This is a genomic window from Paenibacillus sp. J31R109, from assembly GCF_059692055.1.
Genome location: NZ_JCAUAR010000014.1, coordinates 1 through 57,671, shown reverse-complemented (window position 1 = coordinate 57,671; position 57,671 = coordinate 1). Strand labels below are relative to the sequence as shown.

Annotated in this window: 43 protein-coding genes, 12 tRNA genes, 1 rRNA gene and 1 pseudogene (1 of these 57 running past the window's edge); 6 read left to right on the top strand and 51 right to left on the bottom strand. The window is 44.8% G+C overall.

Going from position 1 to position 57,671, the window contains the following annotated elements:
- From AC58QT_RS26790 to AC58QT_RS26700, 19 genes and pseudogenes are all read right to left on the bottom strand, one after another.
- Window positions 1–139, bottom strand: the 5' end (the start) of a protein-coding gene (locus AC58QT_RS26790; protein WP_497411679.1) for an extracellular solute-binding protein. 1,385 nt of this gene lie to the left of the window's left edge; the window shows 139 of its 1,524 coding nt (coding positions 1–139); its start codon is at window positions 137–139; its stop codon lies beyond the left edge, outside the window.
- A 39-nt stretch (window positions 140–178) separates the two neighbouring features.
- A complete protein-coding gene (locus AC58QT_RS26785) occupies window positions 179–1,057 on the bottom strand; it encodes a carbohydrate ABC transporter permease (RefSeq protein WP_497411678.1) in 879 nt (292 codons plus the stop codon).
- An 18-nt stretch (window positions 1,058–1,075) separates the two neighbouring features.
- On the bottom strand, window positions 1,076–2,044 hold the full coding sequence (locus AC58QT_RS26780; RefSeq protein ID WP_497411677.1) for an ABC transporter permease: 969 nt from the start codon (window positions 2,042–2,044) through the stop codon (window positions 1,076–1,078).
- A gap of 171 nt (window positions 2,045–2,215) precedes the next feature.
- Window positions 2,216–2,380, bottom strand: a complete 165-nt coding sequence (locus AC58QT_RS26775) for a Beta-galactosidase C-terminal domain (RefSeq protein ID WP_497411764.1) — start codon at window positions 2,378–2,380, stop codon at window positions 2,216–2,218.
- Between the two features lie 49 nt (window positions 2,381–2,429).
- Window positions 2,430–2,645, bottom strand: a complete 216-nt coding sequence (locus AC58QT_RS26770) for a hypothetical protein (protein WP_497411676.1) — start codon at window positions 2,643–2,645, stop codon at window positions 2,430–2,432.
- Window positions 2,646–2,693: 48 nt separating this feature from the next.
- Complete coding sequence (locus tag AC58QT_RS26765; RefSeq protein ID WP_497411763.1) at window positions 2,694–2,855, bottom strand: beta-galactosidase trimerization domain-containing protein; 162 nt, start codon at window positions 2,853–2,855, stop codon at window positions 2,694–2,696.
- Between the two features lie 674 nt (window positions 2,856–3,529).
- A complete protein-coding gene (locus tag AC58QT_RS26760; RefSeq protein WP_497411675.1) occupies window positions 3,530–4,666 on the bottom strand; it encodes an aminoacyl--tRNA ligase-related protein in 1,137 nt (378 codons plus the stop codon).
- Between the two features lie 29 nt (window positions 4,667–4,695).
- Window positions 4,696–5,562, bottom strand: coding sequence for a sugar phosphate isomerase/epimerase family protein (locus tag AC58QT_RS26755; RefSeq protein ID WP_497411674.1), 867 nt, complete (start codon window positions 5,560–5,562; stop codon window positions 4,696–4,698).
- Between the two features lie 23 nt (window positions 5,563–5,585).
- A complete protein-coding gene (locus AC58QT_RS26750) occupies window positions 5,586–6,926 on the bottom strand; it encodes an ANL family adenylate-forming protein (RefSeq protein ID WP_497411673.1) in 1,341 nt (446 codons plus the stop codon).
- 30 nt (window positions 6,927–6,956) lie between these two features.
- A complete protein-coding gene (locus AC58QT_RS26745) occupies window positions 6,957–7,229 on the bottom strand; it encodes an acyl carrier protein (protein ID WP_497411672.1) in 273 nt (90 codons plus the stop codon).
- A complete protein-coding gene (locus AC58QT_RS26740; protein ID WP_497411671.1) occupies window positions 7,210–8,286 on the bottom strand; it encodes a hypothetical protein in 1,077 nt (358 codons plus the stop codon). The genes AC58QT_RS26745 and AC58QT_RS26740 overlap by 20 nt, the downstream gene beginning before the upstream one ends.
- Window positions 8,287–8,325: 39 nt before the next feature.
- Window positions 8,326–10,149, bottom strand: a complete 1,824-nt coding sequence (locus tag AC58QT_RS26735) for an ABC transporter ATP-binding protein (protein WP_497411670.1) — start codon at window positions 10,147–10,149, stop codon at window positions 8,326–8,328.
- Window positions 10,146–10,193, bottom strand: coding sequence for a hypothetical protein (locus AC58QT_RS26730; RefSeq protein ID WP_497411762.1), 48 nt, complete (start codon window positions 10,191–10,193; stop codon window positions 10,146–10,148). Before AC58QT_RS26730 ends, AC58QT_RS26735 begins: the two co-directional genes overlap by 4 nt.
- Window positions 10,193–11,119 (bottom strand): annotated as a pseudogene (locus AC58QT_RS26725) (DUF6005 family protein); the annotation flags it as partial. The pseudogene AC58QT_RS26725 and the gene AC58QT_RS26730, both read right to left, overlap by 1 nt.
- Entirely contained in the window at window positions 11,116–11,388 is a 273-nt protein-coding gene (locus AC58QT_RS26720) for a phosphopantetheine-binding protein (RefSeq protein WP_497411669.1), read from the bottom strand. The pseudogene AC58QT_RS26725 and the gene AC58QT_RS26720, both read right to left, overlap by 4 nt.
- A gap of 14 nt (window positions 11,389–11,402) precedes the next feature.
- Complete coding sequence (locus AC58QT_RS26715; protein ID WP_497411668.1) at window positions 11,403–12,521, bottom strand: DegT/DnrJ/EryC1/StrS family aminotransferase; 1,119 nt, start codon at window positions 12,519–12,521, stop codon at window positions 11,403–11,405.
- Complete coding sequence (locus tag AC58QT_RS26710; RefSeq protein WP_497411667.1) at window positions 12,490–13,518, bottom strand: Gfo/Idh/MocA family protein; 1,029 nt, start codon at window positions 13,516–13,518, stop codon at window positions 12,490–12,492. Before AC58QT_RS26710 ends, AC58QT_RS26715 begins: the two co-directional genes overlap by 32 nt.
- A gap of 3 nt (window positions 13,519–13,521) precedes the next feature.
- A complete protein-coding gene (locus AC58QT_RS26705; protein ID WP_497411666.1) occupies window positions 13,522–13,794 on the bottom strand; it encodes a phosphopantetheine-binding protein in 273 nt (90 codons plus the stop codon).
- Window positions 13,791–15,002, bottom strand: coding sequence for an AMP-binding protein (locus AC58QT_RS26700; RefSeq protein ID WP_497411665.1), 1,212 nt, complete (start codon window positions 15,000–15,002; stop codon window positions 13,791–13,793). The genes AC58QT_RS26705 and AC58QT_RS26700 overlap by 4 nt, the downstream gene beginning before the upstream one ends.
- A gap of 193 nt (window positions 15,003–15,195) precedes the next feature.
- Between AC58QT_RS26700 and AC58QT_RS26695 the strand changes: the two genes are divergently transcribed.
- Both AC58QT_RS26695 and AC58QT_RS26690 read left to right on the top strand, forming a co-directional pair.
- Window positions 15,196–16,008: a helix-turn-helix domain-containing protein gene (locus AC58QT_RS26695; protein ID WP_497411664.1), complete on the top strand. Its 813-nt coding sequence runs from the start codon at window positions 15,196–15,198 to the stop codon at window positions 16,006–16,008.
- Between the two features lie 14 nt (window positions 16,009–16,022).
- The gene (locus tag AC58QT_RS26690) at window positions 16,023–17,225 is read left to right on the top strand and encodes a macrolide family glycosyltransferase (RefSeq protein WP_497411663.1); all 1,203 of its coding nucleotides are present in this window, start codon (window positions 16,023–16,025) and stop codon (window positions 17,223–17,225) included.
- A 1,096-nt stretch (window positions 17,226–18,321) separates the two neighbouring features.
- Here the strand turns inward: AC58QT_RS26690 and AC58QT_RS26685 are convergent.
- The 6 genes from AC58QT_RS26685 to AC58QT_RS26660 all read right to left on the bottom strand — a co-directional run bounded on the left by AC58QT_RS26685 (window position 18,322) and on the right by AC58QT_RS26660 (window position 28,166).
- Entirely contained in the window at window positions 18,322–19,323 is a 1,002-nt protein-coding gene (locus AC58QT_RS26685; protein ID WP_497411662.1) for a hypothetical protein, read from the bottom strand.
- 672 nt (window positions 19,324–19,995) lie between these two features.
- The gene (locus AC58QT_RS26680) at window positions 19,996–20,244 is read right to left on the bottom strand and encodes a hypothetical protein (protein ID WP_497411661.1); all 249 of its coding nucleotides are present in this window, start codon (window positions 20,242–20,244) and stop codon (window positions 19,996–19,998) included.
- 191 nt (window positions 20,245–20,435) lie between these two features.
- On the bottom strand, window positions 20,436–22,448 hold the full coding sequence (locus AC58QT_RS26675) for a beta-galactosidase (RefSeq protein ID WP_497411660.1): 2,013 nt from the start codon (window positions 22,446–22,448) through the stop codon (window positions 20,436–20,438).
- Between the two features lie 28 nt (window positions 22,449–22,476).
- Window positions 22,477–24,966, bottom strand: coding sequence for a beta-mannosidase (locus AC58QT_RS26670; protein ID WP_497411659.1), 2,490 nt, complete (start codon window positions 24,964–24,966; stop codon window positions 22,477–22,479).
- Between the two features lie 71 nt (window positions 24,967–25,037).
- On the bottom strand, window positions 25,038–26,120 hold the full coding sequence (locus tag AC58QT_RS26665; RefSeq protein WP_497411658.1) for a glycoside hydrolase family 172 protein: 1,083 nt from the start codon (window positions 26,118–26,120) through the stop codon (window positions 25,038–25,040).
- Window positions 26,121–26,144: 24 nt separating this feature from the next.
- Window positions 26,145–28,166, bottom strand: a complete 2,022-nt coding sequence (locus tag AC58QT_RS26660) for a beta-galactosidase (protein ID WP_497411657.1) — start codon at window positions 28,164–28,166, stop codon at window positions 26,145–26,147.
- Window positions 28,167–28,469: 303 nt separating this feature from the next.
- Between AC58QT_RS26660 and AC58QT_RS26655 the strand changes: the two genes are divergently transcribed.
- From AC58QT_RS26655 to AC58QT_RS26640, 4 genes are all read left to right on the top strand, one after another.
- Window positions 28,470–29,564 carry a Gfo/Idh/MocA family protein gene (locus tag AC58QT_RS26655; RefSeq protein WP_497411656.1) on the top strand — a complete coding sequence of 365 codons (1,095 nt, stop codon included), beginning with the start codon at window positions 28,470–28,472 and terminating at the stop codon, window positions 29,562–29,564.
- 368 nt (window positions 29,565–29,932) lie between these two features.
- Window positions 29,933–34,459 carry an InlB B-repeat-containing protein gene (locus AC58QT_RS26650; RefSeq protein WP_497411655.1) on the top strand — a complete coding sequence of 1,509 codons (4,527 nt, stop codon included), beginning with the start codon at window positions 29,933–29,935 and terminating at the stop codon, window positions 34,457–34,459.
- A 96-nt stretch (window positions 34,460–34,555) separates the two neighbouring features.
- Window positions 34,556–36,082, top strand: coding sequence for an S-layer homology domain-containing protein (locus AC58QT_RS26645; RefSeq protein WP_497411654.1), 1,527 nt, complete (start codon window positions 34,556–34,558; stop codon window positions 36,080–36,082).
- Between the two features lie 381 nt (window positions 36,083–36,463).
- Window positions 36,464–38,818 (top strand): Ig-like domain-containing protein, encoded by a 2,355-nt coding sequence (locus AC58QT_RS26640; protein ID WP_497411653.1) that lies wholly within the window; start codon window positions 36,464–36,466, stop codon window positions 38,816–38,818.
- A gap of 75 nt (window positions 38,819–38,893) precedes the next feature.
- Here the strand turns inward: AC58QT_RS26640 and AC58QT_RS26635 are convergent, their stop codons facing one another.
- The 26 genes from AC58QT_RS26635 to rrf form a co-directional block, all read right to left on the bottom strand.
- Window positions 38,894–40,087 (bottom strand): ROK family transcriptional regulator, encoded by a 1,194-nt coding sequence (locus AC58QT_RS26635; RefSeq protein ID WP_497411652.1) that lies wholly within the window; start codon window positions 40,085–40,087, stop codon window positions 38,894–38,896.
- 84 nt (window positions 40,088–40,171) lie between these two features.
- The gene (locus tag AC58QT_RS26630; protein WP_497411651.1) at window positions 40,172–41,722 is read right to left on the bottom strand and encodes a glycoside hydrolase family 3 N-terminal domain-containing protein; all 1,551 of its coding nucleotides are present in this window, start codon (window positions 41,720–41,722) and stop codon (window positions 40,172–40,174) included.
- 21 nt (window positions 41,723–41,743) lie between these two features.
- The gene (locus AC58QT_RS26625; protein WP_497411650.1) at window positions 41,744–43,063 is read right to left on the bottom strand and encodes an ABC transporter substrate-binding protein; all 1,320 of its coding nucleotides are present in this window, start codon (window positions 43,061–43,063) and stop codon (window positions 41,744–41,746) included.
- 52 nt (window positions 43,064–43,115) lie between these two features.
- Window positions 43,116–44,012, bottom strand: a complete 897-nt coding sequence (locus AC58QT_RS26620) for a carbohydrate ABC transporter permease (RefSeq protein ID WP_497411649.1) — start codon at window positions 44,010–44,012, stop codon at window positions 43,116–43,118.
- Window positions 44,013–44,023: 11 nt separating this feature from the next.
- Window positions 44,024–44,923 carry a carbohydrate ABC transporter permease gene (locus AC58QT_RS26615; RefSeq protein ID WP_497411648.1) on the bottom strand — a complete coding sequence of 300 codons (900 nt, stop codon included), beginning with the start codon at window positions 44,921–44,923 and terminating at the stop codon, window positions 44,024–44,026.
- Window positions 44,924–45,202: 279 nt separating this feature from the next.
- A complete protein-coding gene (gene glmS / locus AC58QT_RS26610) occupies window positions 45,203–47,032 on the bottom strand; it encodes a glutamine--fructose-6-phosphate transaminase (isomerizing) (RefSeq protein WP_497411761.1) in 1,830 nt (609 codons plus the stop codon).
- 454 nt (window positions 47,033–47,486) lie between these two features.
- Complete coding sequence (gene glmM, locus AC58QT_RS26605) at window positions 47,487–48,827, bottom strand: phosphoglucosamine mutase (RefSeq protein ID WP_497411647.1); 1,341 nt, start codon at window positions 48,825–48,827, stop codon at window positions 47,487–47,489.
- A 30-nt stretch (window positions 48,828–48,857) separates the two neighbouring features.
- On the bottom strand, window positions 48,858–50,102 hold the full coding sequence (locus AC58QT_RS26600; protein ID WP_497411646.1) for a CdaR family protein: 1,245 nt from the start codon (window positions 50,100–50,102) through the stop codon (window positions 48,858–48,860).
- Window positions 50,095–50,913, bottom strand: a complete 819-nt coding sequence (gene cdaA / locus AC58QT_RS26595; protein WP_310502281.1) for a diadenylate cyclase CdaA — start codon at window positions 50,911–50,913, stop codon at window positions 50,095–50,097. The genes AC58QT_RS26600 and cdaA overlap by 8 nt, the downstream gene beginning before the upstream one ends.
- A gap of 166 nt (window positions 50,914–51,079) precedes the next feature.
- Window positions 51,080–51,685, bottom strand: coding sequence for a zf-HC2 domain-containing protein (locus AC58QT_RS26590; RefSeq protein ID WP_310502282.1), 606 nt, complete (start codon window positions 51,683–51,685; stop codon window positions 51,080–51,082).
- Window positions 51,686–51,754: 69 nt separating this feature from the next.
- Window positions 51,755–52,351, bottom strand: a complete 597-nt coding sequence (gene sigW, locus AC58QT_RS26585) for an RNA polymerase sigma factor SigW (RefSeq protein WP_310502283.1) — start codon at window positions 52,349–52,351, stop codon at window positions 51,755–51,757.
- 81 nt (window positions 52,352–52,432) lie between these two features.
- Window positions 52,433–53,302 carry a DMT family transporter gene (locus tag AC58QT_RS26580; RefSeq protein WP_497411645.1) on the bottom strand — a complete coding sequence of 290 codons (870 nt, stop codon included), beginning with the start codon at window positions 53,300–53,302 and terminating at the stop codon, window positions 52,433–52,435.
- A gap of 117 nt (window positions 53,303–53,419) precedes the next feature.
- Entirely contained in the window at window positions 53,420–56,206 is a 2,787-nt protein-coding gene (gene ppc / locus AC58QT_RS26575) for a phosphoenolpyruvate carboxylase (protein WP_497411644.1), read from the bottom strand.
- Window positions 56,207–56,486: 280 nt separating this feature from the next.
- Window positions 56,487–56,557, bottom strand: a tRNA-Gly gene (locus AC58QT_RS26570).
- A 16-nt stretch (window positions 56,558–56,573) separates the two neighbouring features.
- Window positions 56,574–56,647: transfer RNA gene (locus tag AC58QT_RS26565), tRNA-Pro, on the bottom strand.
- A gap of 26 nt (window positions 56,648–56,673) precedes the next feature.
- Window positions 56,674–56,750: transfer RNA gene (locus tag AC58QT_RS26560), tRNA-Arg, on the bottom strand.
- A 9-nt stretch (window positions 56,751–56,759) separates the two neighbouring features.
- Window positions 56,760–56,834, bottom strand: a tRNA-Gly gene (locus AC58QT_RS26555).
- Window positions 56,835–56,872: 38 nt separating this feature from the next.
- A tRNA-Leu gene (locus tag AC58QT_RS26550) sits at window positions 56,873–56,952 on the bottom strand.
- 21 nt (window positions 56,953–56,973) lie between these two features.
- Window positions 56,974–57,049: transfer RNA gene (locus AC58QT_RS26545), tRNA-Lys, on the bottom strand.
- A gap of 5 nt (window positions 57,050–57,054) precedes the next feature.
- Window positions 57,055–57,129: transfer RNA gene (locus AC58QT_RS26540), tRNA-Gln, on the bottom strand.
- Between the two features lie 9 nt (window positions 57,130–57,138).
- Window positions 57,139–57,211 (bottom strand) — tRNA-Thr (locus AC58QT_RS26535).
- Window positions 57,212–57,223: 12 nt separating this feature from the next.
- A tRNA-Val gene (locus tag AC58QT_RS26530) sits at window positions 57,224–57,299 on the bottom strand.
- A gap of 14 nt (window positions 57,300–57,313) precedes the next feature.
- Window positions 57,314–57,388, bottom strand: a tRNA-Glu gene (locus AC58QT_RS26525).
- 14 nt (window positions 57,389–57,402) lie between these two features.
- Window positions 57,403–57,478 (bottom strand) — tRNA-Thr (locus AC58QT_RS26520).
- A 2-nt stretch (window positions 57,479–57,480) separates the two neighbouring features.
- Window positions 57,481–57,556, bottom strand: a tRNA-Asn gene (locus AC58QT_RS26515).
- Between the two features lie 5 nt (window positions 57,557–57,561).
- A 5S ribosomal RNA gene (gene rrf / locus AC58QT_RS26510) occupies window positions 57,562–57,671 on the bottom strand; the annotation flags it as partial.

Here is a 57,671-nt window from a genome sequence, read left to right as displayed (position 1 = left end):
CCGTTGGTGTTGGAGAAGTAGATACGGATGTACTTGCAGATGCGCCTGTACTTGGACTTGGGTCACCATTTCCACAGCCTGCGACAAGCAGTGAACTCGAAGCTAAAAGTAATGCGGTTTGCTTGATCCCTTTTTTCATATAAACCCTTCTTCCCATTTAATATATATCAAAGATTAGTTACTCTTTGATCGAGCCAATAAGCGCACCCTTGATGAAGTGCTTTTGAATAAATGGATAAACTAGAAGTATAGGTACAGTAGCTACGAGTGTAGTTGCCATTTGCAGACCTTGTGGGGAGAGGGTGACTTTCGACTCAACAGCAGAAGCGAGCTCCTCACTCATATTGAACTGTGATATCAAATAATACAAATACAGCTGCAGCGGCCTAAGCTCGTATTTATTGATATACAGCAAGGCGGAGTAATAATTGTTCCAGTGGCCAACCGCGTAGAATAGAATCAGTGTCACCAATATCGGCTTTGATAACGGAACAGCGATTTTCCAAAGGATAGAGAATTCCTTCATGCCATCAATGCGAGCGGATTCGAACAGTTCCTCGGGTAGGGATCGGAAGAAGGTCAGGCAGATCAACATATTAAATGCGGCGAGTGCACCCGGAATGATTAGTGCCCATACGCTGTTTAATAGGTGCAAGCTTTTCACGACTAAATAGGTAGGAATCATCGGTGCTTGGAAAATCATGGTGAAGACGATCAGCATTAGGATCAAATTTCTACCCTTTAATCCCTGCTTGGATAATGGATATGCGGTTATTAACGTCAAGAACATATTAAGGGCTGTGCCGACGATGACAACGAAGACTGTAATGCCGAATGATCGCCAGAATACGGAGTTCTCAAAGACAATTTTATAATTGTTTGTATTAAAGCCGATTGGCCAGAGTGTGACTTCACCCTGTATAATAGCCTCTGGTGAACTGAAGGAGCTGGCTATCATATATAGGAAAGGCAGCACAACGGCAGCACAAGCCAACAGTAAAACGGTATAGTTTAGTGTATCAAATACTCGTTCTCCGATAGTTGAACGGTAACGCATCGTATGGGACCTCCTCTGCTAAAATAGCCGCTCTCCCGTCGTACTTCGGCTAATCCGATTGGCAATGATCAGTAATCCGAAGCCCACGACCGATTTGAACAAGCCGATTGCTGTTGTAAAGCTATACTTGGTCTTAAGGATCCCTTCGCGATAGGCATACGTATCGATGACATCCCCAACACTGTAAGTTATCGGATTAAGGAAGACATAAATTTGCTCAAAGCCGAGATCTAGAATGTGTCCTATTTTTAGTAGCAATAGAAGCATGATCGTCGGTAACATACCCGGCAGCGTGATGTGCAGGAGTTGCTTCCATCGGCCTGCGCCGTCCATACGTGCTGCTTCATAAAGCGCGGGGCTAATCCCCGCTATTGCAGCTAGGAATACGATGGCACTCCAGCCCATTTCCTTCCATATGCCCGATCCAACGACGATGAAGCGGAACCAGCCGGACTCTTGTAGAAAGGCAATGGGTTCATAGCCAAAAGCTTTTATAATATGATTGATAAGCCCGATCTGTGGAGACAGAAGCATGTAGCCGAAGCCGGCAATAATGACCCACGACAGAAAGTGCGGTAAGTATACGATGGTTTGAATCGTACGACGTATCGCCATCCTGGCAATCTCATTCAATAGAATGGCAATGATTATAGGTGCCGGAAAGGCAAATATCAATTGATAAAAGCTGATTGCAATGGTGTTCCATAACAATCGTCGGAAATTGACAAACTCAAAAAACTGCTGAAACCATTTGAAGCCAACCCACTCACTTTTAAAGAAGCCGCCATATATGTTATAATCCTGAAATGCAATTATACTTCCCAAGAGAGGTACATACTTAAAGACTAAAAAGTAAAGGGCTCCTGGAAGCAACATGAGGTATAGGGGCCAATACCGTTTCAAGTATCGATAGCCTGCACCCTTGGCCTTAGGATTCGTTTTGGTTTGAGCTACTACTCCTTTACTGTCCGAAAATACTGAGTGCATGTTGTTCACCTCCTCGTCTACGATGAATTTTTTCTTTATACTATTATTATAAATGAAGCGTTTTCTTTGGAAAATGAGGGCATCCACCGAAAAGCATAGAAATCGTCTGCTCTTCATGTTAGGTGGGGATTGCATAACTCTCGAAGGTCCCCATCAGCGCTCTCTATCCTTCTAGGCGTGAAGCAGAACACGCACATCTTGTGCCGCTAATTCAATGGTTCCACTAACCTGTTCATTCGTCCATGCATCCCGGTATGTATTCTTTAGTGTAATCGTTACCGCTGTAAACAAGTGATTGATTACAAAGAGTAGCTCGTGCTCTCCATGTCCTTCTATTTGTCGAATTACAGCCTCTACACCTGTAGTTCGCTGGCTAGCTGATCCATTAATCCTTCCTAATCAGGAGCCGTTCCGAGTTAGATGGCACTGCCCTTACCGTATATTTTTCTAGTACTGCTGGGGTATCACGATAATAATCATCCGTGTATACCGCCATTGGCTGCGCAGCCGGCTCTAGCTCCAGAACGTCAATGACGTCAATCCACTTCTCCGCTTTTCCCATCCCGCATGCCGATCTGCCCACTAGCTTCAATAATTCCATAATTCTCAATGCTGATACCAAGTAGATCTCGAAATGCCCTGGTAAAAGCTATTGTGTAAACTGGTTGCTCATTTCCTTCGCACCTGAGCGGAACCCCATGATTAAGCAACTGCCCTCTTCCAAGTAGCGGTATAGCGCTTGGACCGTTTCGCCTTTAGCCGTCATTCGATTAGAAGCGACTATCAGCTCGTAATCAGCAAAGTTCCCAATATCTATTTTTTATCACTCTGCCTATGCCCACGGTAACTACCGATTTTATAACGTGACGCGTTATCTCGGTAGATCAAGACAATACTTTTCATTAGAACTTCCAGAAAACAAACAAGCTCCTCTTGGCGCTCGAGCTCAATTAGACAAGAAACAATATTTACGGACGTAAAATTTGAAGAGAAGTTGCAATTAACATACACAATTAATAATCACTCTATATGGATCAATTTAGTATCGAATTATAAAAATCAATAGTACATTTAAATACTATACTAGAACCTCTATAAGATATATGAGGAGTTTCTGGAGAATCTATTTTTAGAAATACTCGAAAATAAATTCCTCAATTATTAGAAGTCAGTCTTCTTCCCGCTGAATTATAGTTGTAAGAGATCGTTTCACTTTGCGGTAGTGTCGTTAACTAAACAATTACTTGCATTGTTTCCGTACGTCTGGCTTTGTCCTTTTCTACCAATTGATTTGCTTAAGTTGCCGTTCGCGTCATAGTAAATTCACCGTAATAAAAGCATTATTAGTGCTTAAAATACATAAGAACATAGGAGATTTCTACGTTTACTTTTCGGATACTATATATGACAACCTAAATTATCAAAAATAACACCAGAAGAAACAGATTATCTCTGTTGCTACTGGTGTTATTATTCCATACTATTTTATTTTGGTGTCACTTCCAAAACTTGCTTCACAGAAGCCGGCCACTTCGCATAATCCCCACCATAACAGCTGAGTAGTGCGAATACCCAACGGTCTATCCCGAAGGCGATACACCCCGAATGCAATGGCTTGTAGGAATCATCCATCACTTCAAATGGCTTACAAAGCGAATCCTCCATATTATTAAATGAAGCGATAGAAAACGAACTATTACTTTCGCCCACTTCTACAATTAACTCATATTTCATATTCCCCATAAGTTGAATCTGACCTTTGGCCGATTCCTCGGAGAAATAGAATGGATCGCTTGCGGTCTCAATTCGTCCACGCATGCCCAGTGCTTCGAATAGCGTCCATACTTCCTCCATAAGTTGTTTACGTTTCATCTCAATAAATATGGAATCCCCGAACATGACAATCTCTCTCATGCTAAATTCATTCATACGGTGCTTCCCTACTCTCCACGAAGCCTCATGCCTATAACAGTTTCCGCGGGCTGTCAACAGCAATGGATTGGATAGCCGCTTTTCTGAAAGTTCCGCATAGCAATGGAAGCATACAGCAGGTGAAAGCGCATATGCACTAAGTCTTGAAAGCTCCTCTAAAGAATCTGTCTCTCGAACCTTGTTCAGGTCTTGTAAGCGATGCGGAAACTCTGACACCAAGTGAATATTTTGAGGAAAGCTGGGAATATAACGACACTTTTGCAGTGTTGTAAGCGGAATCATAGACGGATAGCTGCGTAACTGAGCGTTATGATGAAGGCATAACTTTTGAAGCAGGCGATCGACTTGTTCAAACAACGTAACTGCAAGACCTCTTCGCACCGCTCCATCAGTTGTGAACAATTCTTCAATCGGCTGCTTCTCCTCAACCAATGGAAACACTTTTTCTTCACTTTGAATGTACGTGCGGCTGCCGATGATCCGGTTTAGCTGTTCCTTCTCTATTAAGTGCGCAATCGTTTCCTCGATCGTTTCCAACTCAGTATTCGCCTGTACATCTACAACAATCTCTTGTGTCTTTGAGTCAAGGTAGCAATCGGAGATCCCCTCAATACTATACATTAATTTCGAAAGCAGCGAATGTGATTGCTTTTCGTTTAGCATGTGTTTCGTTGGATACGCTTTAATCATCACACGTACTCCTTTCAATCTTGTGAATTTTAATTGGTTTGAACGAAAACCTCTCGCTTTAGTTCATGCTTTTTTAGCCAAGCAAGCTCTTTGGCTAGGTATAGAAACGGTTGCTCTCCAAACCATTCAATCGTTGCCATATATGTGCTGTTATCACGAACCAATTGCTCAATAATCGACGTGTAATCAACTTCACCATCGGAGAGCGTTGTCATGCCACTTCGATCCCCGCTAGGCGAATACACATTTTCTGGTGCGAACACGGATAGATGATGTCGATCAGTAATGTTTTTCAGATGATAGTTGACCGTCCATGCCTTTAAATCCCTATAGGCATCCAAAGGATGACTTCCCAACTCCCATATATGCAAAAAATCAAGATTAATGCGAATATGAGAATGATTTACCTCATGCAATAGACGAATTGTTGATGACAATGTATCCGCAAAGGTGTTCGGATGTGTCTCGATTACGAGATATATGCCACTTTCTGAAGCAACTCTTGCAAGTACCTGAAGCGATGTTACACATTGATCCCAAGCTCTTGGACTAGCTAGAACACTCGGCTGATTCCCGGCAAAAATGCGAATCTTATTAGTACGAAAAATCTGAGCAAGTGAAAAAAGAGAGCGACCTCGATCTAACATATTAGATACATGCTCATCGTCAACACATAAATCGATGTAATCGCTAATCATAGGGATACAAACGTCCGCTTCCTCCATCTTATCAAGCATGTAAGATACCCCATTTGCTGCTTGATTACGCAAGAGTTGTCGCGCATGGATTCCCCATAATTCAATCCCAGCGAAGCCATTCTCACTAGAAAAACGAACCAAATCATCGAAGGAAATGAGCTCATGGCGAAAAGAAATGGAACATATTGAATAATTCAAACTATCCACCTCCAATTAGATCATCATGCCTTGCGCAATTTTTTAAAGCGTTCTGAAAAAAGTGCCTTATCTTGAATATATATCTTCACTGGAACTTGATAATCTTCCAGCTTACCCTGGCAGAAGATTCTTACTCTCTGTTTTAGCTCTTTAGCATCGATTATATGATTGGTATTGACGATTGCAGTAACCACATAACCTAACAAAGAATTAGGCTCTCCTTTAACTGTAACATCCTGTATTTCCTGCATATCTAGTAAGACTTCTTCCACCTCAACAGGATATACTTTTCTTCCGCCAACATTAATTATTTCAGAACTTCGACCGAAGATCCTTACAAATTCCCCATCAACGAGTACTTGATCCTGTGTATTAAACCAACCCTCTTCATCAAATGGATTAGGTGCATTCAGATATCCAACCATCGCCGTCTTCGATCTGATATATAAGACGTCATTCATGATCTTCGTCTCTATCCCTTCTCCTCCGATTTTCAACCACGGTGAGGCGGAATCCTTAGACTTGACCCGCATAATGCCGAGTTCCGATAAGCCATATGTTTGTCTCAGCTGTACATTGGGGAACGTACTATATAATTGCCGCAGTGTATAGTCTGGCATCACTTCCGTGCCATACGTAATAATTTGAAGTGAAGTCATATCAAATTGCTTATGTGTCTCCGTCATCAACAGCATGTTTAGAAAACTTGGCGAGGTAGGCAATAACTCTACTTGATACTTCTCGATTAATTCGCAGATAACCATGGGAGACCGACTAGGCGGTACAATGATGGTCCCTCCATTAGCTAGGGTATGAAACAATGTGTTGATACCTCCAATATGGTCAAAAAGCAAGAACGACATTGTACGTAAGGTATCCCTTGGCATTTTATAACGCTCAAGTAATTGCGTGATATCATGAAGAATTGCCTTAGGTACACCGGTGGTTCCCGATGTAAATAAGATCAAACCCGCTTGCCCTTTTAAGAGAAACTGCTCTAGAAGTCCTGAAGTTGCACTACGCTCATGAGTTATAATCTCGTAGCCGTCTCCCTCGAATTGAATCAACCTATTTACCTGAGCTATATCATCTAACCCCTGAAGTCTGTGACGTACGATCGCGGATACAGGAACAATCACATTACCATTCGCAATTAATGCCAAGATCGCGCCACAGACAGCCGGAGAATAATCTCCCTCTAACAAAACTACCTCTCCATGATTGATCTGGTAGTCCTTTATAATGCTGACCCAGTTATGATATTCATCCAGTAATCTGTTAAAGGTTACGGAGCCATTCTGGAAAACCATAGCTTCTTGTTCAGCAAATTTGGACATTTTTTCAATTAACCATTCAATTGCCAACGATATGCAATCCTCCTTCAACTGGTTATATCAATTATGTTGTACTGTTTTTTCAGCCATTTGATTGCGCACATATTCTTGAAGCAGCCCGTACTTACTTAGAATTGGCGTTGTTATTTCATGAGCATGAATTGTTATGTTAAACTCTACTTCCAAATCGGCAAAGAGATTGACAATAAGAAGAGAATCCAGCGCCAGATCATTCAGAAGATCGGTCTCAAATGTTAGCTCTTCTGCAACTTGGGGTTTCCGCGTATTCCGAATAAGGATTTCTTTCAATCGTTCATCGAAGCTGAGGCTCATCGACTTCCCTCCTTACAACCAAGTGTAGCCATTCCAAAAATAACATCTCTACGCGTTTAATCTCTTGAATGCGTTGCAGTATTGAAGGTATCGCAAACTGGCTATCTTGACCGCTCTTGTATTTCAGCAACATAAAACTAACCGCATGCCATGCGGCCAGAATAGTTTCGATTTGTCGTTGTCCTTCCTCCAGGTGAACTTCTTCTAAGAAGGCCAATTCACAGTATGCGTTCCATACTTGAGTACGAAGGCGTCGAATCGAGAAAATCGTCTTCGAATTGATCCCAATCCAATCGTTCCTTCGACGAACGGTCCATTCTGGGGATCGCAATAAATCCTCTTCGAAGTGCTCTAATGCACGAATACCGCCATGTCGGTTATTAAACCAATGCTGCCAAGCTAGCACCTTTTGTTCATCGGAGTTGTCTTTGGGAACAAGCGGCTTCGATTTATTCATTCGTTGATTTTGATACAGCGTCAAATTTCGATCAGTGCAATAAGACAAACATGACTCCAAAGTAGGCTCCGAGAAGGGAGACGCAGGCTCTTCCAATATGAAGTAATGAATCTCTTTGCTTTCTTGACGTATAGCGCCCGCATTGGCGATTTCATCAGGACGTAAGGTAACTACAGCATTGACGACAGGGTCTGTTACATGATAACACTCCTGTTGTTCATCCCAACCGTAGAGAAGGATGGAATGCTGGAAACCACTCTCTTCCATGCCCAAATAGGCGCGCGGGAAGAACTCAAGCTTGGACGCTTGGCATAAGCAAATTGCGCTGTGCCCGCTGCGAATATGTTGCCTTAGCATATCCTCATCGCCTTTGATGAACGTCATCTTTACCCCGTAGAAGTAATCCAGCGACAACTGCCGGGCTTCCTTCCCTGATAGGAGCGTTTTAAATTGATAGCTTAAATTCCAATAATCCAACAATAGCTTCCTATAATCTTTTCCTCGAATATTCAGATACGTCAGAACGCAGGAGGTGAAGCATTCCATAAATGCCAAGTTAATATTATGCTCGCTCTTTACTTCCATAACTTGCTGCGCCATTGCTCATCCTCCTTTCAAAACTCTCCTTAATGAATTCAGTTAACTTACCTGAACAAGCTGCTGAAGCAATTCCTGATGCTTCACCATCTCTATATAGATGCTGCAGCGGGTCATTAACTCGTCATGTGTACCGAAATCGATGACAGCCCCCTGCTCCATAATATAAATAATATCAGCTGAAACAATTGTTTCCAGCTTATGCGTAGAGATCAACACCGTTTTATTCTTCATGATTCGATATATCGTAGACAACACTTGTTCTTCCGTGTTTCGATCAAGCGCCGACGTTGGTTCATCGAGAATTAGAATGTCAGGTCTCTTAATAATTGCCCTAGCAATAGCAACTCGTTGCCTCTGCCCACCGGACAACTGAAAACCTTGATTATCCATCTTTGTATAAAGACCATCAGGCAAATTATCTACGAATGATTTCATGTCTACTTCATTCAAAGCTTCATATACCTCTTCCTCCGTCGCGTCAAGCTTACCCAATGCCACATTTTCAAACAGCGTACCTTTGAATAAAAAGGATTCCTGTGACACAAAGCTGACTTGACGAGATATCGCTTGGCGCGATAATCCTGCTAGCGTACTGTGACCAATACGGATTTCTCCAGCGTCAACAGACATAAAACCCTGTAACGTTTTAAACAAAGTTGATTTCCCTGAGCCGCTTCGCCCAACAAAGGCAGCAACCTGACCCTTTGCTACCTCTATTGTAACCCCCTTAAGTATGGAAGCCCCTTCATAGGAAACATACAAGCTCTGACACGAAACAAAGGGTTGCCTTCCGTTGGCATAAGTGCTTTTCTTTACACCTTCTGATTCTTTAACCTTTTCAGAAGCAGAATCACTAACCTGATTCACTATATCATTGCTGTCATGGAAACTGATCTGAGCCTCCGTAGGGGTTTGGAGAAAATCCTCGATCCGAGACATTGCCGCCTCGCTTCCGAGCAAGTCGCTGATCAGATAGTTCATGTTCTGAATGGGATTCAAAACAGCTTGAATGTACTGAACTGCTGCTACCATCATACCAACCGTAAATACGCCAGCTATTACTTGACCGCTGCCAAATCCATAAAGAAGAACGACTGTTGTTGCAATCACCAAGGAGCCGCTTCGTCCGGAGAGCTGTCGGAAAAGTCCTTCCCGGATACTCACCTTAACGAGATTCTTATACAAGGATTCATTGCGCTTTTCTTCCCATTCTTCCAACCCGTAAGTCCTTATTTCACGAGAGCCTTGAATGCTTTCGTATAAATGAGTGCCTATTTCCTCATTATGGGTACGTAGTTTATTAACAGCGTCTCTGATTGGTCGGCGGTATAAACGAGGAACTCCCATAACAACTGGGATGCTGCACAGGGCAACAAGACCCAATCGCCAGTCCATCATAAAAATAATCACGAGCGACACCAGCATTTGCAGCCATTGCCTGATTAAATCCACGGCAAGGACATTAATGAATTTGGACGTAGTAGAGGTATCCATCCCCATCAGTGCCATGTACTTCCCTACACCGTTTTTTTCAATTTCCGTTAAAGGAATTTGGCGAATATGCCGTAACACTGTGCTTCGTAAATCAAGGGTGTTCCTTGCCTCCAAAAATCGAAATATACTGAATCCGATCACTGATAAAGAAGCATTGACAACAGATATCGCAAGGGATGAACTAAGTAAGGGTAATAGCAAATCGACTTGTTTGCCGATGAGTACTTGATCGATGAAACGGGATATAAGATACGGTTGCAGCAATTCTAAGAGCAAGACCAGCACAGTCAACATAACGGCTACACTCGTTAAACGCCACCTTGGGTTGATATATCGAATTAATCGAAAGTACATCTTGACGCAATTCATAGGTGCAGCTCCTTGCCTACCGCCGTAGTAACTTGCTTCGCCAGTTCATAAATGCTTGAAGTAACTCTTTTCGCACTGTTAGTTCTAACTTATGAAGTGCCTCAAACTTCGAACTACATATATTCAAATCAACAGGCTTATTCAAAATTTGATACCGTGCTAACGTCAGCATAAGATTTTCCCATCCCTTTATCAGTTCCACAATCCCAGAAGTCATCGTGCTATCTTCGATTTCCGCTCCCTCGCATACGTATTGCAAAGCATAGTGATAACCGCCATATCGTTTGGCAATAACCCCCGCTTCCTGAATGGAAGCAAACAGAGTCTTAGGCGCATTACCACTATTCCGCTTGACCGATGTACGAACAAATTGCTCTACTTCAACCAATAGCTTGCCCTGACATAAACATAGTTCTGTTTCAAACATTTTAATAATCGTATGTTTATCCGGTTCCTGCAGATCAACGGTGTCGATAATCAATCCTTCGCCAAATTCGTTGAAAGCAAATGCCTCCCACAACTCCTGTATTGAAATAAAACCTTCCCAACCGAAATAAGGATCTTTAATAATTACTTCCATTTCCTGACGTTGCTTAACTATTACATAATGTGGTGCATGCTTGGATCTATGCTGGGATGCGTAAGGCAGGTAGAATGTGTCGACCAGAATAATTATATATTTCCCCGTATTATTACCTTGCAATAGATTCAGTAACGCGGAGAAATTTTTATGTTTGCTGGTATTTGCATCATACCATCGCTTACAGGAGTTACCGTAAAGCATTACAAACTTGCTGTTCCAATTCATGGGATCCACCGAATCACTTGAATAGAAAATACCTTTATCATTCGACTCAAAAAAAGCGTCCCAGACGCCAATGTAAATTGGTCGGAAATCAAATCGGCCATCCTCTTCAAGAATCGAGGCATAGCAATCCAACAGACAATGGACTTGCCCAATCCTTTTCACAAACTAACACTCAACTTTTGTTGCATTTGTTCGCTGATTACTTTCAGCGTCGCGAAATTCTCCGTTAATAATTCCTCGTCATCAAAAATAATTTCATAATTCAGTTCAATTTGAACAATCAGATTGATAATTCGAACGGAGTCCATTCCTACTTCCTGAATGAGCTGTTCATCAGAAAGCTGCTGCTCCAAAATTGGATTTTCAGTTAAGTTTGCAATCGTCTTGCGCAAAAACAACATAATTTTCTGCTCTCGTGTAAGCTCTATCAAACAGACGCGCCTCCTTATTGTTTAATTATCGAAAAAAACGACTTAATTTCGTTCGCAATCATCGCCACTTCTTCTTCAGTTAGTGCAATATGTACAGGTAAAGATAAAATCTCACTAGCATAGGCTTCGGCATGTGGATACTTCCCGTCTGCATTCGCAAGATATGAATAAGCCGGCGTAAGATGAACGGGGGTCGGATACTGTACGGCTGTTAAAATACCTTTTTTCTGCAAATGCTTCTTCAATACCTCCCGTTGTCCGTTTGCTACTCGAATCACGTAAAGGTGATATACATGGCGGTTATCGCGTAAACCTTGTGGAAGAACAACATTAGGGATATTTTGCAAATATGTTTCATACCAACCAGCAATTGCACGCCGCTTACCAGACCATTCATTTAGATAAGGCAGCTTCAGTTGTAAAGCGCTTGCTTGGAACGAATCCAAACGGCTGTTAAAGCCAGGGATATCATGCTGATAGCGAACTTCCCCGCCATGATTTCTTAATTTGCGCAACTTCGTTAGGAGTTCGGTTGAGGAAGAAATAATCATACCGCCATCACCTAAAGCACCCAAATTTTTATCGGGATAAAAGCTAAAGCACCCCATAATTCCCCAACTTCCGGCTGCTTTGCCATCCAAGCTTGCCCCGGCAGCCTGCGCGCAATCTTCAATCAAATAAATACCGTTCTCCGCTGCCCACGGCAGCCATTCTCGAAGATCAACCATTTGTCCGTAGAGGTGAACAGGTATAACTGCCTTTGTCCGAGAAGTTACGCTGGCTTTCACTTGCTCAAAGTCGATCAGATAGGTTTCATCGCAATCGACAAGTACTGGAATTGCTCCAGTCTGATGGATCGCACCAACAGTAGCAACGAACGTGTTTGCTACCGTTATGACCTCATCTCCAGGTCCAATCCCTAATGCCTTCAACGCCAAGAACAGAGCATCCGTCCCATTACCGACGCCAACCGCCCCATTTACGCCAGAATATTCAGCAAAAGAGGACTCAAATTTAGAAATGTTAGGTCCACCGACAAACATACCGTTTTGCGCAATTTGTGCTACCGACTGAAGCCATTCCTCGCGAATAATATTAAATTCAAACTGTGGAGCTGAGAATAAAATTCCCATTTAATGACACCCTACTTTGTAGCGCACTAGCGCGGATTTTATCTAATACCGTCATCGTCTCAATTGCTTCCTCGAGCGTGACGGCTAACTTGCCGCCATTCAGAATACAATCTGCAAAAGAATTATAAATCGGAAGAACACTCGACTTCCCCTGCTCTTCCAACTGCACCACACGGATCGACTTGCCTTTCTCGTATAGCAGAGCCTCATGATCTGACATAATTTGTAGAGTTGCCTGATTTCCACCAATAATCCAAAGCGGTGAAGGTACATTGGAGGCAAAATTAATGTCCATTGACATAATTACTTGCTGGTCAGTGCTTATTGTAGCATGAACATAATCATCTACTTCGCCCTGCTGCCAGCGCAAATTGTTCATACTCGCCTGAATTCCTACACACGCACCCAAACCCAAGTTCAACAATTGGTCAATGAGATGTACACCCCAGTCAAGTAAAGCGCCTCCCCCATAAGCTTTCTCATTCCGCCATTCCTGATGGAAGGACTTCACTCCGAAAGCGGCACCAGATCCGAACGTGTGATACCGCCGTTCCACGAATAGAATCTCCCCTAAAGTACCCCCAGCGATCATTTGCTTAGCTAGTAAATAATCGCAGTCAAATCGTCGATTATGAAACACGGAAACGTGTTTTCCTACTTGATCCGCAATCACTTTTAATTGAACTGCCTCTGTTGAATCTAGCGTTACAGGCTTTTCTATTAACACATGCTTGCCAAATCGTAATGCTTGTGCCGCAATCTGATAGTGGCTGTTTGGCGGAGTTGCAACCAAAACAGCATCAATCTGAGAAGAAAGCAGCTCTTCTAGATCTGAATAGGTTGTAAAACCGCGTTTAGCAGCTAACGCCAAACGTTGGGGAGTGACATCGAAGATTCCGCATACTTCGATCTCAGGCAATTGCTTCAGCAGAGGGAGATGAGTTAATTCAACGATTCTACCGAAGCCTACAATACCTAACTTCAATGTTTCTGCCATCGCTTATACCACAGCTTGTTGAAGGCTCATAATGAACTCCACCAGTGAACCTACCGTAAGGAAAGTCTCCGGCTCAACGCCAACTTCTGGCACAGCGACTAGAAATACCTCTTCGATATAGACAATCAATTGGAGTACCATAATTGAATCAATCTGTAGGTCCTCATATAATCTGTCCGATTCATGCAATTGCTGAGGCAATCCCTCAAGCTCCAAATTTTCCTCCATTACCACTCTCAGTTCTTTCATAATCTCCAATTTTTGCTGTTCCATCATGATCTCTCCTGTTCCTGTAATTGTTTCCGACTTACTTTACCGCTGGGCATCTTCGGAATTTCAGCTACCAGCTCAATGACACTTGGCACTTTGTAGGACGGGAGCTGCTGCATACACCAAGCCCGAACGTCTTGCGCTTCAATCGGTGAAGCTGCGACTACAAGTGCCCTGACAGCTTCTCCCCATATCTTATGGTTCGTCTTTAAAACGACAGTCTCACGAATGCCGGGCATCCGTCCGATCACTGCTTCAACCTCGGATGGAATGACCTTTAAACCAGAAACATTAATTAGATCATCCAGCCTTCCATACATATGCAAACGTCCGGTCTCGGGATGTATTTGTCCCATATCCTTGGTAGCGATAGTCTTCGAACCCCTTAGGGTCACTAGAATTTCTCCCTTTCCATCTTCAGCATAGTGATCTTCAGAACGAACCGATATCTCAAGGTGGCCTAAAGGCTTACCTACGTCTGAGTGCGAGGACGGATGCTTGCTCACGGAGATGCAACCAACTTCCGTACAGCCGTACTGCTGCCAAACCTCGTCCGTTTGGGCTTTCATGCGGTTCAGTAACGCCTCCGATGGAGGAGAACCTGAGATGACCACCTTATGGCAACCCAATTTGCCTATCCCCAGAGCATCCAACACATTGTAAATAAAAGGAACCGTATAGACGATAGTGTCTTTGGCCGTTTTTATCACATGTAGGGCAAACTTTGGATTTTTATCCTGTACAATTGTAGGCTGGATTTCTCTTGCCCATGAGGCAAGAGTTCCCGTTATGAGGCCAAACGAGTGTGACACAGGAACAAGAATAATTGGCTGCTCATAGGGTGTTTCGCCAAATAAGCGATTGTAATGTTCAATCTCGTTATCGACTAGCTTCCAGGAGCGAGCTATTAGCGCCGGAGTCCCCGTCGTACCCGAGCTGTATTGTAGAATCGAAGGTTCATAGAAAATGGATGAAGGTCTTACTGCAACAGCCCTCTCTAAGTTCTCAAATAGGAGATACGAGCAATCGCCATTCCTCGCAATTTCCCTGGCTGTTTCAAACGGTGTGTCCGCATGCATTAACAACACAGAGCCTCCGCGCTCCCGCAAATAAATAACAGCACTCAGCAACTCAAAGGCGTGCTTTAGGCAAAGCGCATATCGTTTCCCTTCTGGTTTTCGATAGGGCTCCAATTGTCGCATTCGATCGAACATGAATCTAAATTCTTCTTTTTCGTATTTACGACTATCGATGGAGAGCACCTTTTATCACCTCTTAACAGATATAAACAAATAATGATACATTGATTAAAGTATGTTACTATATGCTGTGTATCTACCACTATTTTACTTAATAGTGATTTCAAGTAACAATCATCAATAATTCAGAAATTAGAGGGTTCTTCAGATGTTTATTAATGAGAAGTCTACATTGATGTTTCAATTTGAAAAAACACTACCTACGCAATTTATTGACTTTAATTATTCCATGATCGAGGAAAATCCCTGTCCATTTTTTCAATTAATCTGGTCAAAGGTTGCAACTGATCAAGCCGTAACTCATATAACGATTGTTGCACCCAATGTGCGTATTCGGCCACGGGAATTTTCATTTCCGCAATACCGTTTCCGATTCCATTCATCTTTTTTGGAGTCTACATATGGCGTATTCATACAGGAATATGCAGTGGCCATCCCAACTTCCACTTATGCCCATAGTTCCTTAGCCCTGCTTGCCTCCCTTGTTGACCAATCTAGCGAGCACCGACAGGTTAGAATTTCCTGCGCTCTAACATCTTTACTCAGTGAACTGCTTGATAAACTTCCTAAAGCGCATATCATTGATCAGGACACGCAAAAAAAGCTTCACTCCGATGGATTAAAGGGCGCCCGGGCTATCCTCTACGCAACAAGATATATGAGAAAGCATATGAGTAACCCTCAGCTATCTTTGGAAAATATAGCAAATGCAATTGGCTATAATGCCAATTACTTTTGTCAGGAATTCAGTAGAATACTCTCAATATCACCTATTCGTTTCTTAAATCATTTACGAGTCCAGCGTACGTTACAGCTATTAGAGCTATCGGAAATGAACGTAAATACAATTTGCTCATTAGTCGGAATTACAAATCCAAGCCGGTTATCCAGCATGGTGAAAGCCTCATCAGGCATGACTCCCTTGAAGTTCAGACATTCCAAGAGAATGCAATCAATGTGAGAAGGAGACTTTGAATGTCAACTGTACTGTTACTGAATGGACCAGCTAGCGGTCACGTTAATCCTACGTTGGGCATTGTTGAGGAATTAATAGCGGAAGGTGAACACGTTGTTTACGTTTCCAGTGAAGAGTTTCGAGACAAGCTCGAACGTATAGGAGCAACATTTATCTCTTACGAGAACTTTCTTCATGGAGACGATCCTTTTCAAACCAATAAGCACTATTTATCGTTAGTTAATAAAATACTATCTTCATACCCTATCATTCTCCCCTGTTTATATAGACTCGCTGAGCAATATTGTTTCGATTATATTATCCATGATTCCATGTACGGATGCGGTAATGTGGCGGCGGATTTTCTTGGACTTCCTAATATCGCAACCTGCACTTCATTTATATTTGCGGAACGATTACTAGCTGATAACTCAAAAAATAACACGAGGTTAAAAGATAACCTGATGCTTATGAAAAAGTTCTCACTATTATCGAAGCAAATCTGGAACACCTACCCAATCAGACGAAAAATAGATATTAATGATATATTTTTCAACGAGGGGAAACTGAATCTCGTGTTTACATCAGATTATTTCCAACCGCAAAGCGAGACCTTGGGGCCACATTTCAAATTCGTTGGTCCCATTCTTACTAACCGCTACGATCAACAACTATGCAGTGGCATCGTGCGAAATAAGGAGCAAAAGTTGATTTTTATCTCAATGGGTACCGTGTTTAATGACGTGAAAGCGTTCTATCAAATCTGCTTTGAAGCACTGGCTTCCTTAGATCTTCATGTCGTTCTATCGGTAGGTAACCGAATAAACATGGATGATCTCGGAGACATTCCAGATAACTTCACAGTGCTTCCGTTTGTTCCACAATTACAAATCCTTCAAGAAGCCGATTTGTTTATTTCACATGGAGGAATGAACAGTGCCAACGAAGCTTTATACTATGGGGTTCCCTTGCTAGTCATCCCTATGGCTGCAGATCAGCCCATTGTGGCAAACCGTGTAGCTGAACTGGGGGCAGGCAAGAAACTTGAAAAAGATACTTTGACAGCTAATTTATTACAGAAAACTGTGAAAGAACTGTTGCAATCAGAACAATATAAAATGAACAGTTCAAAAATTATGGCCACTTTGAGGGAAGCAGGCGGACAAAAGAAAGCGATGGCATATATTCGGGCGTTCAAGCAATCTCATGGAATCACCAACTAGCCAATCTCTCACTTTTTTGTCCTTTTGTCATAACGTTTTATAAAATATGATCAACTACTTATTAAATCGGAATTTAGTCTAATCAGCTGTCGCCGCTCAATTCCTATGTCGGGAAGAGGGCGGTATTTTTATTACCAAGATTGGCAGAAATAGGTGAACAATGATTGGTGAGTGAAGCTTAGAGGCTGCGCCGACAATCCTCGTCCAAGGAGCGGCATGACTGAATAAATAAAGGAGGAATACGTTATGGACGGCAACACGTATTCCTCTCCCGAACGGCTTCGCCAACATTCTCATATTGGATTTGAATGAGTCTGTCCAAAGCTATCTATTGTCATTGCAAATGGTGGAATTCCAGAGCTGTGCAGGCCCCTGTGTTGTTTGTGCTGCGGTCAGAAGCACAAACTCTAATGGTTATTACATTAGAAGAGAACTGTGTGTGCACAGCAATACACAAAGTAATTCCAAGCCATTGAATATTTCGGCCAAGCATCTTTTTTCAGGTCTAAGTGATTGTTGGGAACATTGAAGCCGTTGGCAGTAGCATATTTATCATCCGATGTATATGTCAACTGGTCGTCATCAAATTGTTTAGAAGTATTACATGGATTCGGTGTGTAATCGGTGAATTGATGGGTTCGTTCGGCACTGGGTGGTGAGCTTGCCGCCACTCATACTCACTGAGGTTATTTGCGTTTGTTGGCGAAACAACGGTAAAAAAAAGAAAACCTTGAATGGCACAAAACCTTCAAGGTTTAAACGAAATAGATGAATTCAAATATAATTATAATGAATAACCGCAATTATTAATTTATACATTCGTATAGAAACACTTTCTAATAGCAAATATTAGAATAAGCAGAAGGCTATTCAAAACAACTTTCATAAAGTAATCATTTCTATTTCATTGGCTTGTTGCTATTGAGCATTTCAGCGTAGCTATCAAAATCCTAGTGCTGTCCGAGGAGATTTATGTTAGCCTTTCAAAACATCAATATTCCCGTCAAACCGTGGACAACTAACTCCGTCTATTGACTGACATATAACGCTACGATAGCTGTAACAATTATCCATCCTAAGTATCAATTCACTTTTTTTATACCAGTATATTTTTTATTAACAGTTTCAAGAGTATATTTTCAATTCGCATTAAATCTTCCAAATTAGAAATAATTCTATCAATTAAACTTTTATTAGTAGTGAGTTTAAACTTCAATACTAAATTTCTTAAAATTAAAAACTTTCTTGTAAGTCCAATAAAATTATCATATAAATATTTATCATTATCAATTAAATGACCATGAGTAATCATATAATCTATTCTCATACACATAACTTTTTTGTGTTCCCAAAATGTGTGGAAGGGCCGAATATCCACAAAATCAGAAGAACCACTTTTATATTCGTTAAGCTTCTCAAGAACATTTCTGTAAACTAGAATACCAAAAATCTTTGAGCCATCATCTTTTGGATATAAGTAGTCAATAAGTTGTTGCTTGACTAAGTTAACATTGAAACCGATTTGATCTAACTGAATATCTTCCAAACTTTTAGATTTATGTAATAATACTCCTTTAAAGTAATCGTGATCATTAGATATACTATTAAAACAATTATCTATTTCTTCAAAAGTAGCTGTTGTGTGTGTATAATAACCGTCCTTTAATGACCCTGCATGATTTATTCGTTGGCTTTCCAAATCGTATCCATAAATAAACGTAGGATGAGGAAAATATTTATTTCCATACTTTCCGGATGCCGGGAGATAATACTCATTTCCTACAAAATATATGTAATAATCTAAATTTATAGCCTCAATAACAAACTCTGTGAAATCCCCCCATTTTTTTAGCAAAAGCTCTCGTGGAATTTTACTCGTATCATAGAAGGGGATTACATTTTCTACAAAATGTAGACGATCAGAATATTTAATTTCTAAAGAATAAAAATTCGAAGGATTGTATTCAAACGTCCACAATTGAATAAAACGACTTAATACCCAAGGTTTACTATTTGGATAAGTATCTATTATCGACAAAAAGTTTGCAAATGAGGAATAACTGTCAATTATTGAATTACCCAAAGGCAATATTTTCATAGTCCCCTCCGCCTACTTAGCTCAATGAGCTGTGCTTAAAATAAAAACTATACGAGAGTTCCCTAAATTAAATACAGAACCTCGTAAAGCAAATGCCTTGTCTGTGCCTAGTAACGATACAATTTTCTCACTTATGGAAACACCCCACGCGCTCACTGATCTTGTGGTCGACAGTTAAAATCTCGACAGGCAGTCCACTCCGCTTAAAATACTCGATTAATTCCGGTACAAGTACTATGGGCATCTTCTTCCTATCCGCCATGGACGAGCTGTCAAATTCGTCCGCATCAGTGAACTGCAGCCTTAAAGCCCTACTTATTTGTTTGAATATTCTGCTGGCGAAAAAAAGACCTAAGTAGTAAGGTCTTTAGTCACAATATAAAATTTATGTTCTTTGTTAGCTTCTACAAAGTAGGATGTCTCATTTGGATATTTCAGAAATATCATCTCTATTCTTATACATAGCTTTACCTGTGCCGACGATGACAACGAAGACTGTAATGCCGAATGATCGCCAGAATACTGAGTTCTCAAAGACAATTTTATAATCTATCATAAGAGGATAGGCAGCACAACGGCAGCACAGGCCAACAGTAAGACGGTATATTTTAGTGTATCAAATACTCGTTCTCCGATAGTTGAACGGTGTCGCATCGTATGGGATCTCCTCTGCTAAAATAGCCGCTCTCCCGTCGTACTTCGGCTAATACGATTAACAATGATCAGTAATCCGAAGCCCACGACCGATTTGAACAAGCCGATTGCTGTTGTAAAGCTATACTTGGTCTTAAGGATCCCTTCGCGATAGGCATACGTATCGATGACATCCCCAACACCGTAAGTTATCGGATTAAGGAAGACGTAAATTTGCTCAAAGCTGAGATCTAGAATTTGCCCTATCTTTAGTAGCAATAGAAGCATGATCGTCGGCAGGCACATACTTAAATGCTATAAAATAAAGGACTCCAGGAACCAACATGGCGTATAAGGTCCAAAACCGTTTCATGTATCGATAATCCCGCACCCTCTGCTTTGGGATTCAATTTGGTTTGAGATACTACTACTCCTTCACTGGTTAATGCTGACATCAAAGCATAGGTTTCGTCTGTTCCTCATGTTTTGAGCAAAACCCGCACATCTTGTGCTGCTAATTCAATGGGTCCACTAACCTGCTCATTCGTCCATGCATCTCGGTACTTATTGTTTAGTGTAACTGTTGCCGCCATAAACAGGTGATTGATCACAAAGAGCAGCTCGCGCCCTCCAGCTCCCGCTTCTTTTCTAACAACAGCTTCGACACCTTCAGGCAGATCGCCTATTAGCGGTTTAACTTGCAGCTCATCAACAAGCTGTTCGAGTATTCCGTATAAACCCTCCTTCTCAGGAGCCGTTCCCAGGTAGATGGCACTGCCCTTTCCGTATGTTCTTCTAGTGGCTGCAGGCGTTTCGCGATAATAACCATCCGTGTACACCGCCATGGGCTGCGCAGCCGGTTCAAGCGCTAGAACATCAATGACTTCATACCATTTCTTCGCAGCACTTACTTCTCCGCTTTTCAAATCTCGCATGCCGATCTGCTGACTTGCTTCGATGATCCCATAGTCTTCAATGCCGATGCCAAGTAAATCTCGAAATGCGCCTGGTAAACGCTTTTGTGTAATCTGGTTGCTCATTTCCTTCGCACCTGAGCGGAAATCCATGATCAAGCAGCCGCCCTCTTCCACGTAACGGTACAGCGATTGGACCGTTTCGTCTTTAGCCATCATTAAATTAGGGGCAACAAGCAGCTCGTAATCCCCAAAGCTAGCTTCAGGAGATACAATATCCACCGTAATGCCGCGATCGTAGAAGTAGTTATAGTACGTCTCGAAATGCTTGATATATTCATACCCTTCCATATGAGGCTGCAGCTCTAAGGACCACTCATTGTCAAAGCAGCGAATCATGGCAACTTTAGCTTGCGGGGAAGTACCTGCGAGCAGCGGTGCTAATTGCTCCAGCTCCTGCCCGATCTGCTTTACCTCTTCGAACTTCCGCCCAGGCTCGCCATGATGCTGCAAAATGCCATGCCATAGATTTTCGATCGAATACGGAAGCGTTCGAAAGCGGAAATACATGATCGCATCCGCACCGTGGGCTATGGATTGATACGTCCATCTACGAATCTCACCCGGCACGGGTGTCGGATACAACACGACCGCTCCTGGCGAACCGCTTTGGTGCTCTGTTATCCAAAAGTTCTGTCCTCCTTTGAACCCTCTCGTTATATCAAGTTGCTCCGCCATGTAGGAAGGACGAGCCTTGGGATCCGATTTCATATTCGGGTACACATCCAGCGCGCACAAATCTAATTCTTTGTTAAGGTCATAGTGGTCAAGTTGATTGAACTTGCCCATCGTGTTCGTTGTAATCAGATGACTAGGCGCGTACTTCCGGAGGATTTGAAGTTGTAGGCGCTGATAGTCGACAATCGAATCTGATGCAAAACGGCGGTAGTCGATCGCCAGACCTGGGCTGTGGTGCTGATGCACGGCATAGGTAGGCAGATGCAGTTCGTCCCAAGAGCGATACATTTGGCTGGAGAAAACCGTCCCCCATGCTTCATTAACCGCATCAATCGTACCATACTTTTGCTGAAGCCAAACTTTGAAAGCCTGAAGGCAATGATCACAGTAGCAGCGTGCCGTATCGCATACGCCGAATTCATTGTCGATCTGCCAGCCGATCACATCCGGTAACGAGCCATAGTGCTGGGCCATCTGTGTAACAATGCGCTCTGTACAGCGGTGGAAATCTGGATGGTTCATGCAATAATGCTTTCTTGTCCCGAAGCCTCTTACTTGCCCGTACACATCTCGCTGATAGGCATCATATCGATCCATCAGCCACTTCGGTGGACCTGCCGTAGGCGTGCCGAGTACAAATTTGATCCCATATTGGCGCATGACATTCATCGCGCGGTCGAGCCACGAGAAATCGAACTCCCCTTCAGTCGGCTCTAATTTACCCCAAGCAAACTCAGCCAACCGAATGACATTAAACCTTGCCTCCTGCATGAGTCTAGCGTCCTTCTCCCAACGCTCCTCCGGCCAGTGTTCCGGATAATAACACGCACCAAAATACATATTGTTTCCTCCATCTCTTCGTTAATTATTACTGAATATCGAACAGGCTTCGAATGGTTAGTTGAGATTGAAACGTCGTTACGTCCATCTTTTCCGATATCAACTCTTTTGGGAAAATGATGCGTCTATTCTCGCCAGATGATAAATCAAAATAGTTATCATTCGGGCGGCTATCCGCGTTGGCCAATAATAACTCAACCGCTTTGGCGAAAGCAGCTGCTTTGATTTCAACTACGAACGCTCCATCCGTTTCTTTCACCGTCCATGCGAACCGAGGATCCTCAAATACAAAATGCTTCGGCCTAACGAATAAAACAGCTCCTCTGCTCTCTGCTTCGCCCACGGAAGCACCCTCAAGTAGGAAGGCAAACGATAAGTAGTGCGTTCGCTTATGCCATACCGTTGTTACCTCTTCCGCAAAGTCGAGCTCTTCCAAACAACTTGCCGATAGAGCCGAAACCGATGCGGCTACTTGACCCGATTTCACAATGCCGTTCCGGTGATCCCTTAACTCCCAAGTGACGGTACCCCGTATCTCTTCCCTGGAATCATTGGTCAAGTATAACTTAACGGAAGTCCCTTCCTCTCGCGCAGAGAGTAGGACGGGGGTATGAAACCGCTTCGCATAATAATGCAGCGCCTTCCATCTCCCGAAGGAATCGATGCTAGACCACGATGTCACTGGCCAACAATCGTTAAGCTGCCAGTAGAGCGACCCCATGCTGATTCCCCGGTTTTGACGCCAAAATTCGACCCCATAGCGAATAGCGTCTGCTTGCACAAGCTGAGACACATACACGAGTCCATCCAACGTCGACGGATATTGAAACATTTGAGCTACATAGTTCAAAATTTTCCCATTCGCTTCAAAGTGGTTCTGATGTTTCTCCATGACGTAACTCAGCATGTTGCGATCTTCCGGCAACGTAAAGGATTCGATCGTTTTCATACATGGAAGGGATTGGAATCCGAACTCTGAGCAAAATCTAAAATCATATTTGCGATAATCTGTAAACGGCTTCGTACCGTGCCATACGTCCCAATAATGGACGTCTCCTTCCGTCGCTTCGTTCGGCTTATCGAATCCGCCTCCCGACGACGGAGATGCAAGCCAGTAGAATGTATTCGGATCATGTTCGCGCACGACCGCAGGTAAAACGACCTCAAACTGTTTCAAATAATCGGCTCGCAAGGCATCTGTGCTAGGAATATTCCAGTCCGCCCATGCCCACTCCATTTCGTTATTGCCGCACCACATCGCAAGAGAAGCATGGTGTCGCAACCTCTTCACATTATCAATCGTTTCGTGAACGATATTAGTTTCGAACGCCTCCGTCATTTCGTAGGCCGCGCAAGCGAACAGCAGGTCTTGCCAAATCAAAATCCCTTTTTCATCGCATAAATCGTAGAAGTAATCATCCTCAAAAAATCCGCCGCCCCAAACGCGAAGCATATTAAAATTAGCGTCTACGCAGTCTCGTATCAACTTCTCCGTACGATCACGGTTACGAAGGCTCAAGATGTTATGTTGAGGGATATAATTAGCACCCATAGCGAATAGGGCATCCCCGTTGACGACGACTTCAAAAGATTTCCCATAAGCGTCGGGTTCTACTCGCCAAGTGATAGTGCGAAGACCTAAAGTCTGTCGTTTTTCATGGATGACAACATCCTTTTGGGTCAGCTTTACCACTACAGTATACAAGGGTTGCGCCCCATAGCCGTTGGGCCACCATAACTCTGGATTTTGGATTTCGATGAATACCTTCGTTTTGGAAATTACTTCGTGCGATTTCCGTTCAAGGACTTCCCCGTTTGGTGCGAAGACTTCCACTTCGATACCCAGATCCTCCGTAACGGCGGATAGGATTTGGCTTGAAACGTCTATATCCAACCGGACACTACCGGGTTCGTGTTTCTGCGTTACGTAAATGTCCTGAACGAAGCCCACGTCATAACTTCGAAGATAGATGGACCTCCAAATCCCCGAATCGGGCAGAACCGGTCCCCAGTCCCAACCAAACATATAATGGGCTTTGCGAATCTGATTGAATCCTGGCGCCGGGCCTGTCGTAGTTGCCCAGATGGGATTCTCTGCCTCACGCCGCTTCGCGTATTCAATGGCAGATCGGAAAGTAATCCGCAGCTCGTTGTCGCCTTCTCTCAGCAATGACTTAACATCGAATAGATAAGTTCGATGCATATTATCCGTCTCGGCTAATCGATGCCCGTTGATGTAAATTTCAGCCAAGGTGTCCAGTCCTTCACAGACCAGCTCCACCTTATTAGCGATTAATAATTCCCGATTTACCTCAAAAAAGCGAGAAAACTCATAATCATCTCTCAATAGCTCCAATGTCGGATCCACGTTGTCTCGGTAATAAGGATCTTCGATTGCGGCATTATCCAAAAGAGTACGCAGCACTGATCCAGGGATGGCAGCAGCGTACGATTTCCCCATCGCATCCGTGGAACAATTCCGCATTTGCCAAGTACCGTTTAAGTTAAAAATCTTCATGTTTGGTTATACTCCTCGCTGATTTAAAAAGGGGACGTCATGAAATTGACGCCCTCTCTTGGAAAATCTAATTATTTAACTTCTCGCTCATCATTATCCGGAAGGCTAGGGAACGGGGCATGCGGCTCATCTTGATACCAGAACGCTGTCGACGCAATGTCGCTTTGCTGCGGCAGATACCTTCGGTCCGCACGCCAGCCGAGATCTTGAATCGTTACTTTCAGGTCGTTTTCAAAGCGAATCGGGTCCAAAACATGCCAACGATACATGCCAAACCGTTGCTGACTGCGATATAAGCCGTCCGGTTTGATCGCTTGGTGCATGCCCAGATATGCCGTCGAATACGTACAGTATGAGCCAGCCGGCTGCTCCCAGTTCCAGGCACCGCCGAAATAATCCTCCGTCCCCGTTCCGCAGATCGTTGGAAATTCGTTATCGCCGTCCATGTAGAACTTGATTTCTCCTTCTCCCCACCATCCACAGTTGTTGACCTGCCAGGCCAAATAGGTGCCCACAAAATGGCCCTTGCCTTGGATGCCGTCAATAATCGTGTGTACGTCCTTGTAGGCCACTGGATGGCTTCGGCGCCATTGCGCATGGAAGTAAGCCGCGTCCTCTGGCACATCCGTCAGCGTATAATCGATTTGGTAATATAGGATTGCAGGGTTGTCGTTCTTGTTCTCCATCGTAATTTTGGCGTTCTTGCGGAACGGCATTTGCCAATAGCTATTAAAGCCGCCAGCCGGATTGACGGCGATCGGGAGTGAATTCACGTTCGCCCTCTCCACCCAGCCGTTGCAGAAGAAGTCACACACGGGCACTTCGACCGAAGGGTGCTCCTCGCCATCCCAGTAAAACCGGAAAATCAGGTTTCGCCATCCATTGGGATGACTGGTAAGCCAAATATGCTGAATCGCGCCAGGACCTTGGATTTCTCCCATCGTGAATTCCACACCTGGTTCGATTTCCACAGAAGGGGAAACCTTCCAACCGATGCCGAGATCGCGCGCGCCAGCGGCTCCAGTCCCTTCCGTCGCCATAGCTCCTTGACCTTTGGCACCCGTAAAGTTCTCGGGGCTAATCGATCTTGTCACCGCGTTCGACAGGCGTGACAAATTGCCCAATCCCATATCCAATCCGTTGAATGAATTCATGTCTTCCAGCTCCTTATAAATAATCTATTTCCACTCCAAAATGGCAACGTCATACGATTCCAGCTCGATCCGTTCCGCAAACGAACGTCCCGTGATGAGATCGACGCAAGATCTGCCTTTCAAATCAATCACGACGGGGTGTTCTAGGTGATTGAGCACAAATTGATAAGATTTTCCGTTGTCCTCGCGAACTGAAGTCTCCACGCCAGAAGGCACCAGGATATCCGGGAGCAAATCCAACCTCTCAGCAAGATGACGAATCAGCTTATCCGCGAGCTTCTGCTCCGGAAACATGCCAACATAGAGTGCGCTGCCCTTACCGTAAGCGTTCTCAGTGACCGCAGGATATCCTTCGTAGTAATCCGTGGTAAACACGCCAAGTGCTTTTGCTCCTTCCAACCGGATAATATCAGCCCACAAGCTGCACGAATAGTCTCCCGAACAATCGGGATCGACCATGTGGAGACTTGAAGTTTGCTCCGGTGTGAACGGATCGAACTCTTCTACGTGGATACCGAGCAGCTTACGAAGAGGAGCCGGATATCCGCCGAGATGAATGCGGTCGTTCCGGTCAACCATACCGCTCCAGAAGGTCGTCAGCAACGTCCCGCCGCTCTCGACGAAGCGCTCCAACCGATCTGCTGTTTCAGCATCGATCATATAGAGCGTCGGTGCAAGCACCAGGTCGTATCCGCTCAGATCCGAGTGCGGCTGCACAATGTCTACGGCAACGTTCAATTCGTGCAGCGCCGTATAATACTTCATGACCTGCTCACGGTAGCGGATGTCGGCGCTCGGTTTGCCCGCCATTTCCACCGCCCACCAGTTCTCATAGTCGAACAGAATTGCTGTTCGGGCCTTGATCCTGGAGCCGACGACCGCTTCCAGACGTTGGAGTTCTTCCCCCAGCTGCCGCACCTCGCGGTAAACGCGACTGTTGACATCGCCGGAATGGGGAACCAGCGCACCATGGAATTTTTCTGCTCCTGCTTTTGACTGCCTCCATTGAAAAAACAGAATGCCATCGCCGCCTCGGGCAATGGACTGATAACTCCACAGACGCATCTGCCCCGGTTTTTTCTGGGCGTTGTTCCGCCTCCAGTTCACTTGGGTCGTCACCTGTTCCATCAACAAGTATGGCTGACCGTCCTTCATGCTGCGCAGCATGTCGAAATCCATCGCTTGGCTAACGGGAATACCCAGTCTCGGATCGGGATACGTATCCAAGCCTACGACGTCCATATGCTTGGCCCACTCGTAGTAGTTCAACCATTTGAACTCCATCATGAAGCTGGCGAGAATCGGCACGTCTGGCGTCACTTCCCGGAGTATCCGGTATTCATTCAAATACAGCTCTAGTAGGCAATCATTCATGAAACGCGTAAAATCTAACTCCTGACCAGGATTACAGAAGGCGATCGGCGTCGTGCTAGGCGGCCCGATCTCCTCCCAATCGGAATACTTCTGGCTCCAGAACGCCGTTCCCCACTGATCGTTCAATTCATCTAGCGTTCCGTAACGTCGTTGCAGCCACTCGCGAAAACCCGTGATTGCATCCGGCGTGTAGTCTTTCTGCAAATGACCGCCGTGTTCATTATTGATATGCCACATGAACAGCGCCGGGTGGTTCTTGTACCGTTCGGCAATCTTGCGTACAAGATCAGCGCAGTACTGTCTGAACACCTTACTAGCCGGACTGTAATGCTGCCTCGAACCGTGACGGTACGGATGACCGTTGACATCCACGTTCATGGTCTCGGGATATCGATGGGTCAACCAGGCTGGAGGTGATGCCGTCGCTGTAGCCAAATGCACGGCGATTCCGTTCTCTGCGAGCAAATCCATGATCCGGTCCAGCCATCCAAACTCAAATCGGTGTTCTTCTGGCTGAATCGACGCCCAAGCAAAAATGCCGAGACGTACGATGTTGACCCCCGCCTCTTTCATCAACTTCATATCTTCGAGCCATACTTCTTCTGGCCATTGTTCGGGATAATAATCCGCGCCGTACAAAATTTGCCCCATCTTCTCTCTTCTCCACGTCATCGGTAAAGCTCCTCCCAGTCAATCGTTCAGTCATTAGGCTTGTTCATTATCTCAACATTCAAACTATACTCTTCCATCATAACAAGTTGCTCAGTACCCACCAATATGGGGATCGAACGATTTGCATTGTTATGGTCAGGTTATCCCCTCGCATTACATAAAAAAACACCCCCCACCTCATGAGGTAGTGAATGTTGGACAGTAAAAATCGCTCTTGCCACATTGGTGAGGTGGATATATAATTACGCTAATTCAACTAGGTTGAATATCACGATATTATGTTTAACGATCGGAGAGAGTGCGATGAATTTTTCACCCGTGCAATATAACTTCGAATTTGAGCAAAAGCTGCGCATTTGTTTTATCGGGGCAGGTGGACACTCGTTCCGGAACATTTACCCTACGCTGCAATATGCGCCGGTAGATCTGGTCGCCATATGTGACACGAATGGGGATCGGGCCATGGCTTATGCGCGTCAGTTTGGTGCGAATGCGACTTACACCGATTATAAGCTGATGTTCGCAAAGGAGAAACCGGACGCCGTCTTTATCGTTACAAGCTATACGCCAGATGGGCGTGTGCAAGCAACCGATATTGCAATGGACGCTTTGCGTGCAGGCATTCACGTGTGGATGGAAAAACCTACAGCCGCTAGCAGTGATGAGGTGCATCAGCTGATTCAAGCAAGCAGGGATAGTGGATATTTCGTGATGACTGGACTAAAGAAACAGTTTTTCCCAGGCGTCGAGAAAATTAAACAGATCATCAGCTCTCCTGAATTTGGTACACCGACATCGATCTCCATCAAATATCCGCAATCGATGCCGCCTTTTTCCGAGCGAGCTGACCTCAACAACGTAACAAGTTTTCTGGATCACATCTACCATCCCGGTTCTATTCTTCATTATTTAATGGGCAAAATCGGCACAATATCGTATCAGTGGGAGCCTGTAAACGGCAGCTCAGTAACTAATCTGCGCTTCTTATCTGGTGCGATCGGCACGTTGCATATGGCTCCTGGCATTGCTCGCAGCTCTCCGCTCGAACGGCTTGAGGTCTTCGGCCAAGGAGCCAACGTGGTTCTGGAGAATGGCGTAAAATTAACCTATTATCGCAAAACGAAAAGTGCTAGACCGTATGGTAGAACCGCTTCCTATCTGGTTGAGGACGATGAGGCACCGCTATATTGGGAGCCTGAATTTTCATTAGGGCAATTATATAACAAAAACATATTCATGCTTGGTTACGTTCCGGAAGTGCTCCATTTTTGTGAAAGCATTCTATCTGGACAGCCGCCTCAAAAAGGAACATTGGAGGATTCCCTGGAAATTGCGAAGCTATTTGAAGCTTATCGGACAACACCGGAGGACACTCTGGCAACAATTAATGAATCTTGACTCAGAATGCTGGAGAATTCACAGAAAAAAACGAAGCACATTATTTCGTATGTGCTTCGTTTTTTTTATTCCGGTGTCCACCTTTACTCTGGTTCGTGTTAAACCAAGACCATAACAATGCAAATCGTTCGATCTCCATATAGGTAGATAGTGGGCAACTTGTTATGATGTAAGCGCATACGAGTAAAAATCTTTCCATTTTAGAGGTCAAAGAGAATGGAGGTGTATTCCAAAGCAAGTAAGAAGGAGGTGCTCACTCTCTTTTTGATAAAGATTCGTTTTACCACGCTGTACGTATCGGTAAAGCTGAAAAAGGATCACCTTGTCTCTAAAGTAGCCAATGGAAAACTTATATGGAGGATTGCTTAATGAGAAAATTCGCAAGAGTTCCATCCCTTATTCTCTCAATTTTTATCCTGCTTACCTCTTTCTCTTCAAACGTTTTAGCTGCTCAACCACCAACAGGTAGTCCGTCTAATTTCCTGGAGAAAGCAGTGAAGAGAACCTTCACACAAACGGAACCGGGGCTGACTAATCTTCCATACAGACTATATGTTCCGGAGGGAGCTGCGAGCATGGGACCTCTTCCCGTCGTTCTGTTCCTGCACGGAACCGGAGAATCTGGCACGGATAACGAAAAACAAGTCAATTCGAATGCTGACATCCTGTATCGACTGACCGACACCTATTATCAAGACCACCCCGCTATCATTATAGCGCCGCAGTCTCCTACTGTCGGCACCGCTGGATGGGGAAATGAACAGATGACCAAATCCCTGTGGGCCCTTGTCGATAGCGTACAGCAGGAATTTAACACGGATCTGAGCAGGCTGTATGTGATGGGTCTGTCTATGGGAGGTTGGGGAACTTGGGGGCTGCTTGAGCACTATGCCGATAAAATAGCTGCTGCAGCAACGTTCTCGGGCTGGAGCAATGATCCCAAGACTCAAGCTTCCCTTAATAAAGACATACCCGTTTGGATATTCCACGGAGACGCTGACACCACAATCGTTCCAGCCCACTCGAGAAACGTGTTTAATGAGTTGAAAGCAGTCGGAAACACGAAAGTCAAGTACACCGAATTCCCTGGTGTCGGGCATAGCAGCTGGGTTAACGCCTATACGTATACGGATCCGAACGATGGTAACACAAACTTAGTCGATTGGTTGTTCGCACAGACCAAACCGACATACAATATTACCACGACTACGTCGTCGGTTTATGGCACAGTTACGGCAAATACTTACAGCAGTATCGCCGGGGAAACAATTGGGCTCACGGTTACACCTGCAAACGGTTACAAGTTGGCACTCAATTCACTTAAGGTGGGCGGCGGGGCTATTGAGCTTCAGTCTATTGGCAACAATGTTTTCACGTTTGTGATGCCTGCCGAGGATGTTACTGTCGCAGCTTCGTTCGAGTCCGCCAGTGCTTCAGTCCCGTACAATGTGAATGTGGCTGGTCCGTCTGCAAACGGCAGTGTCGCATCGGACAAGGCCACGGCCCAGACTGACGACACAGTTACCCTATCCGTCTACTCGGCAACGAACTATAAGCTTAAAACACTCACAGTCTCACCGAACGGATTAGGCATGAAGGTTGCGTTAACACCTGCTGGCAGCAATCAATTTACATTTAAAATGCCCGCTGGAAATGTCAACATTACGGCTGAGTTTGAGATCATCTATCAAGTCCTCTATGCTGAAAACTTCGACGCCAGTACCAGTGTTGGTGGAGGTGCGTGGGCCGGTGACACAGCCGCCATTGTCGCACGTCCAGGGGGAACTGCAGGCGACAAAGTCGTTGAAATTACTCAGGGCACAGGCAAAAACTTATATCAATTACCTGAGATTTCCTACCAGTCGGGTGTCGACTATACCTTTGAATATGACTTCAGGGGTGACAACAGTATCGGTGGAAACAGTTTTTATTTTAACGATAGCCAAATGGTGTTCGATGACAATGGTTCTGCTACGGCAGGCAGTATGAATCTCTATGCATACAACAATTGGACCAAAAGGACTTATACCAAAAACGAGTGGCACCATTTCAAATTACAGTTCAAACACGATGGTGTGAAATGGTACTTTAATATCTTCATTGACAACGTCCTTAGAGCTGATGGTGCTGTCTATTCCGTTACCGCTCTTGGAAACCAGTCGGTGATGCTGAAGAACGGTAACAAAAGCGTTGCAGGTGGCAAAGCCTATTATGACAACTTCTTCCTCTATCGAGGTCAGAAGGAGCCTGTAACCGGCATTACTGTATCAGGTGCAGGCGGTAAATCCTCTGTCAAAACGGGAAATACACTGCAAATGTCATCTGCCGTTGTGCCAAATGCTGCAACAAATCCATCAGTTACATGGTCTGTTGTCAATGGAACAGGCAACGCAACGATCGATGCAAATGGTCTTTTAACTGGAGGTTCTGTAGGTCAAGTAACGGTCAGGGCAACCGCTCAGGATGGATCAGGCGTCGTAGGATCATTGGTTGTTACGATTTCAGGCTTAGAAACATTCATACTACCTGCGCCTGCCCAAGGTACCACGACTATGATTTATCTAGATGTTCAAACCTCTTTTCCTCAGGTAAACTGGCAGACCCTTGACCGCCTTTATATTCCAGCAGGGAATTATACACAATTTCAGGTTGGAAATCTGCCGCAAAGAAGTGCGAGTGAGCCGTTGATCATTACAAACTATGGCGGACAAGTAAAAATTGCAGGCACAAGCACTCCTTATGGCGTAAAAATTCGGGGCGGTTCGAATTGGATTTTTACTGGGAAATATGATCCAGTGCTTCGGACAGGAGACGTTAACTATCCTGGTCATTTGAACGGAAATTATACAAACTCTTCAGGCGATTACGGTATTGAAATTAAAAATGGCGCTGGTCATGGAATTGAAGTTATTAATGCTGCAACCCCAATGTACGCAGTTCAAAATAATGTAACAAATTATGAGCTTTCATTCATTGAGATTGCTAATACTGGATTTGCAGGAATTGCCCTTAAAACAGATGGTACATCGAATATCGTGGATGGCGTCAAAGTTCATGATATGTATATCCACGATACTGAGGCGGAAGGCATGTATATTGGAAATACTTCTACGACAGCTACTGGCCAGAATAAGTTTACCAACCTCGAAGTTTACAACAACAGAGTTTTACGTACAGGTGCTGAGGGCATACAATTATCCAATATGGGTAATGGCGTCAATGTTCATCACAATACGGTTGTCATGACCGCGATGGATTGGAAAGATCCTTTTCAAGCGAATCAAGAGGGGAACTTGCAATATTACCAAAGAGACGGCAGCGCTTCCATCCATGACAACATCTTTATCGGCGGCGGCGAAATTATGTTCAACTATAAAACTTACAAAGCTACCACAGATGTGCTTAATCCGAATGACGAAGTGCATGTGTATAATAACTATTTCGCACACGCAAGAAGTTATTTTGGATTTATCGGTGAGGATACCACGAATCAGACTACCAAACTGAGATTTGAAAACAATGTGATCAGAAAGATTTCTTTCACCTGGAATGAAGAAGTACATCCCACTGCAACAGACCGAAACATCTTATTTTATACCAGTGCCAACACGGCTAATCCGCTTATCTTCAACAATAATACTAGGGATGGCAGTCAGAAATTTATCGATGTGCTTACAGGTAATAATGGTACGACAAGCCACGTTAGTGCTTCTGGAAATACCACTGTCGCCACTATCGCTCCTGTCCAATTTAGAGATCCGAATCTCCCAGCTGACTTTGACTGGCTCTTGGTTGAACGTTGGGCGAATGTTTCCGTTGATAAAGCGTGGCCTGGTATTGCTATTAAATTTCAATACGGAGATTATGTCTATCAGAACGGAAAAGATTATGCCTATCAGAACGGAAATTGGTATAAAAACATCCAAGCAGGAACGCATACTGGTAAAAACCCATTAACATCGCCAGAAACTTGGCAATTACAAACACCAATGACAGATGATTTCAGGCTTCACTCCTCATCTCCATATCAGAGCATGGGACTTTTCGCTGGTCAAGAATCTGCGCAAATGAACACATCATTGAGTGGTCCAGTTAGTGTACTGACCAACCAAGAGTTCAAAACAACCTATAGCCTATCGAATGTAGCGAACAGCGTATATGGAAATATTTACGCCCAGCAAGTTTCGTTAGCTTTCGATCCGAATTTGGTTGAGTTCGTATCGGCAACTCCGATTAAACCGGGATTATCGCTGGTCACAAATACAGATACACCTGGGCTGGTTAAGCTTGTAGCGGTTTCCCCTGGTGTTGCGATTACGAGTGACGGAGGGGTTGTAGAGCTAACGTGGAAAGCGAAAGCTGTAACAGCTACCCAAAACGCATCGATCTCAGTAACCAAGGCTAAACTTTCAGACGGTCAGGGACGTGAGTCGGATGCGAACTTATCAGCGTATTCCATTTCCCTTGTCTATGTAGATAAGACCGCATTGCATACGAAGATTAGTCAGGCTCAAGCTGCTTATAACGCTGCTGTTGAAGGAACAGGACTTGGACAATATCCGACAGGAAGCAAAGCGACGCTATTAGCCGCAATTCAGGCAGCGCAGCTAGTCGCAGCAAATGGTCAGGCGACACAAGTAACAACAGACGATGCCCTTACAGCATTGAGCAGCTCACTGCAAACCTTCCAAGGAGCGGTGATAATCTCTATCAAAGGTGATGTTGTAGGAAACGATGGGCTCATCACGATCGGAGATCTTGGCTTAGTTGCGGCAAATTATGGTGCGGAACTAGGTCAAGCGAACTGGAATTTGGTGAAGAACGCAGATATGGATGGCGACAATAAAATCGGGCTATATGATTTGGCGACCCTTGCACGTAAGGTTCTAGAGTAGAACGAATTTGGTAAGTGATTCTCTGTCAGAGGAGGGCCGCATGTGAGGCTCTCTTCTCTGGCATGATCAGAAAGGAAAGATACAATGAGACAGCTTATGAGCAAAATCATGTTCCTTTCATTGGCAATTCTACTGCTGATTCCTGGGGGATGGCTTGTCCAGGCAGCGGAAAGTGCTTCTAGCACGCGGTTTCTACTATCGGTCTCCAGTACCGATGTCAAGGTCGGTGACGTGATCTCTATCGAGATCCAAGGTCGACAACTGACAGATTTATACGCTTATGAAGCGATAGTGGAATTCGATGCGGCTAAGCTTGCCTATAAGAGCGAGTCCAGTCTAAGGCAAGGGATATCGGGCGCGCCTATTCTCAAGAACGGAGAAGTCATTGTCGCGAATACGTTTGTCGGCAATAAACTTGGATCTACAGGGGATACCGCAATTCACCGAGTTACGTTTCAAGCGCGAGCAACCGGTCAGACCGTAGTGAAGCTGAAGTCAGTGTCTATGATGAATTCCACAGTTAACGGTGTTATTACCAAATGGAGTGAAGGATCGCAGATCGCAGTCACCGTGGGCAATGGGGTTAGCGCGCCACCGTCAAATTCAACGCCACCTTCAAGTAACCTCCCTATTATCTCTAAAAATGGTGATTTGACATTGCCTGTGGGTAAGGCAGGCGAGGTTAGTTTGAATGATCAGGTGACGATTACAATCCCAGCGGATGCTTCAGCCAAGGACCTTAAGGTCACGATCGACAAAGTGTTAGATACTCAAAAGTTACTAACAGGTAACGAGGTTTTAGCTAGTCCGATTTTCGAAATCTTGAAGAATTTCTCGGAAAACTTCAGTAAACCCATCACATTAACGTTTGCTTTTGACAAAAACAGCTTAAAAGCTGACCAGAAAGCAGCAGTTTTCTATTTTGACGAAGTGAACAAAGTTTGGGTGGAAGTCCCTGGCGGTAAGGTAAATGGGAATCAGATCACTGTAGAAGTAAACCATTTTACGAAGTATGCGGTATTTGCTGTAAATCCAAACGCAGTAGTTCCTGAAAAGCCGCTCTTCGATACCATATCGAATCTTAGTGACATTGCGGGGCATTGGGCAGAAATTGATATCCGAGCTACGCTCCAATCAGGCATTGTGCATGGCTATGAGGATGGCACATTTAGGCCGAACCAGTTCGTGTCGCGTGCGGAATTCGTTGTTATGTTAACGAACGCGCTACACCCGAACGCAGGGCCAGAGAAACTGCCGAATTACACAGATGCCGCCGTAATCGGCGATTGGGCGAAACAAGCAATTGCGCTAGCCGCTAAAGGAAACCTCGTGCAAGGCTACGAGGATGGCAGTTTCCGTCCTGCTGAGCAATTAACGCGCGCACAACTGGCTGTTGTGCTGGCAAATACGCTTGGCGTTGCAGCGGTAGAATCAAGCGGTTCAGCGGTATTCGCTGATGCTTCCGACATTCCTGCTTGGGCTTTGGATGCTGTAGGCATCGTGGCGAGAGCAGGGTTGATGAAAGGATACGAAGCGAACCGATTCGGCCCGCTCCAAACGGTAACTCGTGCAGAAGCGATTACGGTAATTAACCGATTGTTGCAGATGCAAAAGCAAAAATAAAATGCTAACAAAATAACCAGAAAGACGCACGCTTCGAGTTCAAGCGTACGTCTTTTTTAAAATTATTGGCTAATAGTTCGTTTAACCTGACGATAACCATGCAAATCGTTCGATCTCCATATTGGTAGCTACTGAGCAACTTGTTATGATGAAGGCGAATAGTTCGAAAAGGAATTGGCCTATTGGTACCTTATCGGCTATGAATGAAATCTTGTCATTTCAGAGTTCAAAGAGAGCGGAGGTGAATTGTGATGTAAGTAAGAAGTGTTGTCGCTCTAGCAAGGTCAATGTAATGATGATTTGCAGGTCTTTCAAATGAAAGCGTTAACAAACCATGAAATTCATTTAAATGTAAAACACTTTATTTTTAGGAGGTAACTAATGAAAAGAATCAATCGTACACTTCTCTGCCTCGTAATCGCATTTTTAGCATTGACACAGGGACTTATCTTAACAGCATCGGCAAGTGTTACCATGCAGATCATTACCCCTTATGCATCAGGGCAGGCAGGTACTTCTTGGTTTCCTATGCAAAATGCTTTTGAAGGGCCACCCACTTTGAATGGAAGTGGAAATCCTGTAGGCGGAACAAGCACGACGGATGCCCCCTATTATGTAAACGGTTATGGTTATATTGATTTTGGACCTAATTGGTCTAATACAAGAATATCATCAACATGGACGCAATACAGGCAATATACCAGTGGGAACCAGACGCCTTATGCTGGGCTTTGGTGGGACGATGATATCGACACCGTCAATGATAGCGGTTTGAACGAAACCCGGATAAACTTCAACAGTGCTCAGAATCTTGCATCCGTAGGAACCTCAGAGCCCTGGATTAAGGATAGCGATGTCAGTAGTAACGCTGTTATTCCTCTGGGAAGGTATCTCATTTTGCATGCTCCGGCCACGATGACAAGACAGGCAAAAGAATATGCCATAGTTGGATGGATTGATGTACCTGTGACAGGAATAACCGTTACAGGCGCAGGTGGTGCAACAACGATAAGTACACAAGGTGGCACATTGCAAATGAATGCAAATGTAACACCAGCAAATGCTTCTAATAATGCAGTCACATGGTCTGTTGTGGGCGGGACTGGAAGTGCGACTATAAGTTCAAGCGGTCTTCTTACCGCAGCTTCCAACGGAACTGTTACCGCAAGGGCAACAGCTCAAGATGGTTCTGGTGTGACTGGTTCTTTGACAGTGACAATCAGTGGTCAAGGTGTAAGTTACACACAATTCACATTGCCTGTCCAAGGCGCGAGTATAATTTATTATCCGGATATTCAAGCGTCTTTTCCTCAGGTAAACTGGCAGACCGTTGACCGGCTTTATATACCAGCAGGGAATTATACACAACTGCAGCTTGGAAATCTGCCCCAAAGAAGTGCGAGTGATCCTTTGATCATTACAAATTATGGAGGACAAGTAAAAGTTGGAGGTGTAGGCGCTAATTATACCGCAAAACTCTTGGGCGGTTCGAACTGGATTTTTACAGGGAAATATGATTCTGTCCTTCAGACAGGAAACGTGAACTATCCTGGTCATTTGAATGGAAATTACACAAACTCTTCAGGTGATTACGGAATTGAAATTACAAATAACCCAAACATAGCTCATGGAATAGAAGTTTTAAATACATCAGGAAATACAAATATTGTATCGAATTATGAGCTTTCATTCATTGAGATTTCTAATGTCGGATTTGCAGGTCTTGTCCTTAAAACAGACGGTGCGTCTAATATCGTGGATGGCGTCAAAGTTCATGATATGTATATCCATGATGTTGGAGCGGAAGGCATGTATATCGGTTATACTTTGGCAGTTAATGGCCAGAATAAATTCACCAATCTCGAAATTTACAACAACAGAGTTTTACGTACAGGTGCTGAGGGCATACAATTATCCAATATGGGTAATGGCGTCAATGTTCATCACAATACGGTTGTCATGACCGCGCTTGATTGGAAAGATCCTTTTGCTGCGAATCAGGAGGGGAACTTGCAATATTACCAAAGGGACGGTAGTGCTTCCATCCATGACAACATCTTTATCGGCGGCGGCGAAGTGATGTTCAACTATAAAACTTACGCAGCTTCCACAGATGTACTTAATGCAAATGACCAAGTGCATGTGTATAATAACTATTTTGCACACGGAAGAAGTTATTTTGGATTTCTCAATGAGGATGCTTCCAATCATGTTACCAAACTGAGATTTGAAAACAATGTGATCAGGTCCATTGTTTTTACTTGGAATGAAGTACATCCCACTGCAACAGACCGAAACATCATCTTTTATACCAGCTTCAACACGGCTAATCCGCTTATCTTCAACAATAATACCAGGGATGGCAGTCAGGCGTTTATTGATGTACTTGGAGCAAACAATGGTACCAACAGCCATATAACCGCATCAGGAAATACCACTGCTGCAACTATTTCTCCTGTCCAATTTAAAGATCCAAATTTTCCGGCTAATTTTGACTGGAGCTTGGTTGAATTATGGGATGATTATTCGCAATGGTGGAACATCGCTATCTATTATCAATTCGGAGATTATGTCTATCAAAACGGTAATCTGTACAAATGCATCCAAGCAGGCACGCATACTGGCATCAACCCATCCACATCGCCAAGTACTTGGCAACTGCAAACACCGATGACAGACGATTTCAGGCTTCACACCTCATCTCCGTATCAGAGCATGGGACTTCTGGATAAATAGACAGGTACAGTCCATAACTAGTATATTAGAAAAACCTGCCCCCTTCCATCAAGAGGGCAGGTTCTTCGCATTCATTTAGTCAGCAATTAGCGAAGATGCGCCGAAAATTTGCTGGAGCATACCCGTAGCAGCGCCTTGTAGGGCTCCCTTTTCCCCGTAGGATGCGGCGGCAAAACGATCTTCCGTGAACGCGATCGGGAACGGAAATAAAGCAAGTTCAGCATGAAGCTCGCGGATGAATCGGGGGCTGTCATTCATCCAGCCTTCGATGACCAGAATTTCAGGACTCAACAGATTGATCGCGGAAGCAACCATCATCGTCATGGTGGTCAGCACTTTTGCAAATACCGGTTGAAGCCACGCTTCACCTTTTTCGTAGGCAGTAATGACATCCTCCATCGAATTCGGCACAGGTTGTTCGGCAACCCGGGCTGCCGCTTGGCACTTGTCCAAGAGGTACGGTGTTGTGAGAACCGTCTCGATGCAACCATGCCTGCCGCACAAGCACAATGCCCCGTTCGATTCAACGGGAATGTGGCCAATTTCACCGGCAGCTCCCAGAAAGCCTGAATATATTTCACCATTCAGAATAATACCCGACCCGATCCCCTCATGAATGGTGATATAGAGCATGCTTCGCTTATTTTTCCCGACACCTGAGTAATATTCGGCAAATGCGGCTGCATTGGAATCGTTCATCACGCGAATCGGAATGTCCGGATAGCTCGCCTTGAGCTGCTCTTTTATGTTAAGATTCGCTAGTTTCAGATGGTTGGAGTAGACAATCGTCGCTCCCTTCTCATCAATAATGCCTGGAGCTGCAATACCAACACCCATTATCGTACCGGAATCGAGCATGCTCTGCTGATCCAGACAGCTTTGAAGGGCAATCCTTATCTGCTCTGCGACAGCTTCATTCCCGGAAGCAATTTTCGTTTTGAATTCAGCAATGCATTCCCCGTGCAGGTTAAGCACAGCGCTGATTAGATAGTTGCTGCCAAGTGATATGCCGACCACATAGCCCCCATCTTTATTGATTTGCAGCGCGATAGCCTTGCGTCCTGCTCCAACGGATGGTCTTTCGCCCGTCTCGGTCACAATGCCCTGGGCGATCAGATCCTCAACCAGCGCAGAAACGGTCGTCGCGCTGAGCTTCGTGACCGTTGAAATTTCAGCGCGTGAGAGTTTGCCTTCTCGATGAAGCAGGTTCAATACGGATGCCGTATTGATTTCTTTCATGAGCTGCAAATTACCTTTGATTGCTTTCATAAGTATCCCTTCTGCCTTCCTAGCTCTTCTACTACCATTATAACAAAAATAATGCATATGCATTAGTCATGCGAGCTCAAACAATCAACAATGCAGCTCCGCAAATGCTCGCATGGCATAATCCGATGTAGAACACACCAGTACTTTGCTGGCCTCCTGCGGCAAAAGCGCAGCATCGTACGGATTGCGCAGTACGATGGCAAGCAGCGGCTTTGCTTTTGCAATTCGCCGAGCTAACTGAAGCTGTCCATCATAAATATGCGCATTAATCGTTCCTAACATCACAACATCGTAAGGCGTAATCTCCGCCATCATTGCTTCAATCTCATCCTCGATTGGCTGCATGGACGTATAGACAGTCTTCACGTGGATGTTGCGTTCCTGCAACTTCGCCCCGAGTATCAGTTCACTGACAGCGGCATTATCTGCAATGGTTAGCTGTTCCTGCCTTGGAACCAAAAGCACATACTTCGTAGACGGAGATAACGGCAGCAGCGCAGCCGGATCCTGCTCAACGATGATAGTTGCTTTGGCAATCGCCAGCGCCTCTGCCTCCCATGTCTCCATAGGAAGCGGCTGCGCTTTTTCACGGTACAGGCCAAAATTGTTTTTGAGCCGCTCAATCCGGACCAAGGAAGCATCAATTTGCGATTCGGCAATCTCTCCCGCTCTCACCGCCTGGACAATGCCATTCATGACTCTCTGTTGAAAATCCGGGGTATGGCACATAAGAATCATGTCATTCCCCGCCAGAATCGCCAATCTACCGACTTCCTCAGGCTCAAAATTGTTTTTGATTGCGCCCATCTCCACATCGTCCGTGCAAATAACGCCTTCATAGCCAAGCTGCTCCCTCAGCAGATTTGTCACGAAATACTTGCTTAGAGATGCAGGAAGTCCCTCTGACTCCGGAATGTTTGGAAAAATGAGATGAGCCAGCATGATCGAATCCACTTGCGCTTCAATCGCCCTTTGAAATGGGATCAATGGTCCCGCAAATAAATCCTCCACCGTGAGCTCGCACTCCGGCAACACGTAATGTGAGTCACCGCTGACCTGTCCGTGGCCTGGAAAATGCTTCGCCGTGGACGCAATCCCTGCGCTGTGCAGCCCTTGAATGTAGGCCTCCCCAAATGCCGCGACAAGCTGCGGAACTTCGCCAAACGCACGGACACCAATGACCGGATTGTCGATGTTCGTATTCACATCCAGGACAGGAGCCCAATTCATCGGAATACCGAGTTCATGTAACTGACTGCCGACCAATCTTCCAAGCGCATAAGCAGCTTGTGGATCTTCCCTTAACGCAACAGCTCGATTCCCAGGGATATAAGGAAAAAACTCCTTAAAATTCGACAGGCTCCCTGCTTCCTCATCGATCGACATATAAAAGGGTACTCCGCCCCGATTCTGGCCTGCCGCTTCACGCACCTCTTGCAGCAGCTTCTTCGTATAAGCATACGACCCAATATCATGCGGAAAAATGCCGACGCCGCCAATCTGTCCCAGCCTGCTCTTGTCTTCGGACGGCGGCGTCTGCTTCGCAAGTCCGAGCACACACATTTCGGCCACTTTCTCTTCTAGCGATAAATTTCTCATGCTCATGATGATTGGTTCAAAATGGTGGTTTGTCATAGGTTCAGATCCTCATACTTCTTATTTTTTAGCTTTATCCAGTACGGCTTGAGCGGCTTTATCTCCTTCGGTCAACAGCTTGTTGATGTCGATTTTGCCAGACAAATAGTCTTTAATGATAGGATCAACAGCACCCATCCACTCTTCCCATACCACGTTGTCGCCTAAGTCACCCGCATATTTCATATTATCTAAGAAAACTTTGATATGTTCTGGCGCACCTTTATGATCGGCAATGGCAGCTTGAGCCACTTTCTTATTCGCCGTAATGCCTTCGGCAAGTGTCGAATTCAACTTTTGCGCATCTTCACCCAGGAAGTATTTCATAAATTCCCAACCCGCTTGCTTCTCCGCCTCTGTAGCTTTCGCGTTCATCACCCACGTATTGGCAACGAATGCGCTGTAATTCACGCCGCCATTCGGACTTTTTGGTACAACGGCAACATCATATTTCACACCTTCTTTGTCGTTGGTCAATCTTCTGGCGTAGTTATCGTAGAACATCGCAACGATTTTGCGCGACATCCAAGTATAGTACTTATTGCTGATTTCGCCTTCTTGATCCTTCAAGCCAGGCGTCAAGCTTTCATCCCAGAATTTCTTCATATATTCGAAGGCTTCTTTTACTTTAGGATCGCTGACCATTGTACTTTTCGTGCGTTCCTTGTTAAGCATATCTCCGCCAAATTGACGTACAACCGTATACCAGCCATAACGGATATGCTGTGGAAGGCCGATCCCGAACTGTTTGCTGTTCTTATCGGTCAATTTCTTCGCAGCTTGATAGACATCGTCCGTTGTCCAATTATCTGTCGGGTAAGCGACCCCGGCTTTATCAAACATCTCTTTATTATAGTAGAGAGCATTTACCTGAATCGCCTGCGGAACGCCAAAGATTTTGCCTTGCGGCGTCTTAATCGCATCAAACCCGTAGTAATCATCCAGCTTAATGTCCTTCGTATAGGCGGTTAAGTCCTGAATCGTTTTTTCCGTCGAATATTGAGGTATGTAAGGGCCATCCAACAAAAATACAGTCGGTCCCTGCCCTGCCGCAAGGTCCACTTTCAGATTGTCATAGTGTGTCTGCCAGTCGGTGGCGATTTCTTCGACCGTAATGTTCTTATTGGTCTCCATGAACTTCTTGATGATGTTCCCCATCGTAGCGCGTGCCGTTTCATCGGAGTAATACGCGACTTTGATTTTAACAGGTTTCGATGACGCAGCACTTGCTGAGCTCGATGCCTCAGGACTGGCGACAGATCCACTGTTCGAGCTGCAACCGGACAATAAAATGGATGAAGAAATGACGGCCGTTAAGGATGTTAACATGACTTTTTTCAAGACAAAATCCCCCCATACTCAATATTGTTGTGTTTTCATATATAAAAGGATGCTATCCTTTCACACCGGAAGAAGTCAGACTCTTTGTAAAATACTTTTGTGCAAAAATAAACAGTAGGATGACGGGAATGACGAGCAAAACATCCCCCGCCATTTCGAGTTCAGGACGAGCATTATACTGACCTGTGGAAATATCCTTGATTCTCAGCACCATCGTCCATAAATCTTTGTTTTTGCCAATAAAAATCATCGGGTACAGCAGCTCAGCCCACTTTTCCTGGAATGTGAGAACCGCAAGGGTAATCATGGGGGATGCGACGATTGGCAAATGGATTTTGGCGTAAATGGCGAACCACCCCGCCCCATCCATCTTGGCTGCTTCATCAAACTCCTTCGAGATCGACCGGTAATACTGCCTCATCAGCACGATCCCAAAGGCTCCTCCAAAAAAGGAAGGTACGATAAGCGGCAAATGCGTCCCGATCCATCCAAGATCCTTGAAGATGATAAACTGCGGAATCATGGTTACTTGAGCCGGTAAGAACATCGATATGACGGCGAAGCCGAAAATGAAATTTTTCCCTGGGAAATCAATGCGGGCAATCGCAAAAGCGACCAGGCTGCAGGAAATGACCATGCCAACAACGGATAGCACCGTGATTTTCACGGTATTGAACACGTACAGCAAGAAGGTTGGCCCCTGCTTGGGAAATAATAGTTCCTCATAGTTGCTCCATTGAAGCTTGGCTGGCATCCAGTTAAAGGAATTGTAGAACTCCGCATTTGTTTTTAACGAAGCAAGGATAAGCCATATGAAAGGAAGCACCATACTTGCTGCTCCTAGCAACAGGATAATGGTACAGACGATGCCCCAAACCGATTGTTTGGGAGACCCTACGGCCTTTTTACTGCTTAATAAAGTGGTGTCCAGCACTGTGTTATTTGGCATCATCTTGTCTCCTATTCTTCATAATGCACCCATGTTTTCTGGAGTTTAAGAATGACCAGCGTAATCAGGATCAAGCAGATAAAGACAACCCACGCAATCAGTGAGGCATACCCCATATCCAGAAAACGGAACGCCTTTTCGTAAAGATAAACCATAAGATGTGACTTCGAATACATGTTGCTGCGGTTATACACCATCACAAAATGCTGATCAAATGTTCGGAAAGCATCGGAGATCGCCATGATGAGCACGAGGAAAATAGTTGGAGAAAGCAGCGGAGCCGTTATATTTCGCAGCCGCTGCCAGCTGTTCACCCCATCGATTTCTGCGGCTTCGTACAACGTCTCCGGAATGTTATTGAGCCCTATGTAATAAATGAACATGGCATAACCCAAGCCTTTCCATACGCCTACCGCTGCGAGCGTCGGAATAATTGTTGCCGAATCTACCTGGAGAAATGCGACCTTAGACATCCCTAGCAGCGAAAATAGTTGATTGACAATACCGATGTCCGGGCTGAGCAGCCAAATCCACACCATACCAATAATGAACCAGGAGGGGATGGCCGGAAAATAATAAACGGCGCGAAGCACGCTAGCAAATTTCCCTTTGATGTAACTACCTGAGCTGTAAAGCAGCACAGCGAATATCAATGGGATTATGACCTGCATAGGTACATATAGAAGTGCAAACAGCCATGTGTTTTTAAAAGCAATCCAGAACTGCTTGTCGTCCATCAGTTGTTGGAAGTTATCCAATCCATTGAAGGTTGGCGCCGAAATGACCTTGAATCTTGTAAAGGAATAATACAAGGACATACCTGCCGGAATCAGGAAGAGTACGAACGCCCCTATCAAATAAGGAAGTGTGAAAGCGTAACCAATCGCGTAGTCAGAATATTTTCTTTTCACGTTGTGCCTCCGTTTTTATTAATTTGTTCACTGGACTAATTATTTTGATTATATGCCTGAATTACGATTTACGTCAATAATTAATATAATAATTGAATTCGAATTGTTCTTTTTCACAGAAATTGACTGATTTATTGTTAATTTAATTAATCCATTGTACAAATTAATTATTTAGAAGAGATATTGATCATTTAACTGATTATAGCAAAAAAGCCCAAGCCGCGATTCTCGCGCGAGCTTGAGCTTTTGTTTTGTTGTTGTGTCCTTTGGATACTTTAATTACTCCACTGTTACGCTTTTGGCAAGGTTCCTTGGCTTATCAACATCATTCCCACGCGCCAACGACGCGTAGTAAGACAGCAATTGCAAAGGAATTACAGACAACGCAGGTGTCAACACATCCAACGTTTTCGGAATTATGAACGTGCTGTCTACCGACTTCTGCAGCTCCGTTTCACCTTCCACGGCAATACCCAATACGTTTGCGCCGCGCGCCTTTACTTCTTTAATATTGCTCACCGTTTTCTCAAGCAGCTCGTGCTGTGTAGCCAACGCGATCACTGGGATATCATCCTCGATCAACGCAAGCGTGCCGTGCTTTAACTCACCCGCCGCATACGCCTCGGAGTGAATGTAAGAGATCTCTTTTAACTTTAAAGAGCCTTCCAAAGCTACCGCATAATCCAACCCTCTGCCGATAAAGAACAGATTATCATGTTTGGCCATCTCTTCAGCAACAACCCTCAACGCATCGGCTTGCTCTAGGATCTCGCTAACCTGTTCAGGCAACGCCTTCATAGCAGTGATGACTTCTTCGATTTCCTCAGGTGTTTGCGTGCCCAACGTTTGCGCCAGGTGCAAGCCAAGCAAGTAAAAACCAATCAATTGCGACGTGTACGCTTTCGTCGAAGCTACCGCAATTTCTGGTCCTGCCCATGTTGTAATGATATCGTTCGCCTCACGCGCAACGGAGCTTCCTACAACATTCGTAATCGCCAATACGTGTGCACCACAACGTTTCGCTTCACGCAGTGCTGCCAACGTATCCGCCGTTTCACCGGATTGGCTCACAACAATCACAAGCGTATCCTTTGTGATAATCGGGGAACGATAACGATATTCAGACGCTACATCCGTTTCCACCGGAATACGCGCCATTTTCTCAATCACATATTTCCCTACCATTCCTGCGTGGAATGCAGTTCCACAAGCGACGATATGCACGCGGCTGATATTACGAATTGCCTCTGGCGTTATCGTAAGCTCGTTCAACGTCACACTCTTACCGTCGGGAGAAATACGACTTCCCATAGTATCGCGGTATGCTTTCGGTTGGTCATAGATTTCTTTCAACATGAAATGATCGAATCCGGCTTTTTCCGCCGTAACAATGTCCCAATCGACATGGAACATTTCCCTGGAAATAAAATTCCCCTCTAAAGTCATTAATTCGACAGAATCCCGCGTCAATAACGCCATTTCGCCATCATTTAGAATAAACACATTGCGTGTATACTCTAGAATCGCTGGAATGTCTGAACCAATAAAGTTTTCACCTTCGCCGATCCCAATGATCAAGGGGCTAGCCTGACGCACAGCAACAAGACGGTCCGGTTCAAACTCCGTCAAAACACCAAGCGCAAACGCTCCTGTCATGTGCTTCACGGCTTTTTGAACAGCTTTAAGGATATCTCCCTCGTACAAACTCGCGATCAAATGCGAAATAACTTCTGTATCCGTTTCCGATACGAACACATGTCCTTTCGCGATTAACTCTTCTTTCAGCGCAATATAATTCTCAATAATCCCGTTATGAACAACGGAGAATTTCAAAGAATTATCGGTGTGTGGATGCGAATTCACGTCCGAAGGCTTACCATGAGTAGCCCAACGAGTGTGCCCGATGCCAACGCTTCCGTTCAATGGCGTTTCACCAAGCTTCGTTTCCAGGTTCGCAATACGGCCTTTGGCCTTCTTAATTTGCAAGCCATCCGCCGTATACACCGCTACCCCAGCAGAATCATAGCCTCGATACTCTAGCTTTTTAAGGCCATCCAATAAAATCTCCTGAGAATTACGCTTTCCAATATAACCAACGATACCGCACATAGTTACAACCTCCATATTTTTATAAGCCTCTTCTGCAAGGGCTGTTTGTCAAGGATCTGAATTCACTATCAAACATAATTAAATAAACCATCTATAAGGGCGTTCATTACGTGTACAATTAAAAAATATTAATAGATGTTGGATACTTGTCTGCCCGGTCGCCCGAACGATTTTGCTCTCCAACTTAACGGCACTCCTCGTGCCGGAAGGTCCCCGCCGAATGTTTCGAACACCTTCACCTCGTCAACTCACCGCGTAGTAGTAGCTGTAAAGCCTACATTTCCGTCCCGCTAATGAGTTCTGGCGCTATTTGTTACCAATAACCTCTACCCTGCCTTTCCTTCTTGAGTAACTTCATCATATGCATTTTAACTTGGCATTGCAACTTGTTTTTGGCATGCCGGGTCCCCCATCTCACCAATTTCTAGCAAAATGGGGGACTAGCACCCTATGATTAGACCAATTGCTCTTGAATGACCTTCGCAATATCGTGCACATATGCTTCTACTTGCTCTTTATCTGGGCCTTCCGCCATAACACGAATCAAAGACTCCGTACCTGATGGTCGAACCAATACACGGCCGTTATCGCCGAGCTCATCTTCTACCTTACGGATCGCTTCTTCAATGACCGCGTTATCCTTCAGCTTACTTTTATCCGCTACTCGAATGTTAACAAGTAATTGCGGGAATTTACGCATAATTCCTTTCAAATCACTGAGCTTACGCCCAGATTCAACTAACGTATTCACCAATTGTAGCGCAGTTAGAATACCATCACCAGTGGAGATGTAATCCAAGAAGATCACATGACCAGATTGCTCGCCACCAAGGTTGTAGCCGCCTTTACGCATTTCTTCCATCACGTAGCGATCGCCTACAGCTGTTTGCAGAGCCTTCAAGCCCGCTTTTTCAATACCTTTGAAAAAGCCAATATTCGCCATCACCGTCGTCACAATGGTGCCGTGGTTCAGCTTACCTTTGCGATTCAGCGCATCGCCAAGAATACTCAAGATGAAGTCGCCGTCGACTTCATCGCCTTTCTCATCAATCGCGATCAGACGATCCGCGTCGCCGTCAAAAGCAAGCCCGATGGCTGCGCCATGCTTAACCACCTCGGCGCGAAGCTTCTCAGGGTGGGTGGATCCGCAATCATCGTTGATGTTGCGCCCATTCGGCTCTGCGCCGATGGTGATCACTTCCGCTCCCAGCTCGCGGAAGACCAATGGAGCCAGCTCATAGGCGGAGCCATTCGCACAGTCAAGCACAACCTTGACGCCGGCGAAAGACGCGGACACCGTCTCCTTCAAGAACGCCAGATAGAGGTGCTTCGCATCCATCTGGTCCGAAACCGTGCCAATCTCGCCGCCTACAGGGCGAGGCAATTCATCCACAGCTGCATCAAGCAGCTGTTCAATCTCAAGCTCCGTCTCATCCAACAGCTTGAAGCCGTCGCCGCCAAAGAACTTAATCCCGTTATCCTCAACTGGATTATGCGAAGCAGAGATCATTACGCCTGCGTCTGCGCCTAGCTTTTTCGTCAAATAAGCAACCGCTGGCGTACTCACTACACCAATACGAATCACCTCAACGCCAATCGATAACAGGCCAGCTACAAGGGACGCCTCAAGCATCGGACCCGAAATGCGTGTATCTCTCCCGATCACGACTTTCGGATGCTTGGCCTGTCTGGTTAACACATACCCTCCGCAGCGTCCTACCTTATATGCCAATTCTGGTGTGAGTTCGCCATTGGCGACACCGCGCACACCATCTGTACCAAAATATTTCCCCATTTTCGTATTCTCCTCTTTCTCTATTCCCCATTATGGATTTGTTGCTTTAACATTTTTCTCACTGATTTCAACAATCGCCTTCACATCTTGTGGAAGCCCCAGCTTCACAAAGGTCGGCATATTTAAAGTGACTTTCAATTCATGTTTGCCAGGTGGTAAATTACTAACATCTAGTATCGCTTGAATGTCTTGAACTTTCAATTGGTCAATGATGGCAGGAGCACCCTCTACCGTAATATTCAAGGTAGCCGTAGCAGGCTGCGTTACTTTGGTTTCGTAGTTTTCATTTTGACCAATGATCGTAATCGGTACGTTCTCTACAGCTTTCGTTATCGAAGGCACAACTTCAACATGAACCGTCACCTTCGCAGGATCTAATTGTGTTACTTTATTCCTGAGAGGAATGTCCAGTGCAAAATCCTTCGTTTCTTTCAAATCTTGCAGATTTAGCTGCGGACCTTGGTAAAATTCCAGACGATCTACGACATCTTGAGCTCCGTATACCGTGACTTTATCAGGCGTTTGTGTAATCATCGCGATACCAAAACCTGCAGGCGGTTCACCAGTTACTTTGATCTGCAACGGAATCGTTTGGAACGGACTTGTGATCGGCACCTCTACATCGACAACCGAAGGGTTAATGTTCAGCGTAACTTCTTTGCCCTCTTTATCAAAAGCCTGCAATCTAACCTGCTTCGTTACCGCTGATTGTGCCTTATCCACAGAGACTTCGCCGCGGACATTTTCAATCTGATCAAGTTTACTCGTCTGCGCCGTAATGTACACCTTACCAGGCTTCACAATAGGTTGTCCCGCTTTGAGGCCTGCTGCAGGCGTTCCTTTGACATTAATGACGACAGGTACCTCTTTCATCTGCAACTCTTCTATCATGACGTGGACGTTCCTAGGAACGATCTCCACATCGACATCTGAAGGAATCCCTACAGGTGCAAGCGTAACTTGATGATCACCTTTGCCTACCTGCGTCAAATCAAGCTGAATCTGATACGTGTTGCTTGCTGTCACTTTCTTGACAGAAGATTCCTTACCACGCAAGATCACTTGAACATTCGCTGGCGACATCGACGATATGTAATAATGTGTTTCATCATATTTTGTTGTGATGGAGACATTATTGATCGTTTCCACACGTTCACGCAAAGGTGAATTCCCCGAAATATTGGTCTCTTCCATGTGAACAACGACCCATAGTAGAACCCCAATGACTAGGGCTACAATCCGGACAACATTCGTGTTACGTAACCATTTATCCATTCGAACGCCCCCTCCATTTCAAGAAAGGGTTCTTTTCTTTCGCCTTTGTCTTGGGCTTTAACTCTTCAAACAGCTTAGATATCAGCGATTCCTCTTTAATATCTCGCACAATATGCCCATTCATCGTGAGTGAAATTTGACCTGTCTCCTCCGAAACAATGACACACATCGCATCCGAAACCTCACTCATTCCGATTGCTGCACGATGCCGCGTCCCCAGTTCCTTCGAGATGAACGGATTTTCAGACAGGGGTAAATAACAACCTGCCGCCATCAACTGCCCTTGTCGAATAATAACCGCGCCATCATGAAGAGGGGTATTGGGGATGAAAATATTTATTAACAGCTCTCCGCTGATTTTGCTCTCTATCGCAATACCGGATTCTACATAGTCTGTAAGTCCAGTGTCTTTCTCAAAAACAATTAATGCCCCAATCTTACGCTTAGCCAAATAATTCGCAGCCCGAATCACTTCGCTGATTCGTTTGGTCACATCTTGATCCTCTTCTGAAGAAGATCTGCTGCTGAATAGCTTTCCTCGACCTAACTGCTCTAGAGCTCGTCTTAGCTCAGGTTGGAAAATAATAATAACCCCAAGCACCCCGAACGTAAATGCTTGATTCATCATCCATTGGAGCGTACTTAATTGGAACCAAATACTAATGACCCATGTGATGACAACTACGAGGATACCCTTCATCAGCTGAATGGCCCTTGTTCCGCGCACCAATAGGATCAATTTATAAATCACATAGCTAACGATGAGTATATCGACGATATCCTTAGCCGAAATGCTCGTGAGCAAATCCATTGTATTCTCCCCCAGGCGACTAAACAAAGTTCTCTCTATAAAAGGATCATATCATAAACCTAGGTATACTTCTATTTATCTAGACTCATCGTACAAGAATTGGTTCATTTTTCCTATATAAAAATAAAAAACGTCCCCTATAGTCTCCGCTATAAGGGACGTTCCGTTAAGGCGTGATTTTTCCTACGAATTCACCTAATTTGTACCAGACCCAGCTCAATGCTTCATCGACTTGTTTGACTTCCCCTGATATATGTGCCGTTGAGGCTAGATTGACTGAACCATCGATCACGACGACATTCCCCGTTACATCGCCTTCAACCTTTAGTTCGCCACGTTTCACCACAAGATCACCATTCACAGTATGTCCCTGCGGTACAATCACCGTATCCCCTTGAATCACGACGTCCTGTAGGTTACTCCCCTGCACCATAAGATTCTGATCGTCATCCCACATAGATATGAAGCTGCCGAACATAACTGCTCCAAAAACAACAGCAACTGAAACAGCAGGATGTCTGCGCACCCAGTCCGTCCAGGTATTCTTCTTTTTCGTTGGTGGTAATCCGCTCATAATCTGTGCAGTTAAGTTATCAGGTATTTTGATGGAGGGCAGCATTCTAACCAAAGCATCCGTTTTCTCTAGTTGCTTGAAAGAATTATTACACGCCTGACAGGCGATCAAATGCTCTTTCAATTGTAGAGCTTCCGTCTTTGGTAAATCACCGTCGAGGTATTCATGTATGAGCGGGAGGGCTTCCTTACAATTCACGTTACAGCCACCCCTTTCTTAGACTTTTGCATGTTGTGATATACCATACGTTTCGATTTCAAATATGTTTCAAATTCGAACAGGATTTGTACTAACAACTTGTTCCTCCTGCTCTAGCCTTTTCCGTAAGTACTCTCGTCCCCTGTGAACGCGGGTCTTTATGGTCGTCACGGGCATATCGAGAACATCGCTTATTTCTTGCAGGGACATATCATGCAAGTATCTGAGAATGACGACCGATTTATATTTCTCAGGCAGCGTTTCAATCGCTCGGTGAATTTGTGCCTGCGTTTCCGATACGATCAATTGCTTTTCCGGTGTATCCTCATTGCTTGGGAGCATGGCGTAGTAATCATTGCCTTCACCATCTGTCATTTCTGCATCCAGCGAGTATGTCATCTTTCTTCGTCTCAGCTTATCAATACATAAGTTTGTCCCTATCCGAAAAATCCATGTCGAAAACTTCTGATTCTCATCATATCGATGTAAATTCGTATACACGCGCAAGAACGTTTCTTGCACAGCATCTTCGGCTTCTTGCTTATTATTCAGCATGCGGTAAGCCAAATGAAAGATCTTGTCTTTATAGAGCTCCACGAGCTCTGCAAAAGCATTACGATCCCCATTACTGGCCAGCCTAGCCAGTCGTGCTTCAACAAAGTTCAATTGGTTTTCCTCCGGCTTCTCGACAATTCAACTACCCTTTAGTGAACATTCAAATCCCTCTACTACTTATATACGCAGAAATTACGATTTGTTTTCAGAAATTATAATTCCGCCTAGAATTAAGGCCATGCCTCCCCATTGTAACCCACTAATTGGCTCCCCAATAAGCAGCGCAGCAGCAAGAATAGCCACAGGCAGCTCCACTGAACCAAGCATAGCAGCCAGTGTACTGCCGATCTTAGGAATTCCTATATTAAAGGATACCGTAGGTATCGCTTGGCCTAGCAAGCCTAATAACAACCCCCATAGCAACAGCATACCACCATTTTCGTGAACAAACACGGTCGGCGGGTACAAAACATACATAACCGGCAACGCTGCTGTAAGCATAATCGCGGAATTCATGAGCGGAGGCAGTGTACTCACCACTTGTCCCGTGAAGAACAGAAAAATACTATAAGCTAACGCGGATAGAAGTCCAAATAGTATACCCAGAATGCTGAGCTCTCCCCAGTCGGTATTGAACACATTCACAGCGAGCAGTGTCCCTGCCAAAATGAGTACAATTGCAATCCCTTCCATTCTTTTAGGCAATCTGCGCTTCACGATACAATCCATAGTGATTGTCATCCACGTAAATTGAAAAAGAAGAATAATGCACAGCGAAGCATCGAGCTCCTCCAACGCAATATTATACATGACTGTCGTTAACGACAGTCCGAAAATACCAATCAACCCCAGCTTAATCCAAGGTCCCTTGAACGGATTTACCCACGATTTTTTGTGAAAAAGAATTAAGACCCAGACCAATAATGTACCCATCGTCATCTGCGCAGGTGTAATTTGTCCTTCTGTATATCCTTGATCATAGGCCATTTTGATAAACGAAGAAAGCAAGCCATAGCTTGAAGCTCCAATAAGAACAAGAACGATCGCCAACCAACGCCCCATGCTGCCGCGCACCTCCTGACTTGGGCAATTCCCATACTTACAGGAAAAGCCGAGCTGCCTGCATTGCTGCAAGCCCCCGACTTTATCATCCTGTTACTTTGCTATGTTGTTATAGGATCAGCCCGTATTTCGAAGTCCCGCGGCAATCCCGTTGATGGTAAGTAATACTTCGCGAAGAAGAATTGCATCATCTTCATTATTCTCTCTTAGTGCGCGAAGCTCAGTAAGCAGTTCAACCTGCATATAGCTTAGCGGATCCACGTAAGGGTTACGCAATTTGATGGATTCTTGAATGACAGGAACATTATCCAGAATCTCTTGCTGACCTGTAATTTGCAAAATAATCGAGGACGTCAATTCATACTCGTCTTTGATTAGATTATAAATACGATCTGCAATCGCAGATTCTTTGACTAAGCTGCCGTATTCCTTCGCAATTAGAAGATCTGCTTTCGCTAACGCCATTTGCAGATTATCAATCATTGTACGGAAGAAGGACCAATCCTCATACATTTCTTTGAGGACCGCTAGGTTGCTCTCATTGCCTTGTGCGAAGCTTTGTAAGCCAGTTCCTGCTGCGTACCAGGCTGGTAGTAGATATCTTGTCTGCGTCCATGAGAATACCCATGGAATCGCACGCAAATCTTCGAACTTATCGCTATTCTTACGCTTCGATGGACGGGAACCGATATTCAGCTCACCAATCTCCGGAAGTGGAGTGGATTCTTTGAAGAACGTTAAGAAGTCTTCGTCTCTGAAAATAAGGTCTTGATACTTCGTTTGAGCTTGTTCCGAAATCCCACGCATAATGTTCTCCCACTTGTCTTCTAGCGGGTGTCTTTGCGGAGAGCGGGACAGCTTCGAAGCTGTAATTAACGCAAATGTTGCCTGCTCCAAACTACGGTAAGCAATTCCTTGTAGGGAATAACGGGAAGATAGTACTTCGCCTTGCTCTGTAATTTTGATGCCGCCACCTAGCGTTTCAACAGGTTGTGCAAGAATGCTTCGGTTTAGTGGCATACCACCACGACCCAATGCACCGCCACGACCGTGGAAGAACTTCAGCTTCACGCCGAATTTCTTAGCAGCCTCCGTGATATCTTGAAGCGCCATGCGAAGCTCCCAGTTCGCTGTAATCACACCGCCATCTTTATTACTGTCGGAGTAGCCCAACATAATTTCGTGCAGCGGGTTTTCAGCATCTAGGCTTGCCCGGTAAGCAGGGATCGCTAGCAACGTGCTCATGATACCAGGAGCCGCATGCAGGTCGTCAATCGTTTCAAACAGTGGAACTGACTGAACCGTACTTGTTACCGTACCGTCGCTCTCTCTGCGGTATAGGCCCGCCTCTTTGGCAAACACAACAACCTCAAGCATGTCACTTGCGCCTTGCGTCATCGAGATGAGGTAACTGTTGATACAGTTGCGTCCGAACTCTTTTTGCGCTTTCCCAACCGTACGATAAACATCTAAACATTCCTTCGTACCATCGGAGTAGTCCAAATACGTTGAAGTGATTGGACGTGGATCATTCAGTACATTCGTAAGAAGAGTGATCTTCTCTTCCTCAGATAGCTTGCTGTAATCTGGCGTAATGCCCATTTTCGCCAAAATTTCCGTCATCGCATTCTCGTGCTCTTTACTATGCTGTCTGATGTCCAGAGCAGCTAAGTGGAAGCCGAACAGCTCAACTTGACGAATTAGCTTCTTAATATATTTATCAGCCACATAGTCTGCAAAGTGCGCACGCAAACTTGAATCCATCACTTGCAAATCTTGAATAAACTCTTCCGGACTATTGTACTTCTGGGAAGAAGGTACATTCACATTGCCTGTGTTGTGAATTTTCTCAATCATATAGGTCGTCTTGATGCGATATGGCTCTTTCTCATTGCGCCATACATCTTGAACATTCCCCATCGCTTCACGGTCACATTGGATAGACGCGATAAGAGCATCGCTCACATTCACAATGTTCTTGCTGAAACTCATATGAGCCAAAGATTCTCTCAGAATCTCCTCATACTTTTGCAAAGCCAATTGACGGTGCAAACCAAGGGTTTCCCAGGTTACATTCGCTCTAACTGAAGGATTTCCGTCACGGTCTCCACCGATCCAAGAACCAAATTTCAAGAAGGACGGCACATGCCATTTATCTTCTGGGTAATATTTATTTAAACAACGTTCAAGCTCATGATAAACTTCTGGCAGTACATCGAATAGCGTCTCATCAAAATAGTACAGCCCGTTACGCACTTCATCGATTACCGTTGGTTTCCGATCACGCAGCTCATCGGTTTGCCACAGATTAAGTACTTCACCTAACAGCTTCTCGCGCAATTGCTCGCGTTCACGGTACGTTAGGTTCGGGTTGTCCAGCTTCATCATATCATCTGAGATACGCAGATTAATATCAAGCACAGCACGACGCATAGCTTCTGTTGGATGTGCCGTCATAACGAGTTCTAGCGAGATCGCTTTAAGAATCTCTTGTACCTCTGCATAAGGAATATGCGTATTCTTCAGCTCTTGCACAATGCTCTCAATGGAACCTGGTTGTACAGATTCACCAGAAGAGCGCTCGTAATCACGCTTACGACGAATACGATGGTTTTGTTCAGCAATATTAACTAGTTGGAAGTATATAGCGAAAGCTCGTATCACTTGATGACGAATTTCTGGATCTAGTGAAGATATCGTTTTCTTAAATTCATCGTAGATCTCAATGACATAGTGTGCTCTTAACGACTTACTCATTTCACGAATTCTCTCGACAACATCCAGCAGATCATTCCCGCCTTGATGTACAAGAACTTCACCTAGTATGTGCCCAAGAAAACGAATATCTCTACGCAGCAGGTTATTCGTACTTTGTTTTTGTTGGACGATCTCACTCTCTACCATTACTCTCCACCTCATCTATTCACTATGATGCATTAATGCTTCTCTCTGCAAAAGCTAGTCGCTATAAAAACTCATTTCAGAATATTTTACCACAATCTCTCCGCTACACATAGTATTAAAATAAAAAAACCGTACGTTTTACGGTGGTAATTAATGTATTGATAAGATTCTACTAGTTTATCCTAACTAAATACCCCCTATGAGTAGGTCATTTACAGCATATATAATTAAATTGTAAATATAAAGAAAAAGCCACCCGAAGGTGGCTCAGTCTTTGTTAAGCGGGCGGCGGGAATCGAACCCGCGCGATCAGCTTGGAAGGCTGAAGTTCTACCATTAAACTACGCCCGCGTAGTTTAGAAAATGATCGGGATGACACGATTTGAACATGCGACCCCCTGCTCCCAAAGCAGGTGCTCTACCAAGCTGAGCTACATCCCGATACCTTTATAACTTATAATGAAGAATGGCGCGCCCTGAGAGATTCGAACTCCCGACCTTTTGATTCGTAGTCAAATACTCTATCCAGCTGAGCTAAGGGCGCATATACAATTGGAGCGGAAGACGGGGATCGAACCCGCGACCCTCGCCTTGGCAAGGCGATGCTCTACCGCTGAGCCACTTCCGCAGAGTACCTCATTTGCATAAATGCAAGTGAGGATTTAATGCGCGTAGAGGGACTTGAACCCCCACGGTCACCCGCTAGATCCTAAGTCTAGTGCGTCTGCCAATTCCGCCATACGCGCAAGTAGTAAAGAAGGCAAAAATGGTGAGTCATGTAGGATTCGAACCTACGACACCCTGATTAAAAGTCAGGTGCTCTACCAACTGAGCTAATGACTCATAAATGGCTGGGGATCAAGGATTTGAACCTTGGCATGACGGAGTCAAAGTCCGTTGCCTTACCGCTTGGCTAATCCCCAATAAAGACATGCCGTCGAGAGGACTTGAACCCCCAACCTACTGATTACAAGTCAGTTGCTCTACCAGTTGAGCTACAACGGCATATAAAGTTAATGGTGGAGGCTGACGGGATCGAACCGCCGACCCTCTGCTTGTAAGGCAGATGCTCTCCCAGCTGAGCTAAGCCTCCATGGGACTTAAAAATGGTGACCCGTAGGGGACTCGAACCCCTGTTACCTCCGTGAAAGGGAGGTGTCTTAACCACTTGACCAACGGGCCTTACTAAAAATTACTGGAGCTTCCAACCGGAATCGAACCGGTGACCTCATCCTTACCATGGATGCACTCTACCGACTGAGCTATGGAAGCAATGGCTCCCCGAACAGGACTCGAACCTGTGACAACTCGATTAACAGTCGAGTGCTCTACCAACTGAGCTATCAGGGAACAATGCTTGGCAACGTTCTACTCTCCCAGAACCCTGCGGTTCAAGTACCATCGACGCTGGAAGGCTTAACGGTCGTGTTCGAGATGGGAACGCGTGGATCCCTTCCGCCATCAT

What these genes read in the sequence shown, in the direction of transcription:
- AC58QT_RS26600 (WP_497411646.1), bottom strand. Translation starts at nt 50,102, where the DNA reads ATGGATAAATGGTTACGTAACACGAATGTTGTCCGGATTGTAGCCCTA.
- AC58QT_RS26675 (WP_497411660.1), bottom strand. Translation starts at nt 22,448, where the DNA reads ATGTATTTTGGTGCGTGTTATTATCCGGAACACTGGCCGGAGGAGCGT.
- cdaA (WP_310502281.1), bottom strand. Translation starts at nt 50,913, where the DNA reads ATGGATTTGCTCACGAGCATTTCGGCTAAGGATATCGTCGATATACTC.
- AC58QT_RS26710 (WP_497411667.1), bottom strand. Translation starts at nt 13,518, where the DNA reads ATGGCAGAAACATTGAAGTTAGGTATTGTAGGCTTCGGTAGAATCGTT.
- AC58QT_RS26620 (WP_497411649.1), bottom strand. Translation starts at nt 44,012, where the DNA reads ATGCCAAATAACACAGTGCTGGACACCACTTTATTAAGCAGTAAAAAG.
- AC58QT_RS26685 (WP_497411662.1), bottom strand. Translation starts at nt 19,323, where the DNA reads ATGAAAATATTGCCTTTGGGTAATTCAATAATTGACAGTTATTCCTCA.
- AC58QT_RS26715 (WP_497411668.1), bottom strand. Translation starts at nt 12,521, where the DNA reads ATGGGAATTTTATTCTCAGCTCCACAGTTTGAATTTAATATTATTCGC.
- glmM (WP_497411647.1), bottom strand. Translation starts at nt 48,827, where the DNA reads ATGGGGAAATATTTTGGTACAGATGGTGTGCGCGGTGTCGCCAATGGC.
- AC58QT_RS26580 (WP_497411645.1), bottom strand. Translation starts at nt 53,302, where the DNA reads ATGGGGCGTTGGTTGGCGATCGTTCTTGTTCTTATTGGAGCTTCAAGC.
- glmS (WP_497411761.1), bottom strand. Translation starts at nt 47,032, where the DNA reads ATGTGCGGTATCGTTGGTTATATTGGAAAGCGTAATTCTCAGGAGATT.
- AC58QT_RS26770 (WP_497411676.1), bottom strand. Translation starts at nt 2,645, where the DNA reads ATGGAATTATTGAAGCTAGTGGGCAGATCGGCATGCGGGATGGGAAAA.
- AC58QT_RS26655 (WP_497411656.1), top strand. Translation starts at nt 28,470, where the DNA reads ATGAATTTTTCACCCGTGCAATATAACTTCGAATTTGAGCAAAAGCTG.
- AC58QT_RS26745 (WP_497411672.1), bottom strand. Translation starts at nt 7,229, where the DNA reads ATGAGCCTCAGCTTCGATGAACGATTGAAAGAAATCCTTATTCGGAAT.
- AC58QT_RS26780 (WP_497411677.1), bottom strand. Translation starts at nt 2,044, where the DNA reads ATGCACTCAGTATTTTCGGACAGTAAAGGAGTAGTAGCTCAAACCAAA.
- AC58QT_RS26635 (WP_497411652.1), bottom strand. Translation starts at nt 40,087, where the DNA reads ATGAAAGCAATCAAAGGTAATTTGCAGCTCATGAAAGAAATCAATACG.
- AC58QT_RS26650 (WP_497411655.1), top strand. Translation starts at nt 29,933, where the DNA reads ATGAGAAAATTCGCAAGAGTTCCATCCCTTATTCTCTCAATTTTTATC.
- AC58QT_RS26665 (WP_497411658.1), bottom strand. Translation starts at nt 26,120, where the DNA reads ATGAATTCATTCAACGGATTGGATATGGGATTGGGCAATTTGTCACGC.
- ppc (WP_497411644.1), bottom strand. Translation starts at nt 56,206, where the DNA reads ATGGTAGAGAGTGAGATCGTCCAACAAAAACAAAGTACGAATAACCTG.
- AC58QT_RS26660 (WP_497411657.1), bottom strand. Translation starts at nt 28,166, where the DNA reads ATGACGTGGAGAAGAGAGAAGATGGGGCAAATTTTGTACGGCGCGGAT.
- AC58QT_RS26705 (WP_497411666.1), bottom strand. Translation starts at nt 13,794, where the DNA reads ATGATGGAACAGCAAAAATTGGAGATTATGAAAGAACTGAGAGTGGTA.
- AC58QT_RS26630 (WP_497411651.1), bottom strand. Translation starts at nt 41,722, where the DNA reads ATGACAAACCACCATTTTGAACCAATCATCATGAGCATGAGAAATTTA.
- AC58QT_RS26700 (WP_497411665.1), bottom strand. Translation starts at nt 15,002, where the DNA reads ATGTTCGATCGAATGCGACAATTGGAGCCCTATCGAAAACCAGAAGGG.
- AC58QT_RS26690 (WP_497411663.1), top strand. Translation starts at nt 16,023, where the DNA reads ATGTCAACTGTACTGTTACTGAATGGACCAGCTAGCGGTCACGTTAAT.
- AC58QT_RS26735 (WP_497411670.1), bottom strand. Translation starts at nt 10,149, where the DNA reads ATGAATTGCGTCAAGATGTACTTTCGATTAATTCGATATATCAACCCA.
- AC58QT_RS26785 (WP_497411678.1), bottom strand. Translation starts at nt 1,057, where the DNA reads ATGCGTTACCGTTCAACTATCGGAGAACGAGTATTTGATACACTAAAC.
- AC58QT_RS26640 (WP_497411653.1), top strand. Translation starts at nt 36,464, where the DNA reads ATGAAAAGAATCAATCGTACACTTCTCTGCCTCGTAATCGCATTTTTA.
- AC58QT_RS26760 (WP_497411675.1), bottom strand. Translation starts at nt 4,666, where the DNA reads ATGATTAAAGCGTATCCAACGAAACACATGCTAAACGAAAAGCAATCA.
- AC58QT_RS26680 (WP_497411661.1), bottom strand. Translation starts at nt 20,244, where the DNA reads ATGCTTCTATTGCTACTAAAGATAGGGCAAATTCTAGATCTCAGCTTT.
- AC58QT_RS26670 (WP_497411659.1), bottom strand. Translation starts at nt 24,966, where the DNA reads ATGAAGATTTTTAACTTAAACGGTACTTGGCAAATGCGGAATTGTTCC.
- AC58QT_RS26740 (WP_497411671.1), bottom strand. Translation starts at nt 8,286, where the DNA reads ATGGCGCAGCAAGTTATGGAAGTAAAGAGCGAGCATAATATTAACTTG.
- AC58QT_RS26695 (WP_497411664.1), top strand. Translation starts at nt 15,196, where the DNA reads ATGTTTATTAATGAGAAGTCTACATTGATGTTTCAATTTGAAAAAACA.
- AC58QT_RS26645 (WP_497411654.1), top strand. Translation starts at nt 34,556, where the DNA reads ATGAGCAAAATCATGTTCCTTTCATTGGCAATTCTACTGCTGATTCCT.